Source organism: Vicinamibacteria bacterium, assembly GCA_035570235.1.
GTDB lineage: Bacteria > Acidobacteriota > Vicinamibacteria > Fen-336 > Fen-336 > DATMML01.
The window spans coordinates 1-56,927 of sequence record DATMML010000091.1 but is presented as its reverse complement, the minus strand read 5'-3'; the positions used below and the strand labels follow the sequence as shown (position 1 = coordinate 56,927).

The window sequence follows — 56,927 nt, the reverse complement described above, 5'->3', positions numbered from 1 at the left end:
CGCGGAAAAACTCCACCGGGGTCTCGCCCTGCACGAGCTTCTCAGGCATCGCCCTGCTCCTCGCGCCTCACCGGGCGCCTACCCCTCACGATGCACGAACCGTGCGAGCACTCGGGTACCCCCAGTGCCAGGCAATAAGTGACTGTAGAACAATCACTTAGGGCCAAGCGGCGGGATCATCCCGGCTTCCGGACTCGCTCCCCCGCGTCACCTCCCGTGACAATCTCCGCCCCTGGGCGAGTCCAGTCCCGTCCCAGCAGGCGAGCGTGATCCACCATGAGGCAACGGTCCATGACCACGGTGACCCCGGCTTCGGCGGCCCGCCGGGCTCCCTCGTAGTCGATGCAATCGAGCTGCAGCCAGAGCGCGGGAGAGCCGGCGGCGAGGACCTCGTCCACAACCTGAGGCAGGGTCTCGCTTCGCCGGAACACGTCCACGAGGTCCACGCCTCGCGGGATCTCTTGCACGCTCCGGTACACGGCCTGGCCCAGGATCCGCTCCTCGCGCGGGTAGACGGGGACGACTTCGTATCCCCGCTCCATCAGGTAGCGCGCGACCCGGTTCGAGTCGCGATGGGGTTTGGGGGAGAGGCCCACGATGGCGATCCGCCGGAGGCTTTGCAACAGCCGGCGAAGGACGTCGTCATCCGGGTTCCGGAAAGGTTCCGCCATCTAGGCCTTGGATTCCTGGACCGGATGCTAGCATGACCTACGGACGCGACGGGTCCGTTCGCTTGTCCGCTCTCGAGGGTCCGTCCCTAGCGGGGGCTGCCGGCGGGAGGCGCGGGTGGGGACGGGGAGGAGGGGCGCGCGTCCGGGCCCGCGATGTAGCCGATGGCGCCGAGGTCCTGCAGCACGTCCTTGTCCACCTCCGGGCGGCCGGGGTCGGCGGCCACCCTTCGGGCTTCCGTCTCGTAGCTGGGGATGGTCTTCACGGGAAAACGCCTGAGAAACCCGTCCTCGAAGGCCTGGCGCAGCACGGTGCCGTCCATGTCTGCCGCCACCGGCTGCCCCATGGCATAAAGAATGGTGGGGGCGATGTCGAAGATCACCGCTCCCGACAGGCCCTGACTCCGCTTCACCCCTGGTCCGGCCAGGAAGAGGACCCCGTCCGGCGGCGCCTGGGCCGGGTTGGCGTGGCTGTAGGCTCCCTGGAAGAAGCGAAAGCCGTGGTCGGAGCAGACGACGAGCAGCGTCCGCCCATCCAGCCGCCCCAGATACTTCGCGATCGTGCGGTCCATCGCCTCGTAGATGGGCGCCATGACCCGGGCGAACTCCCGGTCGACACGCGCCTCCGCCTCGGCGTCAAACGTCCCCGCCTCCTCGCGCCGCACGGCCTCCTCGTAGAGCCGGGGGTCCAGATAGTGGTCGGCGAGGTGGCTGGTGACATCCACCAGGCGGAAGTAGGTCGAGAAGACCTGCACCGGCTGATGCTCCCAAAGGTAGTCGCTCACGCGGTCGATCGTCATGTCGTGGGCCACGTAGAAGCCGTAGGCCTGGAGGATGCTGCGGGTCGTGGTGATGGGGACGGTGGCGTCCTCCTCCCGCCACTGGGGGATGCCGAGCCGGGTCATCTCCGGGACCACGTCGTCGGGGTAGTAGAGTCTCAGGGCGTTCAGGCCCGCGAACAGCGCCTGCGGGTGCACGGTGCTCGGATCCGAGCGGGCCTTGAAGGCGTTGCTCACGATGTAGCCGTTCGCGATGGGGGAGGGTGGGTAGGAGACCCACCAGTTCAGGGTCCCCGTCCGGACGCCGCGCTCGGAGAGGATTTCCCAGTACGTCTTCACCCGCCGCTTGCGGTCCGAGTAGGGCACGGTCAGGCCGGCCTGGTTCACATAAGTCCAGTCGATGATTCCGTGCTTGAGCATGGTCTTGCCGGTCGAGATCGAGGTCCAGAGGATGGCGCTCTTGGTGGGATGGGCCGACCGCAGGGGGCCGTAGGCCCCGAGCTCGATCAGCCGCTTCATGGCGGGCAGCCGACCCGCCTCCAGAAGGGGCCCGATCAGGTTGGGAGCGGCGCCGTCGAAGCCAAGCAGGATGACCCGCTCCACGCGGGGGGAATGGACGGAGGACCAGAGCGCCCAGGCGGCGGCGGAGACGGCCAGGAAGGCCGTCGCCGCCCACAACGCTGATCGCGGCCCACGGGTCATGGGATCCTCGTTTGACTCAAGGGGCAGGACTGCCCGACCAGCGGGATGGCGGGGGGGCGGCGCCCGAACTCCCGGCGACCAAACCGAGCCTAGCACGAGCGCTCGCGCAGCCGCAACGCAGGGGGTGTTGTTGACGCGGGAAGGCTTGGGCGCTTAGCCTTCGGAGGGCCGGCTTAGGAAAGGAGCTGATGAACCCGAAGTGGATCTGGCCGTTCGCGGCCGCGCTGGTGACCGTCGGCTCCTTCCCCGGCTGCGCGGCCCGCCCCCTTCCCGAGACCCGGCTGCGGAAGCCCAACGTCCTGCTCGTGGCCCTCGACGACATCGCGCTGCGGCTCGGAAGCTACGAGCCGGGCGTGAAAACGCCCCACCTCGACCGCCTGGCCGGACGGGGACGCCGGTTCGACCACGCCTACCGTCAGTACCCGCTGCGCGTGCCGGCCCGGGTCTCTCTGCTTCTCGGCCGGCGCCCGGAGACGACCCGCATCTGGGGCGACCTCGAACCCGGGGACCCGTGGCCGGGATCGGCACCCCTCCCCGACCAGTTCCGGAGCCAGGGCTACTTCACGGCCCGGGTGGGCCGCTTTCTCGGCCCTCCCGGAGACGAGGCCCTCCACTTTGACCTGGCGGAGGAGGCCTCCCCGGACGAGGCCGCGGCGCGGACCGTGCGGATCATGGAGGAAAAAAAGGACGGCCCCTTCTTGCTGATCGTGGGGTTCAACCGGCCCCGCCCCGGCTGGGTCCCTCCCCCGAAGTACTTCGAGCTCTACAATGCCCAGCAACTCCCCCTCCCCCCCGAGCCGACCATCGACTGGGACGGGATCCCGCCCCTGGCCCTGGCTGACGCGGGCGTCGCCCCGCCCTCCCGGTCGGCGCCGCCCCCGCTCCCGGAGGACCAGCGGCGCCGTGCCCTGGCCGCCGAGCTCGCGTACCTGTCCTACCTCGACGCGCAGGCGGGCGCGCTCTTGGAGGCGCTCGAACGGCTGAAGCTCAAGGAGAGCACGGTGGTGGCGGTGGTGGGCGACGATCCCCCCTGGCCGGGCCCGCCCCTGCCGCGCCCGGACCTGCTCCTCGAGGATGCCCTCAAGGTCTCGCTCATCGTGGCCGCCCCCGGCCTTCGTCAGCCGGGCGCGGCCAGCGGGCAGGTGGTGGAGCTCATCGACCTCTACCCGACCTTCCTGGATCTCGCTGGCCTCCCTGCCCCCCCCGGGATCGAGGGCGCGAGCCTCCTGCCCGCGCTCCGCGACCCTGGGCGGGCCGTGAAGTCATCCGCGCGGTCCAGCGTCCGGCGGGAAGCGGGGCCCCTCGGGCGCAGCGTGCGCACGGACCGCTACCGCTACACCGAGTGGCCGGACGGCAGCCGGGAGCTGTACGACCACAGAGCCGATCCCCACGAGTACACCAACCTCGCCCGGTCCCCCGCGCACGCGGCGGCCCTGCGCGACGCGAAGGCCCTGCTCGACGCCGGCCCGCGGGCGGCCGCCCTCCCCGCGCCTCCCGGCCCCGCCCCCGCCCTGTCCGCCCCCTTGAACGTTCTCCTCATCATCGTGGACGACTTGAACGTCCGCCTCGGCTGCTATGGCTACGACGTGAAGTCGCCCAACATCGACCGTCTCGCCCACGTGGGGCGCGCCTTCCATCATGCCTACTGCCAAGTGCCGTCCTGCAGCCCGTCGCGGACTTCCCTCATGACTGGCTGGCGTCCGGAGCGGACGGGAGTCTGGGACAACCTGCAGATACCGCGCGACAAGCTCCCGGGGGCGGTCCCCCTCCAAGAGCACTTCCAGGCCCAAGGTTACTTCACGGCCCGCGTCGGCAAGATCTACCACGGCCCCTTCGAGGATGAGTTCCGCTGGGCGCTGGCCGAGCACACGCCCTACCTGCCCGGGGACGAGGCCAACGAGCCCCCGCCCAGGAAGGAGCGTCTGCTGGCGGGGGGGAGCTCCCTGGCCTGGACCGCCACCGACAACAAGGATGAGGACGAGCCGGACGGACGCACCGCCCGCCGGGTGGCGGGCCTCATCGAGGCCCACCGTGGGAAGCCGTTCTTCATCGCCGCCGGCTTCAACAAGCCCCACATCCACTGGGTGGCTCCCCGCCGCTACTTCGACCTCTACCCGCCCGGGCGCATCCTCCTCCCCCCCGAGCCGTCGGACGATTGGAAGGACATCCCCGAGATCGCCATTGCGCGCCATCCCCCCCGCTGGCCGGGGGCGTTCCTGACCGGCCCCGTGGAGGCCCCCGACGACGACCTCCGCCGCCGGGCCACCGCCGCCTACTATGCCTGCGTCTCTTTCGCGGATGCCCAGGTCGGCGTCCTCCTGGAGGCGCTGGACCGGCTCAAGCTCTGGGAGCAAACGGTGGTCGTGCTGCTGAGCGACCACGGCTTCCATCTCGGCGAGCACACCGGCCTCTGGCGGAAGAACACCCTCTTCGAGGAGTCGCTCCGCGTCCCCCTCATCATCGCCGCGCCCTCCGTCCGGGAGCCCGGCTCGCCCAGCGAACAGCTGGTGGAGTCGGTCGATCTCTACCCGACCCTGGTCGAGCTGGCCGGCCTGCCGCGGGTCGAGGGCCTGGAGGGGGTGAGCCTGCTCCCTCTCCTCCAGGACCCGCGGCCGCCGGTGAAGCGGGCGGCCTTCTCGCTCGTTCCCCGCCAGCCCCCGGAACTGGGGCGGAGCCTGCGCACCCGGCGCTGGCGCTACACCCAGTGGCCCGACGGCAGCGAGGAGCTCTACGACCTTTGGGGCCAGGGGGGCGCTTGGCGATCTTTCCTGGCGCGGCTGCTCGGCCGCAACCCGCTCCGCAACCTGGCCGGCGACCCCGACCACGCGGCCACCCTGGAGAAGCTCCGCAAGCGGCTGGAGGGGGGCCCCTAGTTACTGCACGAAGGTGACTTTGTTGATCTCGCGCAGGGTGGTGACGCCGGCAAAGACCTTCTCCAGCGCGGAATCGCGGAGGAAGGTCATCCCCTCCTCCCGCGCCGCTTGCTTGATCTCCGCGGCCGGGCGTCGCTCCAGGATCATCTGCCGGATGCGGTCCGACATGTCGAGGAGTTCGGCCACCGCCGTCCGGCCCCGGAAGCCCGTCCCTCCGCACTCCTCGCACCCGATCGACTCGTGGAAGGCCTGGTCGTGGTAGATGTCGGGGTCGAGGCCCGACTCCCGAAGCTGGGGCTCCGCGATCTCCGCCTCCCGCCGGCAGCGCATGCACAGCACTCGCACCAGGCGCTGGGCCATGACGCAGTTGAGGGCGGAAACGAAGTTATAGGGCTCCACCCCCATGTGGAGGAAGCGGCCGATCACGTCGAATACGTTGTTGGCGTGCACGGTGGTGAAGACCAGATGGCCGGTGAGGGCGGACTGCACCGCGATCTGCGCGGTCTCGGGGTCGCGGACCTCCCCCACCATGATCTTGTCGGGGTCATGGCGGAGGATGGAACGCAGCCCCCGGGCGAAGGTGAGCCCCTTCTTCTCGTTCACCGGCACCTGGGTGATCCCCGGGATCTGGTACTCCACCGGGTCCTCGATGGTGATGATCTTGTCCTCGGGGGTGGCGATCTCGGAGAGGGCGGCGTAGAGGGTGGTGGTCTTGCCGCTGCCGGTGGGGCCGGTGACCACTACCATCCCGTAGGGCTCGGTCACGTACTTGCGCAACTTCCTCAGATCGGCCTCGGAGAAGCCCAGCACGTCGAGGCGCAGGCGCCGGAAGGCCGCGTTCAGCGACTCCTTGTCCAGGATCCGGATGACCGCGTCCTCCCCGTAGATGGAGGGCATCACGGACACGCGGAAGTCGATGGTGCGCCCCTTCACGCGCAGCCGGAAGCGTCCGTCCTGGGGAACGCGTTTTTCCGCTATGTCCAGCTCGGACATCACCTTGATCCGGCTCAGGATCGTCTCGTGGTGCCGCTTGTCCAGGGGCTCCAGGGCCGGGTAGAGCACGCCGTCGATGCGGTACTTGGCCAGCACCTCGCGGTCCTTGGTCTCGAGGTGGATGTCCGATGCCCGTCGGTCGATGGCCCCCAGAATGAGGGAGTCCACCAGGCGCACGATCGGGCTCTCCGTGGGCCGGCCGCGGTCGTCCACCGCGTCCGTCTCGTCGTCGGCCACGAACTGCAGGCGCAGGCCCTCGCTGGCCTGCTCGAGCAGGATCTCGCCCCCTCGGTGGCGGCGGAGGAGCGCGGCCACCCGCTCCGCGGGCGCGACCACCGCCTCGAGCGGCCGCTCGAGCAGGAACTCGAGCTCGTCGACCCTTGAGAGGTCCTCGAGGTCGCCGAAAGCCAGGATGAGGCGCGCCCCCTCCCTGCCCACGGGGGCGCAGCCGAAGCGCACCAGCAGCTCCAGGGGCGCCTCTGACCAGAGGGCGGGATCATCCGGGACCCCCTCCAGAGGCTCGAAGGGAAGGCCCAGGGCCCGGGCCTGGGCGCGGGCCCTTCCCCAGTCCCCGGACGTCAGCCCCGGCTCGGCGTCGGCACGCAGGGGCACCGCGAGCTCGGCCATCGATCGGATGGTAGCATGAGCGACCCGGCCCGAGACCGCCGCCTTCTGCCGGGAGCCCGGCCTCAGCGCATCATTTCCGTGAGGGCGCGCGTGGCGTCGAGCTTGGGGTAGTCGAGCCACAGGAGCCGAGCGAGGGTGAAGGCGATGTCCTCCGGGCCGCAGGGCTCGGGGTAGGAACCGGGCTTGATCGCCGCCCCCAGGAAGACGAGGGGGACGTGGCGGTCGTAATCGTAAGCGGTTCCGTGGCCCGTCCCTCCCGTCCTGTCCCCGACATAGACGTGCTCTTTCACCCGCGACACGATGTGGGGGCTGCGCGGCTCGAAGAAGGCGTTCTGGAAGAGGGGGAAGAAGGGATCGTCGGGGGGCGCCTCCCCGAGCAGACGGGCATGGGTGTAGACGGCGGCGATGGCCCCCGTTCCCAGAAGGGCCTTCTCGATCGTGGCCTCCACCTCCTCCCGCCGCAAGCCCTGGCGGCGAAGGGCGGCAAGATCGAGGTAGAAGTCGGGGCCATCCGCGCTCGCGACGAGGCCTTTGGCTCTCGGGAAGCGGGCGGCCAGAGCCTCGCTCACCGCCTTCTCGAAGACCCCGGGGGGGACGCGGCGGGCGTCCACCCCCCGCGCCTGGAGCACCTCCACCAGGGGCAGGACGCCGTGGTCGGCGGTCAGGACGAGAAGCGTGCGGTCGGGGCCGACCCGGGCCTCGACCGCGTCCAGCAGCCTTTGCAGGGTGAGGTCCAGCCTCAGCATCTGGTCCATGAGCTCCTGGCTGTCGGGCCCGTAGGTGTGGCCGATGATGTCGGTGGCGGAGAAGCTGATGGCGAGCACGTCGGTCGCCTCGCGGACGCCGAGCTCATGGCCGGCCATGGCGGCCAGGCTCAGGTCAAGGGTGACCTCGTCCGCGAAGGGCGTGCGCCGAAAATCCTCGTAGAACTCCCGCGACGGGGGCATTCCCCGGATCCGGTGGGGGAACACCGTGTCCTTGCCGTCCCACTCGCCCTTGACGTCGTCCTCGCCCGCGAACTGCCGGTAGACGCTTTCGTCGCTGAGCAGGCGGTTCCAGGTTCCACCCCCGTGGGCGTCCACCGGGTGCCTCTGGTTCCACGCCTCGAGCCAGGCGGGAGGGGTGGACCGATAGTAGGTGCTGGTGACGAAGCGTCCGCCCTCCGTCTCGTACCAATAGGCGCCGTCCGCGCGCGGGCCGGCGGGGAGGATGGCCCCCCGGTCCTTGAGCGACACCCCCACCACCCGCGAGGCCGGGGAGCGAAGCTTGAGGAAGTCACCGAAGGTGAAGCCGATGAAGTTCGCGGGTGAGGCCCCCCGCCCCGAGCCCCCCACCGTGGACACCACGGGATCGTCCACCACGTTGATTCGTTGACCGAGCAGGGCGTCGAACCAGGCATTGGCGATCACGCCGGAGTGGCTGGGGTGCCGACCGGAGAGGATGGTAGCGTGGCCGGGGCCGGTCTCGGTGCAGGCGTGGGCGTAGCGCGCATTCGTGAAGACCGCCCCGCGGTCGAGCAGCCTCCGGAAGCCGCCCTTGAAGAGGGGCCCGAAGCGCGTCAAATAGTCGAAGCGCATCTGGTCGATGGTCAGCACGAGGACCAGCCGGGGCCGGATGGGTGGCGGCTCCGCGGGCAGCCGACCACCGGGGGCGAGGAAGAGGAGGGCGGCGAAGACGAGCAGGCGGCGGGGATGGTGATTCACGCCCGGGAGTCTAGCCCAAGAGCCCCTCCCCGGGCCCCTGCCCCGGCCGGGCTCCGTCACGCCGCCGTCATCGGTCCCGCCGCGCTCAGCGAAGCCGTCGCGACCCGGCGGGGGGCTCCTCCGCGTCGGCGGAAGAGAGCGGGGTGGGGCCGAGGCCCGCCCCCGCGCTCAAGGCGTCGAGAAGCCTGGCGGCGCGCCGCCGGCCCGAGATGGAGGCCTCGAGCTGCTCCTGTAAGAAGCCCCGCGTGATCGTGGCCTGGCGGGCGGTGACGGTGTTGTGGGGAGCGTCCCAATCGAGAACGGTGACCTCCACGCCCTCCGCGGGGGGGCCCGAGGCCAGGGCCTGGAGGCGGGGCCTCTGGTCGCTCCACCAGACGGTCAGCGGGCAGCAGTAGACGCTAGGCGATTCGAGGAGCGTGGTGGACGTCAGGGGATCGCTCGGGCTGAAGGGGGGTTGGAGGGCGAAGGGAAGGGCGAACTCCCACATGCGGATGGACCCGAAGCCCCCGGGCGCCCGCGGGGGCACCCCCCGGAGGATGGCCAGACCGCCGCGGGGCCGCGTGTCCAGGAGTCGCTGCATCGCGGCCCGGGCCGCCCGCGAGGCGCGACCCGCAGCGACCCATTCCGCGTCGCACTCGACGAAAGCCACCGCGTACAAGCCGAGGAGGAGGGTGGCCGCAGCCCACCGCCCGGGCGAGGGGCCCGCCCCGCGGGAGGGCAGGACGAGAAAGGCGAGAGCGATCGCCACCCCGGCCGAGGGGAGATAGAGGTGCCGCGGCGTCCGATAGGTCACCACCAGGGGCAATATGGAGATCGCGTACCAGACCACGCCGAAGAAGAGGACGGGGGCCAGGCTCCGGAAATCGCGGGGCCGCCGCAGGAAGGGCAGGGCGCCGCAGGCGAGGAGCGTCCCCGCCACCAGCCCGGCCAGCAGGAGATCGTGCCCCGCGGCCCGCCCGTCGCGGATCAGGGTGCCGAAGGGCGTCAGAAGGTGGACGGCATAGATCGGCTGGTCATGGAGGAACTCGCGCACCGCCTGCCCGGTGAGCAGGTGCTCGCGTCCCAGACTCCCCACCGCCAGCCGCCGGAGGAGTGCGTAGAGGGCCGCGAAGGCGAAGAAGGGGACCACGGCCAGGAGGGCTCGGGCCCGGCCGGCCCCCGCCGACGGCTCCCGCCGGCTCCGCAGGATCTCGTAGGCGCACAGCATCACGGGCAGGGTGAACAGGATCTCCTTGACCAGAAGACCCAACGCCATCGCGAGCAGAGCCAGGACGTAGGCGAGCCGGGAGCCCGAGGCCCGGAAGCGCAGATAGGAGAGGACCGCGGCCAGGTAGAACACCACGGGCAGGGAGTCGGTGCGGCCGGTGACCCAGCAGATCGCCTCCGCATGGACGGGGGCCACCGCAAAAAGGAGCCCGGCCAGAAAGGCCGTCCCCCCCGCGCTCCCCGCCGCCTCGGCCGCGATCAGGAAGACGAGACAGGTGGCCAGGCCGTGCACGATGACGTTCGTCAGGTGGTAACCGACGTCGTTCACGCCCCAGAGGGCCCCGTCGACCCTCCAGAGGAGCCCGAAGAGCGGTCGCCACTCGTCGAGTTGAAAGCCCCAGATCCCCTCCGAGGTGTCGCCCAGGCGGAGAAAGTCCAGGAGCGGCTTGTCGTGGAAGAGCTTCAGGTAGCCGAAGTCGTCGGCCGCCAAGTAGGCTTTGAGAGTGGGGAAGCAGACGAGCAGGCAGATGAGAAAGAGCAGGGAACAGCCGACGAGGCGGCGGCTCAAGGGCGGCTCAGGAACGAGCGCCGGCAGACAGAGCCGCCCGGCGCTCTCCCCGCAGGCGGGCCCATATGCGGGCGAGGGCGAGGACCGTGGCGGTGGCCGCCGCCGTCCGGAACGCCCGCTCGATGTTGCCCTCCTCGTTGTAGGCGGGAAGGACGATGGATAGCGCCGGTCGCATCAACCCGGAAATGGTCTTACAGGGGCCCGGGGCCGTCAAGCCGGGCCCCCGCGGGCGCAGGGGGCAGCCGCTTGTCGACCAAGGGCCGGATGGCCCGCCAGATGGCCTCTGCGGCCACACGGTTGCCGGCCGCGCTCCAGTGAGGATCGTTGTCCAGGTACAGGGGAAACTCCTTCGCGGCCTGGAAGTCGGGGAGCAGGGAAACGACCGGGTAGGGCACGTGGCCGCGCAGCTCGTCGAAATAGCGGAAGGGCTCGAGGGCGTAGGGTCCGAGCCGGGTGTACTCGTGACTCTCCCAGTTGTGGGGTGCCTCCCGCGCGCTGTATTGGTGCGAGCGGGGGAGGAGCACGAAGACGAAGTCGGCGCCCCGCCGCCGGCACCAGGCGTTGATCCTGTCCAGGTTGAATACGAGGGGTGCGAAGAAGGGCCGGGTCTCGGAGAGAGGAGCCTCCGTCACGAAGTAGCGCTTCACGGGAATCCCCCCCACCGTCCAGGACAGGAACCGTTGGTAGGTCTCGGGGGCCAGCCGCTCGAAGGTCGCGAGGGCGATCGGGATCCGGTCGTAGAGGGCGTACAGGCCCCGGCGGTCGAGCATGAGCTGATAGCGGATGTCCTCCGAGAAGTCGGTCATGTCCACGCAGAGGACGACGATCTTGGGCTTGTACTGGTCGCCGATCTTCTCCAGGCGGCGGTAGCTGAGGAGAGGGGAGGAGCTTATCCAGCCGAAGTTGGCCACCTCCACGTCGCGCCCCGGATAAGCGTCGCGGAGGAGCCGCCGCAGGCAGCTGGGAAAGGACTCCGTGGCCTTCACCCCGTAGCCGTAGGTGAAGGAGTCGCCGAGGATGATCAGGTTCAGGCCCTCCGCATGGAAGGCCTCGCTGTCGGGGGTATCACGCAGGGCGTCCGCGTTGAACTGGCGGCTGCCGGTGTCCCGGGGCCAGTGGTCCACGTCCCGGATGATCTCGTACTGCTCGGGCAGAAACGGGTAGGAGAGGAACGGGGGCACCGCGCACTCGACGCCCAGCCACCAGGCCACCGCCGCGAAAGGCAGGAAGCGGCGCCGCTTGGGTACCCCCAGGGTCCACACGACCACGAAGAGGGCGTAGAGGGCGAGCGCGCCCGCGAGGGCGGCGACCAAGACGCTGCGCAGGGGGGTGTGCCCGTACTTGATGGCGCCCACCAGAACGCGGGCCAAGGCGAGGCCGAGCACGATCAGGGCCGTGGTCAGGCTGACGGTGAGGAAGGCCAGGGAGCGCGGCTTCATGCGGGGAGCGGCGCCCCCGGGGCGGGGGCGTTGTTTTCGTGAGCCCGGGGGCCTGATTCCGTCCCGCCCTCCCGGGCCCGGGGGAGCCCCGCCACGAGGGCGGGGAGGCGCGGAGCCCAGAGCACTAGCCGAACTTGACGCTCACGAGCTTGGAGACGCCGGGCTCCTCCATGGTCACCCCGTAGAGCTGGTCGGCGATCTCCATGGTCTTGCGGCTGTGGGTGATCAGTACGAACTGGGTCTGGTCCTTCATGCCTTCCAGCATCTTGGCGAAGCGGCCGATGTTGGCGTCGTCGAGGGGAGCGTCCACCTCGTCCAGGATGCAGAAGGGCGAGGGCTTGTGCTGGAAGATCGCGAAGAGGAGCGCGATAGCAGTGAGGGCTTTCTCCCCTCCCGACAGCAGCATGACGTTCTGGAGCCGCTTGCCCGGGGGCTGGGCCATCACGTCGATGCCGCTCTCCAAGAGGTCCTCCTCGTCGATGAGGGAGAGCCCGGCGGTGCCGCCCCCGAAGAGCCGGCGGAAGATCTCGCCGAAGTGCTGGTTGATGACCTGGAAAGCTTCCGCGAAGCGCTCGCGGGACGTGCGGTCGATCTTCTTGATGGCCTGGTCGAGCTCGGCGATGGACTCCAGCAGATCCTGGCGCTGGGCCACGAGGAAGGTATGGCGCTCCTCCAACTCCTGAGCCTGCTCCACGGCCAGGATGTTGACCGCTCCCATCCGGTCCAGCTTCTCGCGCAGCTCCTGGACCCGCGCCTCCAGGGCAGGGAGGTCCTCCGCCCGGTCCTCCTCGCGGAGGCCGGCGGCCGCCTCCGCCGCGGTCTGGCCAACGGCCTGGTGGCACTCGCGGGCCAGGTGGTCCAGATCGGAGGAGGTTCGGGCGGCCCCGACCTCCAGCTCGGAGAGCGCGTCGCGCAGCAGCTCCCGCTCGCGGCGGCGTTCCTTGAGGCCGAGCTCGCGCCCCTCCAGCTCGTTGCGCACATCGCGCACCCGATCCTCCGCCCCCGCCACCTCGCCCGTCACGCGGTCGCGTTCGACCAGGGCCTCCGCCAGTTGCCGCTCGCCCTCCCGAAGCTCGGCCGCGAGCTGCTCCCCCCGGGCCTCCATCTCCCGGACCCGGTCCCGGGCGGCCGCGATCCGCTCCCCGAGCTCGGTGTGGTCCTGTTCCAGACGCCGGCCCTCGGCCTCCGCCGCGGCCAGGCGCTCGCGAAGGGCGGCCAGAGTGCTCCGCGCCTCCGACCAGCGGGCCTGGGTGGCCTCCGCCGCGGCCCGTGCTTCCACCACCAGCGTAGCCAGGCCTGCCAGGCGCGAACTGCCCTCTTCCCGCTCCGCCTCTGCGGCCTGGAGCGCATGCTCGATCTCGGCCATTCGGACGGCGGCCGCGCTCTGCTCCTCCTCGGCCTGGCTCCGCTCCGTCTCCAGCACGGCCGCCTTGCGGTCGAGCCGCACTCCCTCCTCCTCCGCCGCGGCCGCGTCGCGGCGGACCACCACCAGCTCCTTCTCCGCCGCGTGGATGCGCTCGTCCAACCGGCGCGCCTCCTCGGCTGCGGCCTCCGCGCCCCCGGCCTCCCTCGCCTCTTCGCTGCGGGTAGCCGCGAGTAGCGCCTCCAGCTCCCCTTGCCGGGCCGTGATCTCGCGGATCTCCCGGCGCGGGGCGAGCAGCCCCCGGACGTCGCGGCCGCCCTGGACCAAGGACCCCCGAAGCGTCTCCCCGACCAGGGTTGCGCAGGCCACCCCCCCGTGACGGGCCGCGATCTCTAAGGCGTCCTCCAGGCTCTCGACCACGAGGGCGTCGGGCAGGGCGGCGTGAATGGCGGCGGCGTGAGGGCCGGTCACGCGGTAGTGGTCGCTCAAGAGACCGCGCACCCGCGGCTCCTTTTCCGCGATCTCGCGGAGGGGGCCGCCCGGCCGGGCCGCCCCCGCCGTGGCCAGGGGCAGGAAGGTGCCGCGGCCGGCGCCCGCCTCCTCTAGGTAGCGGATGCCGCGGAGGGCATGGGAGGCGTCGGGGGTGAGCACGGCCTGCAAGCTGTCGCCCTGGAAGGCCTCCACCGCGCGCTCATGGGCGGAGTCGGTCTCGAGGGCATCGGCCACCACCCCCAGCACCTCGATCCCGGCCGGTCCCGCGAGCAGTGCCCGCGTGCCCTCGTCGAAGGCGGAGTGCGTGGCCACGATCTCTTCGAGCGAGGCCCGCCGGCCGGCCAGGCTGTCCCGGTCGCTCTGCTGGAGGTCGGCCTCGTGGGCCCGGGCCTCGGCCCGCGCTCGGGCCTCGCCCGCGCGCCGGGCCGCGTCGTCCCTCTCCCGAAGGAACCCGGCCCGGAGGGACTCCGCCTCCTCGCCCAGGATGCGGGCGCCCTCCCGCAGCTCGACGACCCGCGCCTGCTCGCGCTCCAGCTCCTGCCGCTCCGCCGCCAGTTTGAGAAGATCGGTCCCCGCCCGCTCCGCCCGCGCGGAGACCGACGCGCGCGCATTCTGGAGGGCGGCGGTGCGGCCCATGATCCCCACCTGGCCGTCGCGGGCTTGCTCCTGCTTGGCCTCGAGGGCGGCTTGGTGGGCGGCCGCCTCCTGAACCGCCGCCTCCGCCGTCTGTGTATCCTGCTCCGCCGCTTGCCGCTCGGCCCGCAGCCGGCTCTCTTCCCCCCGCCGTACGAGCAGCGCCTCCGCGAGCGGGCCCACGCGGGCCTCCAGCTCGGCCGCTTCCACCGCCGCCTCCGCGGCCCGGGTGCGCGTCTCGGTAATCTGCTGCTGGCAGTAGCCACTCCGGCTCTGGTGGCGGTCTACGGACAGGGTCAGCTCGTGGAGGCGGTGGCGGACCGCCTCCAAGCGGGCCTCTTCCTCGTAGAGGGCATGGCGGCGGGCTTCGGTGTGGGCCTCCTCGGCCTCGAGGGCGATGGTAACCGCCTGCTCGCGCTCGGCCTCCACCCGCCGGCGCTCTTCGAGGCTCTTGGCCCGCTCCTGCAGGTCGAGGAAGCGGCGGCCGAAGAGCACCCGCTCCACTCCCTGCATCTCCTCGCGCACGACCCGGTAGCGCCGGGCTTTGCTCGCCTGCCGCTTCAGGCTCTCTAGCTGCTTCTCCACCTCGTGGACGATGTCGTTGACGCGGAGGAGGTTCTGCTGGGCGGCCTCCAGCTTGAGCGAGGTCTGGCGCCGGCGCGCCTTGTACTTCGTGATCCCGGCCGCCTCCTCGATGAGGGCCCGCCGGTCCGCGGGCTTGCTGGAAAGGATGAGCCCGATCTTGCCCTGCTCGATGATGGAGTAGGCCTTGGAGCCGAGGCCGGTGTCCATGAACAGCTCGTGGATGTCCCGCAAACGGCAGACGTGCCCGTTCATCAGGTATTCGCTCTCGCCGTTGCGGTAAAGGCGCCGGGTCACGACGCATTCGGGGTTGCCGTCGGGGCTGGTGCCGTTCAGGCCCGAGACCTTGAGGTTGACCTCGGCCATGCCCAGGGGCTGGCGCGACTGGCTGCCCGCGAAGATGACGTCCTCCATGGCGGCGCCGCGCAGGCTTTTGACGCTCTGCTCACCCAGGACCCAGGAGATCGCGTCGGAGATGTTGCTCTTGCCGCAGCCGTTGGGGCCGACGATGCCGGTCACACCGGCCTTGAAGGACAGCTCCTGCCGGTCGCAGAAGCTCTTGAAGCCGATGATCTCGACCGTCTCCACGCGCATCGAAGCCAATTCAGACCCCTAGATATTGTGAACTACTGGCACTGTAGCACAACCGGCAGGGGTGAGTGCAAATCATTCAGCCGAAAGCCGCTACCTGGACCGGCACTCCGCTGAAACCCGCATTCCCGCAGAGGGCGTCGACGAGGCGCTCGTCGGTCAGGTCGTTGAGGCTCACCCCGGGGGTGGCCCTGGCCACGGTCAGGCGGGTTCCCTCCCGGTCATGGCCCCACCCGTGGGGCAGGCTCACCACCCCCGGCATCATGGCCTCCGTGACCTCGAGCGGAGCCACCACCGAACCCGCCCGGGAGGTGACGCGCACGCGCCGGCCGTTCTCCAGACCGCGGTCGCGGGCGTCCGCGGGGTGCATGTAGAGGGTGCAGCGATCGCGGCCTTTCGTAAGGCGCGGGCTGTTGTGCATCCAGGAGTTGTTGCTGCGCAGGTCGCGGCGGCCGATGAGACGCAGTCCCGTCGGCCTCGGGGCGGCCAGGGCAGTGCGGGCGCGCGCCACGTCTTCGACCAGCCGGGAGGGCGCTAGGTCAATCCGCTTCCCGCGCGTGTAGAGGCGGTCGGGCAGGCAGGGCTCGAGGGCCCCCAGGTCGATCCCGTGGGGAGCCCCTCTCACCGCGCTCAGGGTCAGGCCCCGGCGAAACGGCAGCCAGCCCGCGCCGTAGGGTCCGTCGCGGAGGAGGAAGGCCACGACACCGTCGGGCCCGATGGCCTTGAGAAGCGCGCGCTTCAGGGCCGGGCGGAGCCGCCGCCCGTCGCGGGCCACCTCCAGGGCGGTGGCAAGATCGAGCAGGATCTTCCAGTCCTCCCGCGCTCCGGTCGCGGCCGGGAAAAGGGCGGGGGAATACTTGGCGGTGTTGCGCACCGCGAGGGCGTGGAACACGAGGTCGTAGTTCGCGTGCTCAAGGGCGAACGTGGGGGGCAGGATGAGGTGCGCATGGCGCGTGGTCTCGTTCAGGTACACATCGATCGAGACCATGAAGTCCAGCCCTTTGAGGGCGCGGTCGAGCCGGGCTCCGTTGGGGGCGGAAAGGACGGGGTTGCCCGCGCTCGTCACGAGGGCGCGTATCTGGCCCGGGCCCGTGGTCTCGATCTCCTCCGCGAGCACGGCCAGCGGCCACTCGCCGCCGAACTCCGGGAGGCCGCGAACGCGGCTGCGCCCCTTATCGAAATGCCCGCGCTGGCCGATCCGGTCGGCGAAGGCCACAATGTCGGCGGCGGGGCGCGCGAACATGGCGCCCCCCGCGCGGTCGAGGTTGCCCGTCACGATATTGAGCACGTTGATAAGCCAGCAGCAGAGGCCGCCGAACTCCTGGGTGGAGACACCGACCCGGCCATAGGCCACGGCGGCGGGGGCGGCCGCGAAGTCCCGGGCCAGCACGCGGATGGCCCGGGCTTCGATTCCCGTGTGCTCGGCCACCGCCTCGGGGGAGAACGGCCCCACCGCTTCCGCCACCGCCCGGAGCCCGTCCGTGAGGGGGAGGAGCCTCCCCTCCCGGATCCGTTCCTCCTGGAAAATCACTTGGAGCAGCGCGAGGAGCAGGAAGGCATCGGCGCCGGGCCGGATGGGGAAGTGGCGGTCGGCGAGGGCGGCGGTTTCCGATCGACGCGGGTCGACGACCACGATGTGTCCGCCGCGGGCCCGGAGGGCGCGGAGCCGCTTCTCCACGCCGGGAGCGGTGAGGAGGCTGCCGTTGGAGGCAACCGGGTTGGCGCCCAGGATGAGCAGGAAGTCCGTGCGGTCGAGGTCGGGGACGGGCAAAAGGAGTTGGTGTCCGAACATCAAGTAGGAGGCCAGCATGTGGGGGAGCTGATCCACGGAGGTGGCGGAGAAGCGGCTGCGCGTGCCCAGGCTCTTGAGGAGGAGCTGGCCAAAGAGCAGGGAGCCGTAGTTGTGGACGACCGGGTTGCCCTGGTACACGGCCACTGCGTTCCGCCCGTGGACCCGTTGCACCGCGGCCAGCCCCTCCGCGGCCAAGGACAGGGCCTCCTCCCAGCCCACCTCCTCCCAGGTCGCCCCCGTCCGGCGCAGCGGCCGACGCAAGCGGTCGGGGTCTTCGTGAACGTCCTTCAGGGCCACGGCCTTGGGGCATATGTGGCCTTGGCTGAAGGGATCCTCCTTGTCCCCCCGGATGGCGAGGATCCGGGGGCCCTCCACATCAATGGCGATGCCGCACATGGCCTCACAGAGGTTGCAGGTGCGGAAGTGGGTCCGCGTGTTGGCCATGGGTGCCTGCGGCTATGGTGTCACACCGGGCGCCGTCCTGTCAGCGCTCTTCCGCGCGGGATAGGGATAGAATCGTGGCCAGGAGGAGGACTCAGGAATGCCCGTCGGCCTCAAGTATCCGATCAAGGTGAGTCTGGACCGGTTGTTCCTCGATCCCAACAACCCGCGCCTGGCCAACGAGCACCGGCCGGGTTACACAAACCCGGGCACCTTCTTCGAAGACGGGGTGCAGGCGGAGCTGGAGCAGCAAATTCGCAAGAAGTACAGGGTGGGGGCCCTCATCAACTCCATCCTGGGCATGGGCTGGACGCCCGTGGACGCCATGCTCGTTTGGGAGCCGCCCCCGACCCCCGGTCGCTACTTGGTGGTGGAGGGCAACACGCGGACGGTGGCCCTCCGCACGATCCGCCGCAACTACGAAAGGGAGAGGGCGCGGCTGGCCCGGGCCCGCGACCACCGGAGCCTGGACCCCGGCCGGGCGCTGGACCAGGAAGCGGTGGTCGCTCGTTACGACCGCGTGATCGCGGCGACCGACGAGCTGGAGGTCCATCCCCTGGCGGCCCGGGACGAAGGCGAGCTCGGGGAGTTGCTGCCCCGCTTGCTGGGGGTCCGCCACATCACCCACGCCCAGCAGTGGAAGCCCTACGCCACCAACCTCTATATCTACTCGCTCTACCTGGACCACTTCCACGCCGCCTGCGGTGACGTGCCCCTGCGGCTCGACGATGCGATCCTCGAGCAGGTCGCCGGCCTCGTCAGCATCTCCCTCTGGAAGGCTCGACGGTCCATCCAGACCGCGGTCGCCTTCAGCCACTTCCGGGATGGCTTCGAGGGCCGTCTGCCCGAAGGGGAGGGCTTCGGGGACCAGGACCAGGGCTATTTCCAGCGCGTCCTGGAGCCCGGCTACGCGCGTCAGCGCTTCGGCTTGCGGGAAGAGGACCTCTGGCTTCGTCCGGAAATGGAGGAGGTGCTCTTTCGATGGGCCTTTGCCAAACCCCGGAGCGGCGCCTACGGGGCGGAGAACCGCAACGTGCTCCGCTCCGGGGACGACATCAGCCTCTGGACCCGCATGGCCCGCTACGACGATCAACACAAGACCGGCTTCGCCCAGCAGCTCGACCCCGAGCGGCCGGAGGAGGCACGGCCCATGGCCGAGCTGGAGCTCGATTACCTGGCCCACCGCAATCAGCAGTCGCCCCTGGAGGCGATCCAGGGTCTCCTCCGCACTCTCAAGCGGGTGGAGGTGCAGACCCTGCGCGCGCAGCGTTCGGAGATTCGTCCTGCCATCGAGGAGTTGCTGCGCCTGGGCCAGGACTTCCAGGCCATCCTGAACGCCATCGATTGACCTTGACGCTGGCGCCGGCGGGGGCCTACGATCCCCGGGCGAAGCGGTCCCCGGCAACGAACCAGGAGGATGCCATGAAGCGATGGGTGTGGCTCCTGGCCTTTCTCGTGGCCCTGCCCGCGGGTGGGGACGATAAAGGCAAGAAGGACGAGAAGAAACCCGCCCCCGCCAAGGCGGGCGCCACCGTCGACGACCTCCTTAAGCAGGCGGACGAAAAGGCTGCGGCGGGGGAGGTCGACGCCGGCCTCGACCTGCTGCGGCGCGCCGCGGCCCTGCCCGGGGCCACGGGCGAGCCGTCCCTTCGTCTGGGACGCCTGCTGGAGGCGAGGTACGACCTCGATCTGGCCATCGACGCCTACAAGGCCGCAGCCGAGAAGCTGAGCGGGGGCGCCAAGGGCGAGGCCCTGGGCCGCCTCTCCGTCGTGGAGGGCGTGCGCGGGATGGCCGAGGCCGCCGCGAGCGCTCAGGCGGCCGTGGCCGCGGACCCCGAAGGCGTGTGGCCCACGCTGGCCCTCTCGCGCGCGCGGGCCCGCGAGGGTAAGGGCGAGGAGGCGGTGGCTCTGGCCCGGAAGGCCGGGGCAGGGGGCGGGGTAGCGGCCACGGAGGCCCTCGGCTACGCCCAGGAGGCCCAGGGCGACCTCGCCGCGGCGGAGGCGTCTTACCGGTCCGCCCTCGCCGCCCAGCCGAGCGGGGTCGGGCCCAGCCTGGGCCTGGCCCGCGTGCTGCGGAAGACCAACCGGGCCGCGGAGGCCGAGCCGCTCCTGAAGAAGGTCCTCGAAGCCGCCCCCGGCGCGATCGAAGCCTACAAGGAATCGGCCCGGGTGAAGATGGCCTTGAACCGCGCCGCGGAAGCGGAGGGAGACGCGGCCACGGCGGCGGCCATGGCGGAGAACGACCCTGAGGCTCAGCGGCTGGTTCGGCAGGTGAAGGTGGCCAAGGCTCTCGACTACCTGCCCAAGAACCAGGTGGAGCTGGCGGTCCAGGACTTGACCGCCCTGCGCGACGAGAACCCGAACGCGGCGGAGGTGCGGGTTGGCCTGGCCCGCGTCTTCATCGCCAAACGTCAGGCCGCTCCGGCGGTGGCGGAGCTCAAGAAGGCCATCGAGCTCGAGCCCGCCAACGCGGAGGCCCATTTCCGCCTGGGGTTTGTGCTCCACGCTCTGCAAGGGGACCCGACCTCGGCCCTCGGCGCCTACGAAAAGGCGGTAGCCGCGGATCCCGCGAACACCGAGTACCGCACCAACCTAGGGGCGGTGCTCTCCGACCTCAAGCAATACGACCGGGCAGTCGCCGAGCTGACCAAGATCACAATGGATCCGGGGTACAGCCGGCCCGAGGCCTGGATCTATCTCGGGGAGGCGCAGCTCGGAGCCAAGCGCTACAAGGAGGCGATTGGCGCCCTCCAAAAGGCCGCGAGCGCCGCCCCGGAGAACGCCCGGGTCCAGGCCTCGCTCGCCTGGGCCTACTTCGGCCTCAAGGACGCGGAGAATTTCAAGAAGGCGGCAGGGAAGGCGCGCGCGCTGGGACACAAGGAGCCCACGCTTCTTCAGTACTTGACCCGAGTTGAAGGGGGAGAGCCGATCAAATGAAGGTGCCCAAGACCGCCCTCCTAGCCGGCGTGCTCCCGCTGCTCCTCGGTGCCTGTCAGAAGAAGCCGGAGGGTGCCGCGCCCGCGGCCAAGGATTTCGGGGCCCAGGCGGCGGACGTGGTCTCGGACACGGGCGCTCTGAGCGAGGCCAACGGCGCGGCCAACCCCGTCGTCCGGGCCGCGGGCGACTGCGACGCGGTCAAAGCGGCGCTGCCCGAGGCCAACCGGCGCTTGGACGCGGTGGCGGGCAGCGTTCGGACGGTCGCCGGCCGCACCAGCCTGGAGGCCATCCGGAAACGCGTCAATACTATCGCCGAGACCTGCCCCTGATCCCTGTCGCGCCTCGCTGGGCGGATTGACTAGTGCTATCCTTGTGATATCATAACGAAATCACAAGGAGGCCTCACCATGATCCGGGAGAGAAAGCACTCCGCAGTCTCGGGGTTGGTCGCACTCGTGGTCCTGTTCGTGCTCCTGCCCGTTCTGGGCCGGGGCCTCATAGGGGCGGCGCGGGAGGCGTCCATGGGGGGGGTTCTGGCCTGCGTGGCGGGGCTGTTCCTGGTCGTCATCTCCTTCGCAGGCCTCTTCGTCGTCAATCCCAACGAGGGCCTGGTCCTGCAGCTCTTCGGCGACTACCGGGGGACGGTCACCGCCGCGGGGCTTCGCTGGGCCAACCCCTTTTACTCCAAGCGGCGGGTCTCCCAGCGCGTGCGCAACTTCGAGAGCTCTCTCCTGAAGGTCAACGACACCGACGGGAATCCCGTCGAGATCGCGGCGGTCGTGGTCTGGCGCGTGGTGGACACCGCGGAGGCCTGCTTCGAAGTGGACGACTTCGAGAACTACGTCAAGGTGCAGAGCGAGGCCGCGGTCCGCAACCTGGCCACCCGCTACCCCTACGACACCCACGAGGAGCACAAGGTCTCGCTGCGCGGCGCCACGGCGGAGGTGGCCAAGGATCTGAGACACGAGATCCAAGAGCGTCTGGCCAAGGCGGGGGTCGAGGTCATAGAGGCCCGCCTCAGCCACTTGGCCTACGCCCCGGAGATCGCGGCCGCCATGCTCCGGCGGCAGCAGGCGGGGGCCATCATCGCCGCGCGCCAGAAGATCGTGGAAGGAGCGGTGGGGATGGTGGATTTGGCCTTGGAGCGTCTTTCCGCGAGCAAGCTCGTCCAGCTCGACGAGGAGCGCAAGGCGGCCATGGTCAGCAACCTGCTGGTCGTGCTCTGCGGAGACCGGGAGGTCCAGCCCGTGGTGAACACGGGCTCCATCTATCAATAAGGTGGCCGAGCGAAAGACGTTCCTGCTGCGCATTGACCCCGAGGTCCTGCTCGCCGTCCAGCGCTGGGCCAACGACGATCTGCGCAGCCTGAACGCGCAGATCGAGTTCCTCCTGCGGCGCGCTCTGCGCGCGGCCGACCGCCTTCCGGAGGGCAAACGGCAGGACTGAAGGGGCTCAGGGGGGGAACTGGATCTTGACCACGCGCTGGTCGGCCTCGCTCGAGCATTGCACGAAGGCCGAGTAGGAGAGCAGGCAGAGGTCGCGCTTGGTGCCGGTCAGGGTCTCGCCCCGAAGGTCCAGACTGCGCGCCTGCACCAAGGTGCTCTCCGGGCCCGGGGCCATGAGGTCGCGGTGGGGAGGATCCGGTTTGAGGACGGTCCGCTTCCCGTCCGCGGCCACCATGGTGAGGCTCTTGGCCACCGCGACCACCACCGGCCGGATCTCCCCCTCCACTTCCTGGCCGCGTTCCAGTTGGCTGTACTGAATCTCCAGGATGAGGCCGGCAACGGGAAGGGCGCGCTTCCCGGCCCAGAGCTCCTTCGCCTCCTTGCGGGCGGTTGTGGCGAGGGCCGGAGACTCCCCCCGCTGCCAGGCGGAGTATTCGTAGGAGAGCGACCAGGACCGCAGGGGAAGGCTGCTCCCGTCCGCGAAGTGGACGAGGATAGTCTCTCCTCCTTCGCCCGCCACCTCGGAAGCCAGGGCGAGCACGACCACCGCCAGACAGAGCCTCCTCACGGGCGTTCCCCCTCCGCGACCCTAAGACGCGGGCCATTATGCCACCCCCCTCCCCACGGCGCGCGCACCCTCTCGCTTATGATGAGCGGCATCGATGCCGCCCCCCGTTGCTCCCCGCCCGACTCTCGTCCGCGCCATAGGGCGCTGGGATCTGACCGCGGCCGTCGTCAACGCCGTCATCGGCAGCTCGATCTTTGGCATGCCGGCGGCCCTCGCCGCCGCGGCCGGGGCTCTCAGCCCCCTGCTCATCGTGCTCGTCGGGCTGGGTGTGCTCGCGGTCGTGCTGTGCTTCGCGGAGGTGGCGAGCCGCTTCCCCGACCCGGGTGGGCCCTACCTGTACGCGCGCGAGGCCTTCGGTCCCTTCGTGGGGTTCGAGGCGGGCTGGCTCACGTTCTGGATCCGCGTCACCGCCCTCGCCGCCAGCCTCAACGTGTTCGTGGAGTACCTGGCCACCCTGCTCGCCCCCGCCAGCTCACCCCTCGGCCGCGCCCTCGTCATGGCCGCGGTGGTCAGCATGATCACCGCGATCAACGTGATCGGAGTGCGCCAAGCGGCCTGGACCGTGGATGTCTTCACCGTGGCCAAACTGGCTCCCTTAGCCCTGCTCGTAGCAATCGGGCTCCCCCACATCCGCCCCGAGGTACTCGCCACCCAGACCGTGCCCGAGCCCGATTGGACTCGGGCCATCCTCCTCTTGGTCTTCGCCTACGGCGGCTTCGAGGCCCCCCTCATCCCCGCCGCGGAGGCCCGCGACCCCCGCCGCGATAGCGCCTTCGCACTCCTGGTGGCGCTGGCCATCATCGCCTCCGTCTACCTGCTCGTACAACTGGTGATCCTCGGCGTGCTGCCCCGAGTCGCCCTGGCTCGGGCGCCCCTGGCCGCCACCTACGCGGTTCTCCTGGGGCCCCTGGGGGTGACGCTTGCCGCGTCGGCAGCCATGGTCTCGATCTCCGGCTATGCCACAGGGACCACCCTCCAGTCTCCCCGGGTGCTTTTCTCCATGGCGGAGCGCGGGGAGCTGCCGGGGATCCTGGCCCGTGTCCACGCCCGCTTCCACACGCCTCATGTCGCGATCTTGGTCTACAGCGCGCTCGTTCTGGGCCTGGCCCTCTCCGGGACCTTCGAGACCATCGCCACCGCGTCCGCGTTCGTCCGCCTCGTGACCTACGGTCTCACCTGTGCGGCTCTGCCCGTGCTGCGCCGACGGCGGCCGGAGGAGGAGCCGGGGTTCCGCCTGGCGGGGGCAGTCCCCATCGCGGTCCTGGGCTCTCTCTCCTGCGCCTGGCTCTTGACCCGCTCCGTCACCCAGGCCCGCACGCTCCTCGTCCTCCTCGTGTTGGGGGCGGCGCTCTGGGTCGTGGCCGGACGCGGGCGGAGGCCGTCGGGGGAGGCGCCGCCCCTGGTTTGAAATCGCGGGGGGCGGGCGCACAATTGGGGGGCGATGAGGATCCCGACCTTCCGGGACGTACAAGATCAGGTGAGCGAGATCCTGCGCCAGCACGGCTGCCTGGGGGCGGTGCTGGTGGACCTCGGACCCCTGGCTCACATCGAGCGCAGCTTCGGCGGCCAGACCTTCCAGAGCCTCTATGCCCAGATCGATCCCATTCTGGAGGAGATGAGGGAGCGCTTCCGCCAGGGGGATCTCATCACCCGAGACGAGCGGGAGGGGGACCGCTTCCTGCTCTTCCTCGGGGGGCGTCGCCTCGGAGAGACCATCTTCGCGGCCTCTGACCTGCGCAAGCTGGCGGACCGGGTGGAGGAATTCCTGACCCCCCGCATCGGCCGCCTCACCACCCCCTACCTTCGCGAGCGGCCCGCCGTCGACGTGGGCTACGGGGTGGTGCTCTGGAGCCCGCTGGAAAGCGAGGAGCGTTTGGTGTTGCGGGTCATCGAGGACGCTGTCACCTCCGCCGATCTCAGGCGGCGCCTCCGCGATCGCGACCAGCGGGAGCGGCTGCTGGAAATCATCTACAACCGCAACATCTGGACAGCCTTCCAGACCATCGTGGACATGGAGAGCCGGCAGGCGATGGGCTGGGAGGGACTGTCCCGCGGACCCCGGGGGACCGATCTCGAGCTCCCCCTGGCGCTCTTTGGCCGGGCCGCTCGCCACGGTCTCACCGAGGAGCTGGAGCGCTCCTGTCGGCGCCAGGCCTTCGTGGACTGGGAGATCTTCGGGGCCCCCGGGCGCTTGTTCGTGAACACCGTCCCCGCCACCATCCGCGACAGCAGCTTCCTGGGGCGGGGCGTGCTCGACTATCTGGGCCCCCGCCTCTCCCCCCGCTTCGTGACCCTAGAGATCACCGAGCGCCAGGTCATCGAGAACCTGAACCTGTATCGAGAGGCGATGCATTCGTTCATGGACCTGGGCTTCTCCTTCGCCATCGACGATTTGGGGGCGGGATACTCGGGGCTGGAGACGGTCGTCACCCTGAAGCCCAGCTACCTGAAGATCGATATGGGGCTCGTGCGGGACGTGCACCAGAAGCGGGTCAGCCAGCAGGTGGTGAAGGCCATCCTGGAGATGGGGGTGGGAGTGGGGGCCACCGTCATCGCGGAGGGAATCCAGACCCAGGACGAGGCGGACGCCCTCCGCCAAATCGGCGTCCGCTTCGGCCAGGGCTACCTCTACAGTCGGCCCGTCGATCCCTACGCCCAGAAGCCGAAGGCCGCGACCGTCCCCTAGGCGCCGGGCACGATCCCGTGCTCTTTCTTCAGTCGCTCCAGGGCGGCGATGCGCACGGGGCGGCGGACGTCGTGCTGGTCGGGGCGGTACCCGGGGCCGAACTCGACCAACTTGCCGCGCTCCATCAGCCGGTCGCGGTCGATGATCAGCTCCTCCCGGCTCGTCCCCACGAGGTCGTTCTCGCGGCTCATGAAGATGGCCTCCTCCGGGCAGGCGTCCACGCAGAAGCCGCAGTAGACGCAGCGCAGGAGATCGATCTCGAACCGGGTGGGGTACTTCTCGATCGTCTGCTCCGGCCGCTCCCCGGCCTCGATGTAGATGCATTCGGCGGGGCAGGCGGTGGCGCACATGTAGCAAGCCACGCACTTGGGGGTCCCGTCCTCGCGCACGGTCAGAAGGTGCACCCCCCGGTAACGGCCGGACGTGGGCCGCTTCTCCTCCGGGAACTGGATGGTGGAAGCGTGGCCCAAGAAGAGGGTGCGCACCAGGTTCTTGAAGACCAGGGCCATGCCCAAGAGGACGGGGTAAACACCGGGCCGGGTGTTGCGATCGACGGTCACGATTCGGGCGCTCATAGCTCTATGGGACCCGGGCTTCTGGTGGCGTCCCCTCCGCCAGGGGCAGGACGCGGCCGCCCGCGCCCAGAGACGCGTAGTCGAGGGCGGCGTAGCCGGGGACCGTTCGCGCCAGGAGGGCAAACACCTCGCGGGCGGAGTTGGCTTGGAGGGGCCGGCCCAGGCGGGAGAGGAGGCCAGCCGCCAACTCCCAGCCCGGGGCCGCCTCCCCGGGGGGAGGAACGGCCCGCCGGATCCGCTGCACGCGCCGCTGGTAGTTCGTGAACGTGCCGTCCACCTCCGCCCACACCGCCGCGGGCAGCACGGCATGGGCCCGGTCCAGCTCCGGCCCCTCGTGGGTGGCCAGAACGGCGATGAAGGAAACCCGGGCCAGGGCCTCTCCCGCCTCGGGAAGCCGCAGCAGCTCCGGCCCCTGCAGAAGCAAGGCGCGGATGGAGCCCGTCCGGCAGCCGGTCAGGATGGCGTCCACCCCCGTTCGACCCAGGCCCTGATCCAGGCAGCCCTGGGTGTTGGGGTTCCGGTCCGCCCGCAGCAGCACGCCGTCCGAGCGCACGCGCACCTTGAGCTGGGGGTCGCCCACCCGGAAATCGAGCGGACCCCCCACCGCCTCCGCCAGGGCGCGGAAGGCGAAGAGGTCCTCGTTGGTGGCGCGGGGTGAGGCCACGAAGGCCACGGCGGGACCGCCTTCCCGCAGACGGTCCGCGACCGCGTCGAGGGCGCCGGGAAGGGAGGGGCCGGTACCGGGGAGGACGCCCCTGACCCGCGCCATTGCGACCCGGCTGGTGAGGGCGATCTCTTTGTAGGAAGCGCGCCCGGGGTCGCAGATCCAGGACTTGTTCACCTCCACGTTGCGGCGCGGCCGCAGGCGCTGCACCTCGCCGTCCCGATGGTCGACGTAGATGTTGCAGCCGGTGGAGCAGCCCGCGCAGACGGAGTCGGTGGAGGTGAGGAACCAGACCCGCTGCTTGAAGCGGAAGTCGTGGGAGAGCAGCGCTCCCACCGGACACACATCGGCCAGGTTCCCCGCGTAGTCGTGGGTGAGGGGCCGGTTCTCGAAGGTGGCAATCTGGGTGTGATCCCCCCGCTCCACGAACTCGAAGCTGTTGGTGCCGGTGACCTCGCGCTCGAAGCGGAGGCAGCGCGAGCAGAGCACGCAGCGCTCGGCGTCGAGCATGATGGGCCCCAAGTCCACCACCTTGCGCTTGCGGACCTTGTCCTCCAGACGCACCTCGGAGTCGTACAGGCCGTGGGCCATGTAGTTGTCCTGGAGGTAGCACTCCCCGGCCTGGTCGCAGACCGGGCAGTCGATGGGGTGGTTGATGAGGAGGAACTCGAGGGCCGACCGCTGGGCCTGCTTGGCCTTCTCGCTCGTGGTGTGCACGACCATGCCTTCGGTGATCATCGTGTTGCAGGCGATCTGCAGCTTGGGGAGCTTCTCGATCTCGACCATGCAGGTCCGACAGTTGCCATCGACGGGAAGGTCGGGGTGCCAGCAGAAGTACTGGAGGGGAATCCCGTGCTCGAGGGCGGCCTGGAGGACGGTGACCCCCGCCGCGACCTCGATTTCCTTCCCGTCGATCGTGCACTTTGGCATGGGTTACCGATCCAGCTCGCCCGCTACGACGTTGAGGCCCCCGATGATCGCGACGGCATCGGCCAGCATCCTCCCTTTGATCATCTCCGGGAAGGCTTGGTAGATGTTGAAGCAGGGGGGCCGGACCTTGACCCGCCACGGATGCTTCTGCCCGTCGCTCACGATGTAATAGCCGAGCTCGCCGTTTGCGGCCTCCGTGTATCCGTAGACCTCCCCCCGCGGGGGCAGGATGCCCTCGTAGACCAGCTTGAAGTGGTTCATGAGGGCTTCGATGTTGCTGTAGACCTCGGATTTCGGGGGGAGGGCCACTTTCTTGTCGTCCACGATCACCGGTCCCGGGGGGAGCTTGCCCAGGGCCTGCTCGATGATACGCAGGCTCTGGCGGATCTCCTCCATGCGCACGAGATAGCGGTCGTAGCAGTCACCCACCGCGCCCACCGGCACATCGAAGTCATACTCCTCATAGCCCGAATAGGGGTGATCCTTGCGGATGTCGTAGGCGACCCCCGAGCCGCGGAGACAGGGCCCCACCCACCCCCAGGAGAGCGCGTCCACGGCCGGCATCACCCCTACGTCCCGGAAGCGCCGGGCGAAGATCACGTTGCGGGTGAGCAGGCGGTGGCCCTGGTCCGTAACCTCCTGCACGCTCTTCATGGCCTGACGGCAGCGCGCCTCGAAGTCCTCGGGTACGTCCTCGGCCAGACCCCCGATCCGCACGTAGGAGACGGTGAGGCGGGCGCCACAGCAGGCCTCCAGGAGGTCGTAGATGATCTCCCGCGCGCGAAACAACACGAAGATAGGGGTGATGGCTCCCAGGTCCACGACGTTCGCCCCGATGCACACGAAGTGGTCCATGATTCGGGAGAACTCGGAGAGGATCACCCGCACGGCCTCCGCCCGCGGGGGGGCCTTAATCCCCAGTAGCTTCTCCACGGCCAGGGCCCAACCATGGCCGTTCATGAAGGCCGAGCAGTAGTTGAGGCGGTCGGTGTAGGGGATAACCTGCCAGTAGGTCCGCTCCTCCGCCATCTTCTCGAAGTTGCGGTGCATGTAGCCGATCTCGGCCTCCGACTCCACGATGGTCTCGCCGTCCAGCCGGGCTTGGACCCGAAAAGCGCCGTGCATCGCGGGGTGGGAGGGACCGATGTTGATGATCATGCCCGGGCCGGCCTGAGCCACGTCGAGCAGGTGGGTTTTGGGGGTCTTGAGCACGTGGCGCTTGGCGGTGGGGTAGTCCTTGCGCATGGGATGGCCCACGAACGCCTCGTGGGTCAGGAGACGGGTCAGGTTCGGGTGGCCCCGGAACACGATGCCGTAGAGATCCCATGCCTCCCGCTCGAACCAGTTGGCCCCCTTGTAGACGCCGACGAGGGTGTCCAGGGTGGGGTCGCTCTCCGCCAGGCCCGTCTTGAGCCGCAGATGGTGCCTCTGGGACACGGAGTAGGCATGTAGGACCACCTCAAAACGGTCCCGGTGGTCTTCCTTATCGAGGTAGTCCACTCCACAAAGGTCCAGAAAGAGCTTGAAGTCGAGCTCCGGATGATCGCGGACCAGGGTGGCGGCCCTGACCCAGGCGCGGGGGGAGACCTTGACGGCGAGATCCCCCCGGAACTCCTCCACTGCCTGCACGTCCTCGCCCAGTGCCTCGCGAAGCACACGCGTCGAGAGGCTACTCGAGCCCGCGGCGCCGGCGGCGTTCTCGACGGTGCTAGCCACGGTTTGTCTCGGGGGGCGCAGGCGGGATGACCCGGAGCGGGATCACGCCCCGCGGGGGGAGGCCCTGCTTCAGCCGTTCCGCGTCATCTTTGGCCCAAGCCTGCCGCCGGGCCCGCCGGTCGATGGCCCCCTCTCCCGAGGCTCCCAGCCGGTGCGCTCCCTGCGGCGCTTTGGCCTGCTCTCCCCTCTTGATCCTTTCCTGGATCTTCATGATCGCCGCGAGCAGGGCCTCGGGGGCGGGCGGGCAACCCGGCACATACACGTCCACGGGGATGATCTCGTCGATTCCCTGCATGGTGTGGTAGGAGCGGTAGAAGCCCCCGGAGGAAGCGCAGACACCCATGGAAATGACCCACTTGGGCTCCGGCATCTGGTCGTAGATGGTCTTCAGGATCGGGCCCTGCTTGTCCACGATTGTCCCCGCTACGAACATGAGGTCGGCCTGGCGCGGCGAGAAACGCAGCACCTCCGCCCCGAAGCGCGCGATGTCGTAGTGCGAGAAGGAGACCGCCATGAACTCGATGGCGCAGCAGGCCGTGCCGAAGGGCATCGGCCAAAGCGAGGACTTACGGCCCCACTTCACGACCGCGTCCAGGGTGGTGGTGATGATGTCCCCCCCTGCGTGGACCCCAGGGTAGGTAGGATCCACGAACTTTCCCTTGAAGAGGTCCAAGAGTCCCATGCTGGAACCTTCTCTCCCCGGTCTCTTGTGGAAACCACGGGCGATCCGCCCTGCCGCCGCCGGCAGGATGCGAAGCGGCCCCGGACCCTGAACGGACGCCCCGCCGCTTGCACGAGGGGGTGACGTCGATGGGTCGCAGCGTATGATATCGCATCCCCCCCCGGACCGTCACGGATGCTGCCGGCAACGACCCGTTTAGGGATGTAGAATCAGGCCCTCGAGGAGGTCTCATGTCCGATCGACCGAAAGCTGACGGGACCAAGGCCTCCCCGGAGGGGGGTTCGCCGATATCGACGGGGAAGAACGGCTCCTCCCAGCAGCAGAGCCAGCAGCTCAACAATCTTCTGATGGCGATCGTGGACAGGGAGATCGGACGGGGCGAAGCCCGCGATCCTGCGGACTGGACCCGGCTGCACGCCCTGGCCCTGAGCCACCCGGGTGCCTCTGACCTGGTGACCGCGCTCGAAGGAGTCATCCAGCAGTGCAATCAGGAGGTGGCCGGCCGCTTCGGGAGCACGGGCCTGGACGCCAGCAAGATCCGGCACAGCGTGGCGCAGCTGATTCGAGTGTCCTTGCTCAAGAAGTTGGGCCTCACCGACCAGCCCAGAGTCGACCCGAGCCCCCGCCCGGAGGGGGACGCCCAGGCCCCGGCGGGAGAGAGCGGGCCCTCCAACCAGCAGCTGAGCGATATGCTTCTCGCGATTGCGGAGCGGGAGATCGGACGGGGCGAGCCGCGCCGCCCAGAGGATTGGGCCCGCTTGCAGGCCCTAGCGGTGGGCCACCCCGGTGCCTCCGATCTGGTGACCACCCTGGAAGGTGCCATCCGCCAGTGCAATGAAGAGATGACCAGCCGCTTCGGCACCGCGGGCGGCGATCTCTCGAAGATCCGGCACAGCGTTTTGGCGCTCATCCGGATCTCGCTGCTCAAGAAACTCGGCCTCCCCGACGGGGGCAAGGCCAAGGAGAGTTGAGGGGGTCGTAGGCGACGGGCGCAGGAACGAGGAGGGGTATTTGAAGAAGAAGGCAGAAACGAAGGGTGGAGCCACGAAAGCGAAGAAGGCCGCGCCCGCGGGGTCGGCGGTGGCCGCGAAGAGGGCCGGGCCATTGCCCCCTTCGTCCCCCCGGGTGGCCGGGGGCGGGGTGGGGGCAGACGCACACGCCTTCCTGGCCGATCAAGTGGAGAAGCGGCTCGTCCAGAACGCCCGGCAGTTCGAGGAGGCGAAGAAGCGCTTCGAGAAGGCGGCGCGCGCGCGCGTAGCCAGCCACCCCGCGAGCCAGGACCACCACCTTCAGAAGGAGCTTACCGACTTCGGGTTCGAGATGCGCCTGCTGACGGCCCGGCGCACCGAGCTGCTCTGGGTCCAGCAGCAGCTCGGCCAGGGCTAGAAGGAGAGTCGTCCGACGGGGTCAGCGCCCCGCGAGCTCGCTCTGGAGGCGAATTCTCCACTCCCGGGCCGGTCCGTATCCCTCCTGGATGCTGAGGGCCCGTTCCATCAGGGTGAGGGCCTCCTGGGGCCGTTGCAGGCGGTACAGGCAGAGCCCGGCATTGAAGAGGGTGGCGGGGTGCTCCTTGTACAGCCTCAGGGACTCCAGGTAGCAGCGGAGGGCGTCCAAGGGTCGCTCCAGGGCGCTGTAGATCCTTCCCAGCTCGAAGGGCAGATCGTGGTCCATGGGATAGAAGTGGTCCCAGGCCTGCTCGAGGGCTCGGACCAACTCCCGCCGCGCGGGATCTGGCGCCTTCTTGGCGTGATCGGCCAAGGGCAGCGCGAACAGGCTGACCAGGTGGGGGTCCCCCTCTCCGACCCGGAGGAGGCCCAGAATCACGTCCAGGGATGGCGCGGGCAGCTCCTTGCGGATGCCGGTGACGAGGGCGTAGTACTCACAGGGGCCGAAGCCGTCGATGGCCTGGTGGAATGCCGAGCGCGTCTCCGCGAGCATGGCCTCGGGGGCTCCGCTCAGGAAGGCGGACACCTTGAGGCTCTTGTTCCGGGATGAGGAATGGAGAGCCAGGCCCCCGTGCTCGCGGAAATAGAGCCCGATGGCGTGGTAGTTCACCATCATGGAGAAGCCGCCGTGCAACGCCATCTGGGGATCGCCTCGCACGGTCAGCTCGTCCTCGTGGGTGTAGCCCTTGTCGCCGGAGAGCAGGAGCATCCGCCCGCTGGCCATGGCCCTTAGGGTTCGGATGCCCTTCAGGGCCCCGATAGGGAAGAGGAATGATGTGTCGCCCAGCCGCGTCCGATAGGCGGCCAGGATCCGGTTCATGGCCTCGTCCTCGTAATAGTCGTCCTCCACCGGCCGCTGCTCGTAGCGGGTGGAGACTCGCTTCAACGTCTCCGGATCCGGGAGACCCTCTTTTTCCTTTCGGGTGGAGGCGGTGGTGACCAGGCTCTCCTGCAGCGCTCCTCCCTTGATCCAGAACGCATCCTGGGCGGTGGTATCGAAAGCGTAGTTGGCGATCACGGCCAGGGGGTTCTTCAGGCTCTCCGCGGAGAGGGTCTGCCCGGAATGGGCGAGGGTGATTTTCTCGTCCCGCTCCAGATCGAAAGTCGCAAAATCGAGGACCCCCGCTTCCACGAAGGGGCGAAAACGGTCGCGCGCCTGCCAAGCCTTCAGGTTGGCGGGCACGAGGTCGGTCATCACATAGCGCAACGTGAGGCCGGCCAAGAGGGGGATCCTTTGCTTGAGGGCGAGCAGCTTCTTCAGGAAGAGGAAGCCGAACTTCCCGGATCCGGCCGCGACCTCCAGGATGTAGACGGGCTCCCTGGGGTCGAGGGGGCCGAGGGAGGAGCTGGCCCGGGCGCAGTCCCGAAGGAAGCCCGCGACCACCCTTGCGTAGGCGTTGGCGATGAAGGCGTTGCTGGTGACGTAATACGGGGTGCGGCCCGTCAGCCAGGCCTCCTCGCCCTTTTGGCCGTAGAAATCCCGTTGTAGGCGCCAGATCAAGGAGTCGGACAGGCGCTTTTTCTCTTCGAGGACGAAGGTAGCGCTCTCCGGTGCCGGCGGTCCCGCTCCGACTTGCTCCATTTGTGCTCGCTTCTAATGCCAGGAAACAACAAGCCGGGGGGCGCCCGCCCCCCGGCTCTGCTCGTCCCCCGCTTAGAGCCCGAGGAACGAGAAGTGTTTGAACATGTCCGAAATTTCCTTGAAGATGTCGATGCACAGCTTGAGCCCGATACCCAGGCTGTCGCAGGTCGCACCGATGACCTCGCTACCCTCGTGGACGGCGGTGCCCCCCGCGTCGACGGCCTTGCTGAGCGCATCCATGATGTGCTGGGCCTGCTCGCCGATCTGCGTGAAGTCCTGGAAGACCTGGCTGTGCTTCTCGTGGCAGTCGTTCATGGACTGGGTGGTGTGCTCTTCCTGCTGCTGGTGCAGCTGGCTGAGCTTCTCCTCGAGCTGGCTATGGTGCTCATCCATGTGGTGGTGGCAGTCCTCGTGCTTGCTCTGGATCTCGGGCATCACGTTGCTCTGAACGTGATCGTGGTATTCGTGGGTGTGATCCCCGACGTGGCTCTCCGAATCCTTAAAGCCGCTGACCGCGTCGTTGTGCATGTAGTGGCTTACGTCCTGCACCTTGTGGTGGAACTCGTCGTGGAGGTGATTCGCCCCGTCCCGGAGTGAGTGTCCGGTGTCCTCGGCATGGCTCAAGACCTGGGCCACGTCGGGCTCTAAGCCGTGGACGTGTTGCTCGAGCTCCTGGACTCCCTGGTGGGTCTGTTGCAACGCCTCCTGGGCATCATGGTGGGCGGCGTCCAGCTTGTGCTGCACGTCCTTCAGGATCTGGTCGGCGTGATGCGCCTCTTCGTCCAGATCGTGCTGCTGGCGCTTGATGTCATCCAGCAGGTGCTTCGCCTTCTCCAGGGCCTGGGGCCAGTCCGCGTGGATCTCCTGAGAAACCTTCTTGATAGACTCCTCGAGGGCATCGAAAGCCTTGAACCCTTCCCCGAAATCGTTGATCAGGTTCTTGACGTCGCTGAGCGCCTTGCTTGCCGCAGCTTCTAGATTCACGGAAATCCTCCTCTACCTACGCAGTTTTCTCTAAGCGACGCCAAACCTAGCCGAAGTTGATACCGACGGTCTCGCAGGCACCCTTCACCGCATCGATGGCGGCTTTGAAGGGCTCCGAGAACTCGTTGACAGCGTCGACGTGGCCCTTGGTGGCGGTCTTGTGCTCCTCCGAGCTGGCCTTGGCCCCGGTGACCTTCTCCACCATTCCCTCGATGGCATGGCAGATCTCGTCCGTGGCCTTGTCCATGAGCGACTTGAGCTCCTCCTCGATCTTGTTCTTGGCCTCGTCCATGATCTCGTGCGACTTGGCCTTGACCACATTGTTCAGGAGGTCGGTCGCCTGGTGCTCGAACTGATCCCCGAGGCTGTGGGCCGCGGAGAGGAACTCGGTCACCTTGGACTCGGTCTCTTGCAGGTGCTGGTCCATGGCGTTGTGGAACACATTCTGGATGAGGTCGCTGAGGCTGTTCTTGCTCTCCTCGACCTTGTGCTGCAGGGCCTCGCCTGCGGAGTGGACCTCGTTCTGGGCCTGCTCCAGCTGGCTGTGGCCCTCCTCCACGCCCTCTTTCACCTTGTTGAGCGAGCTCTTGAACTCCTCGTGGGCATGGTTGAGGTCCTCGGCGCCTTCCTGCATCTTGCTCTGGAAGCTGGTCATGGCGTGGCCCGCGGCCTCGACGCCACTCTTCAGCTCGTCGCGGGTGTGCTCGAGCGTCTTCACTTCCTCCAGGCCCTTCTCGACGCCCGCCAGATCCTGGTTCAATTCCTGGAGGTGATGGGTGGCATCCTGCTTGAGGGCGGCCAAGGCCTGCTCGATCTCATGGAAGATCGATTGGGCCTCCTGCTCGACCTGCTCGAACGTCTTCAGGAGATCGTCTGCGTTCTTCTCCGCCTCCGCCCCCCTGTGGACGAGCTGGTCCATCTCTTGCGTGATCTTGGGGAGATCGTCCCCCAGCTGCTTCAACGTTTCTTGGAGATCAGACATGATCAAAAACTCCCTTCCAGCTCATTGCCCGGTCCGGTTAGCCGAGACCGAGGGTCATGGCCTTGATCAGCTCGTCGATGATGGGCAGGATGGCCTTGCAAATGGCCAGGAGAGGCACGAACTCCCCGATGGCGGCGGTGACGGCAGCCCCCGCCGTCCCCTCCACGATGTGCTCCACCAGCTCCTGGACCAGCTCCTCGATGACCTCTTCGATGGCGTGCTCCACGGTCTGCGCGATCTTCTGGGTGACCTCTTGCTCGGCGTGCTCGACCATGTCCTTGAAGATGTCCTCGCCGGTCTTGATGAGTTCCGAGCCGACCTCTTCCGCGGTCTGCCCGAACTGGCTGAAGAGGTTCGTGAAGTTCCCTCCCAGCTCACCCAGCTGACTCGTGAAGTTGCTGGTGATGGTCTGGGCAAAACCTTGGGTGGCGTGTTCGAAGGTGTCTTTGAGGGCGCTGGCGATGGGCCCCCCGAGATGCTCGATGATGTCGTGGAAGTGATCCTCGGTCTTGCCCTTGAGCTCGCTCAGGTTGCTCTCCAGCGAGTGCACGCCCTCGCCGAAGGTCTTGAAGGTGTCCTGGGTCATGTGATCAAGGTCGCCCACGGAGTGATCGACCTCCTGGTGGGTGTGTTCCACGGTCTGGAAGCCATGCTGATCCAGGTTCTGGTACTGCTCGTGGAGGTGCTGCTCGGACTGCGACAGCACCTGAGAGTGCTCCTCCTCCGCGTGCTCCAGGTACTCGAGGGTCCCGCCCAGGTGGTGGTTGGTTCCCTCCGTCACGGCGGTGTGGAGCTGCTCGAACTCTTCGTTCAGCTCCGCGTGCTCGTGGGTGAGGGTCTCGGTGAACTGCTGCACGAGCTTCACGAAGTCCTCGGCGTGGCTCGCGAAGCCCTCCTCGATGTGGTCGACCTGGTCGCCCTGTTGGCCAACGCTGTCGGTGCCGTGCTGGACCACGTCTGAGGCGGCGGTCAGGTGCTGGGTGAAGTCGTGTACGTGTTCAAGTGGGTCGGCCATTGCTATTCCTCCGCTCCTTGCCTTAAGTGCTCACGCCGCCCTAGGTCAGAGCCTTGATCGCGTCGATCACGGGCTCGATGGGCTTCAGGACGTCGGTGATGTTCTCCACTTGCGAGGCGATGCCCTGGAACTTGCCCATGAAGCTCTCGTGGCTGTTTCCGATATTCCCGGTCAGGGTCTCGAAGGCGCTGTGCAGAGGGCCGGAGCTGCCGGTGAGGGCGTTGATGGCCTGCTCCATGAACTGCGTCCCGACCTGGCCGATTGCCCCTTCCGTCATGTGCTCCAGGTTGCCGTGCATCTCGCTCATGGTGCTCCCGGCGTGGCTCACGAACTGGGAGATGGTGTCGAAGAGGCTGTGGGTCTCCTCGTCGTGGGTGCTCTTCACCTGGTTGAGCTCGTTGGTGAAGTGGTCGGTGTTGTCCTTCACGGAGTGCACGGCGTGGTCCACATTCTCCTTGAAGGCGTTGACCAGGGTCTCGGCCTCGTGGGCCTCCTCCTCGACGCCCTTGTGCAGCTGCTCGATCTTCTGCGTGAGGTCGGTTATCTTGTGCTTCTTGTCGTCCGCCTCATGGTTGATGTTGTTCTCAACCTCGTGATGGGCCGCTTGGACCTCCTGCGTTCCCGCATGGATCTTCTGCACGAGCTCTTCCGTCTGGTGCTCGACCTCGCCCGCCTTCTTGACCATCTCGGCGTAGTTCTGCTTGAGCGTCGCGCCGTGGCTGTCGTAGTCGTGCTGGGCCTTCTCGAGCTCCTCCATGAGGTGCTGGAGGCGGGTCTTGGACTCGTCTCCCACCAGTTCGATGCGCTCGTCGAGCATGTTGACTCGCTTGTTCAACCCTTCGATGGCCTGCTGAGCCTGCTCCGCCTCCGAAGCCAGCTTCTCCGCTGCGGCCTCAGCTGCGGCTAGGGCCTCTTGCATCTCTGACTTTGCCATGACTTATCGAACCTCCATTCGGTTTGGCGCAGGGGTCATCACGCTGGCCGGTCCTGAGCCCGCCTCGTCGCCCCGCGTTTCACTCGCTGACCGCATCACCGGATCGAAGCTCCTTGTCCCCTTCATCGTTACTTTCGCTTTCGTGCAAATGTACGAACGACCCCCGTTGTCGACTGTGACTACCGACACAAAGAAGGGATTTTTCCGCCGCGCGGACCAGGGACACCGCGGGGTGAGGCCGCGGACACCTCACCGCCGCTCGGAGACGAACGACCCTTCGGGCTCCACCGCATGAATGTTTTCCGGGAGGGACAAACGAGATAGTAGGACTCTTAGCCCTTGGCGTCAAGGATTTTTTTATAATTTTCTTCTACCGACAAGTAATTCGCGGCTACCCCGTCGGTCAGGCCCCGTCGTCTAGGATTCCGGGCGAGAGAAGCTCTGCCGCGGCCTTCAGATCCTGTAAGTTCTTCTGATACATACGCTTCAGGCTTGGGGTGGGAGCGTTGGTCAGGCGGATCTGGTAGTCGTTGTAGATCTTTTGATACTTTTTTCGGATCTCGTGCTTGGGCGCACCGGCAAGAACTCCGAGCAGTTCGGCCGCTTCCTCCAGCGACGACCCCCCCGCCGCGGGAGGATGTCCGCGCCGGGGGGGAGGAGCGGCGCGGGTCGAGTCGTGCGGGGCTGGGGGAGGTTGGGGCCGACGGGGGGGCGGGGGGGGTTCGGCGGTCTGGCCCGCCCGGCCACGGGAGGCCGGCTTTTCCAGGCTGATGTCGAAGCTGACCGCCCCGAACCGGACCTGCTGGCCAGGCTTGAGGATGGCGCGGATGACCCGCTGGCCGTCGATCCAGGTGCCGTTGGCGCTCTTCTGGTCGGCCACGATCCAAGTGTCCGAGTCCCGCTCGATCACCGCATGCTTGCGGGACACCGAGTTGTCGTTGACGACCACGTCCACGTGGGGATCCCGTCCGACGACACTGCGGTCGCCATCGACCCGGATGGGATCGCCGTCCGGGGGTAAGAGCCAAAGGCTGGTCATCTGTTCCGTTCCTCGGCTGTCCCCCTAGGGCACCGCCCCCCGGGGGAACCCCAAAGTCTGCTTTCTTCCCCGCACCCCTTCGGTTAAGGGCCTACCGAGTCGGCCGCGAGGCGGTGGGTGCGTGCGGCGTCCAGCTGATCACCAGTGTTACCTGCACTGTGTTGTCCACCTTCTTGAAAGGGGTCAGGGTCTGGCCGCTACCCGACGCCCCCGCGGCCTGGGCCAGGGCCTGGCTAGCGAAGAGGGGAATCGTATTCAAGGCCGGAAGGTTGCGGAACGCCAGCTTGTCGCCCACCTGGAGGGACAGCTTCTGCGTCATGTTCACGGTCAGGGTGTTGTCCCAGGTAGTTCGGAAGTCGTTCGTGACCTGAAGGTCCTCGTCCGCGGCGAGCTTGCTGTTGAAGGTGTTTTGCTTGGTCATCCCGAACTTGACGTCGTACTCCGCGGTCACGCGACCACCCACGTAATGGTCCTTGGTGTCCGGGTTCGGGTTAATCTCTTGTTGGTCCGTGTAAGTGGCCTGCACGCCCAGCTTGAAATCGCCGTTGTCCCGGCTGCTCCAGACGTAGCCTACGCCCAGTCGCCCGGCCACCTTGCGCTGCACACCACTGAACAGGTCCCGATCGTAGGCTCCTTCCGCGTCCCAGAAGACGCGCTCAGTGATCCGTCGCTCGAAGCCCATGTCGAATGAGTACTTCTCCGCCTTCGTCGACCGTACCGAGTTTGGGAAAACCACACATGTGCCGGTGCAGACTTTTCCCGGCGCGCCGCCGTTCGGCTGGACAAACGAAGCGTCCCCCACGGCATACGAGGTGTTGTCCGTGGCATCCTGCCTCATGCCCGATCCGTCGATGTAGAAGAGGGTTCGCAGCCAGTTTCGTTCGACTCTGGCCTTCAGGGTGGCGCTTACGGTCTCGGTGTTGCCCTGGGTCAATACGGCTCCCAGGTTGATGTTGGCTGACCACCCCACGGGTTTGGTCTCCGCGCGGCTAGACGCAGGGAGGATCCCAAAGGCGAAGGCCAGAGCCGCCACGGCGGCAGCGCGAAATGGGTGTCTCATATATCGCAACCTCGTTCGAGAGTGCACATCAGTTCTGGGCGACCTCAATTCGTTCGCGGAGGGGAGCAGGAGTATATCCCCCAACCCAAGGCGCGATCAAGATCGGTTTGCGGGGTTGCCGGCACCGGGCAAGCAGGCCTGGAGACGGGCCTGGAGACGGCTTGACGGCGGGTGGGTCGTGGGTTACGGTAGGGCCGCTCTGATATAGGCGGACAGGCGACCTGCGCCCTCGGCCACCCTCCTGGAGTCTGTGCGCTCGTCGAACGCCCCCCATTCCCGCCTCTAGGAGGCTGGCCAATGGCATTGATCAAGGTCACCCTACCCACCGCCCTCCCCACCGTGCGCCAGATGATCGGCGAGCTCGACAAGGCGATCAAGGAGACGGGCGGGCTGCCGGGCCTCGAAGCCGTGGGCCAGGGTCTGGCCAACCTCGAAGACTACTCCTCGCGCAAAGCCCTCGAAGTCGAGGTGGTGGTGGTGGCACCAGTGGCGGGAGACCAGGCGGGTCGCGTGGCGGGCTGGATCGGGGCCGGCTTCCCCGCCGCCCCCCTGCAGGCGCGAACGGTCGAGCCCACGGCCGTGGAGCTGCCGGGGGGAACTGGCCTTGTCCCCCTGCGAGCCCGTATCCGTTCTTTGGCGTCCGGGGGGGCGGTGCCCGCCGGGACCCCTCGACCCGCGGTGCTGATCCTGCTCGTAGGGAGCCCCACTGCGCTGCACCCGGAGAACATGGCCGCCCTGGAAAGCCTCGTGGAAGACCGCCCCAGCGTCGTGGTCATCGGGCCCCCAGACGATCCGGCCGTGAAGCAGCTCGACGAGCGCGCAAAGGCGTCGGCTTGGACGGCTCTGCTCGGAGACGTCCCCGCTACTATTCCCGAGACGTCCTTTCAGGCCCGCCTGTCCGTCGCCCCCTGGGACGCCGCCCACGACCTCTTCCGCGCCCACTCCACGGTAGTGGCCCTGGAGTCGCTCTGCGGCGTCTTCGACATCGTCCTCCAGCAGCAGGCCCGCGACCTCCGGACCAAGAAGGCCGCGACCCAGGCCAAGATCGGCAAGACCGGTCCGGGCGCGGCCAAGACCGGCCCCCAAGTGGGGGCCGATCTCATCCCCGACATCAAGGCCCGGATCCAGCGCCACTCCCAAGAATTTGAACGAGGGGCGGTCGAGAGGCTGCAGGATTTGCTCGGACTGGCCGCGGGCACGCTCGCGCATGAGACCGAGGCCATGATGCTCGCCCTCGACGAGTTGGACGAGAGAGAGGGCACGACCAAGATCGAATGCCGCATCCCCCCGGCCTTTGAGCAGAAGCTCCTGAAGACGATCCGGGACCGCGTTGCCCGCCATTGCGCGGGGGACGTGGTAGCCCTGAACGATCTCTTCCGGCTCCTGTCCCAGGAGATCGAGAGGGAGATCGCCCAGGCCCAGGGACCGCCCTTCGTGCCGCACTTCGCCTATCTCACCGAGGATCGGGTGCGGCGCATGATGGACATGAGCATCGCCTTCCAGGCTCAGTACCGGGGCGAGATGCCGCACCATGGATTCAGCGAGTACTTCGCCTCCGTCCGAAAGTACTCGATGATCCTGGTGATGGCCGCCTCCATGTTTGGGATGTCGTCGCTCATGAGGCAGTACCGGGAGTTCACGGTACCGGCCACCATCCTCCTCGTCCTTATCGGTACCTATAGCGTGATCAGCTCTACCCGCCAGCAGCGCGTGGAGAATCTGGAGAAGGAGCTGGAGGCCGCCCGCACCGCTCTCCGGCCGGACCTCAAGCGGATCTTCACCGATGTTCAGAAGAATTGGTCAAGTATCCTCCTCCAGCACATGAACGAGCAGATTGCGAGCGTGCTCGCGGATGTGGACACGACGGTCAAGGATTACCAGGCGCGCCGGGGTGCCGAGGCTAGCCCTGAGAAGGAGCGGCTGACCCGCCAGCTCACGCAGCTGGAAACGGCCGAGAAGAAGCTGGCCATCCCCCTAAAGTCCAAGGAAGGGATCGTGGCCGCCCTGGCGCAAGTGCGAGGCGACCTCAAGCCCCTCCTCCCCAAGCCGGGGGCGCCGGGTGCCGCCAAGCCCGCCGCAGCGGCGGCGGCACCTGGTGGGGCACCCTCGAGCGCGATCCAAGACGCCAAGGCCAAGATCGAGGCCTTGAAAGCGCAGGCCGCGGCTGGCCGCCCGGCGGCTCCGGCTGCGAAGCCCGCGGCGGCCGCCCCGGCCGCGGGACCCGCCAAGCCCAGTGCTCTCGAAGAGGCCAAGGCGAAATTTGCGGCTCTCCGGGCGGGTGCCGCGAAGCCCGCGGCGGCTGCCGCCACCCCGCCCGCGGGCCCCGCCAAACCGAGTGCCCTCGAGGAAGCCAAGGCGAGGTTCGCGGCCATGAAGGCGGAGGCCGCGGCGCGCACGTCCGCTCCTGCACCCAAGCCCGCGGCGGCCACGCCGCCCGCGAAGCCAGGCGCGGCCGCGACCACGCCGCCGGTCTCATCCGGGGCGCCGAGTCCGGCTACGGCCCGACCCACGGCCTCGGCGGTCAAGCCCGCGGTTCCGACCTTGGCCGCCCCGCCCCCGGCCGCTCCGCCTCGGCCTCTGGCCGCCGTGACCAAGCCGGCCGGAGCGACTCCGGCTCCTGCCGCCGCCCCATCGACGACCCCGCAGCCGGCACCTCCGGCTCCGGTGCCACCCGCCGGCGCCGCGAGCAAGCCGGCGGCCCCGGCTCCTGCCGCCGCTCCTGCTCCTTCGACGACTCCGACGCTAGCGGCTCCGGCTCCGGCTCCACCCGCCGCCGCCGCGAGCAAGCCGGCGACCCCGGCTCCTGCCGCCGCTCCTGCTCCTTCGACGACTCCGACGCCAGCGCCTCCGGCTCCACCCGCCGCCGCCGCGAGCATGCCGGCGGCCGCGGCTCCGGCCGCCGCTCCCGCTCCTTCGACGACGCCGACGTCGGCGCCTCTGGCTCCGTCGCCCGCCGCCGAAGCGAGCAAGCCGGCGCCACCCGCTCCAACGGCCACTCCCGCTTCCTCGACGACTCCGACGCCGGCCCCTCCGGCTCCGCCGCCCCCCGCCCCCGAAGCGAACAAGCTGGCCCCCGCGGTGGCGGCGTCCCTCCCAGGCCCGACGACCCCGGCCACGGCCCCGCCCGCAGCCGAGCCCACGAGTAAATGAAGGTAGGAATCGACCTCGGCACCACGTACTCGCTCGTTGCGGAGATGGATGTCGAGGGGAGGCCCAACCTCATCCCCGACCAGGCGGATCCCGAGGTGTTCCACACCCCTTCCGTGGTCCACGTTGCGCAGAGCAGCGCGTTCGTAGGGAGCCTTGCCGAGGCCCTCCTGGAGAACGACCCCACCATACAGGTGGTTCGCTTCTTCAAGCGGCACCTCGGCATCCCGGAACCCCTCTTCTACGACGAGAAGGGCTCGGGCTGGCTGCCGGAGGCGTTCTCCGCCCTCGTCCTGAAGAAGCTGGTCTTCGATGCCGAGAATGCGTCCTCGGGACGGGTGGAGCGCGCGGTCATCACTGTGCCCGCGCACTTCAACGACCCCCAGCGCAAGGCCCTCCTGAACGCGGCCGCCCTGGCCAAGGTCACGGTGCTGGGCCTTGTCGAGGAGCCGGTGGCGGCGGCGCTGCACTACGGGGTGGAGACCTCCACCCGGGACAAGATCCTCCTCGTCTACGATTTTGGCGGCGGAACCTTCGATGCCACCGCCCTCAGCATGGATGCGAGCGGGGTCTACGTCCTGGCCAAGACTGGCCTCACCGAGCTGGGAGGCAAGGAGATCGATGAGAAGGTTGGGGAGATGGTCCTCAACCAGTTCCAGAAGGCGCTTGGCAAGCCCATCGCAACCGGGGCCCGCACGCTGCTTGACCTGCGACGAGTTTCCGAGGAGATCAAGATCGAGCTCTGCATGCCCGGCAAGAAGGCGGTGCGCAAGCTCGTTCTCCTCGGGGGACAGGCGGTCGAGGTGGAAATCCGCCTGGGCGAGTTTGAGGCCGCCATCAAGGAGATCGTCGACCAGACCGAGGCCGAGACGGTGCGATGCGTTCGGGAGGCAGGGCTTCAGCCGGGGGACGTGAACCACCTGTTGTTGGTGGGTGGCTCCTCGCTCGTGCCCATGGCGGAGGCCCGGCTGCGGCAGATGTTCTCCAAGCCCGGCCAGAATGTGCTCTATCACGAGCCGAGCAAGGCGGTGGCCTACGGAGCCGCCATCCATGCCAGCCAGCTCAGCGGCGAGGCGGAGATGTTCCACATACCCCCCGAGCTGAAGGGGGTGAGCGGGTATCATGTGGGTGTGCGCACCGTGGACCCCGCCAGCGGGCGGGTGGCCGTGGACCCCCTGATCAAGAAGAACATGACCCTGCCCATCAAGGTGCGGAAGACCTACTACACCAGCCGGCCCAAGCAGGAACGCATCGTTCTCGACTTCGTGCAGTACCGCGATGCGGGGGAGAAGCTGGTGAGCCTCGGCCACTTGGTTGTGGGTCCCCTGGGCGCGCCCCGCCAGAACTACCCCGTCGAGCTGACGACCGAGTACCGGGTGGACGGCACCATCGCCGCGGAAGCGTATGATGCGCAGACCGGGATGGAGCTGGCAGCGGTTTTCGGGGGCGACGAGGAAGGGGGGACGGCCAACCTCGCTTTGCAGAAGTCCCTCGTGGATGCCACCGTCATCAACAACATCATCACATGAGCAAAGAGCATAAGCCGCACGAAGCCGAGTCGGACCCCGCCGCCCCCGCCAAGAAACCCTCCTCGTTCCAGTGGTCCACCATCATCGCGGCCGTGATCGCGCTCCCCTTGGCGGTGGTGGCCTTCAACTCCGGACGGGAATGGCGTGCGCTGTCGTCGAAGGCCACCGCGCTGGAAAACGAAATCGCGACCCTGCAAAGCCGCAACGCGGTGCTCGAGAAGGCCTATGACATCCTCCAGAACCACAAGTTCCAGATCTGCAACAAGAGCGCCGATACCTTGACCATTCCCTGGATCACGGCCGTCTTTCACGACGGCAAGCAGCTCGCGATCTTCGACAGCTCGCGCTGCCCGGCTTGGCGCCCCCAGATCCTGAACAAGGGGGAGTCCCACATTTTCACGTTCAGCTCCGAGGAGGAGGGCTGTAACTGGACGGGGGGGGTGATGTTCTACTCCCTCAACTACATCCGGGAGTCCGAGGAAGCCACCAAGATCTACAACATGGTAGGGCCCTGGAAGGGATTCGACCGCGACTGCTTCACGGTGGAGTGACAGCATGGCCAACTTGCGCCTCATTGGGGAGACGGGAACGGAGCTGGAGTTCACCCTCGACCGCACGCTGGTGGGGCGCGAGGCCACCTGCGACGTGGTCGTGGAGGACAAGTCGGTCTCCCGCAAGCACGCCGTGATCGAGCATCGTGGCGAGGGCTGGACGGTCGTGGACCAGGGCAGCGCCAACGGAACCTTCGTGAACGGCCAGAAAGTGGCGGAGGCCGAGCTGCATGACGGTCACGAACTGCGCTTGGGCATGGTCAACTTCCGCGTAGAGATCGAGGCCGGGCTGATGGGCACCGTGCTCATGACCACTCCCGAGACGAGCGGCACCGTGCTCATGACCACGCCCGAGATCAGCCCTCCCCCCCGGGCGCCCGCCCCTGCCCCCGTCCGCGCTGCCGCCCCCCCCCTGCCGGGGCCGGTCCGGTCGGGCCCGGCTTCCTCGGCCGCACCCCCGGCCCCCGCGCGGAATGCGGAGGACGAGGCGGCCGATGTCCTTGGCGTGCACGCGGGGGCCTCACCGTACGAGATCAAGGAGCGGTACGAGGAGCTTTCCCGTGACTTGCAGCTCAAGCTCGCCAACGCCAAGACCCCGGTCCTGAAGAGCACCTACGAGAAGAACCTGGCCTCTCTCAGCAAGGCCTTTCACGTTCTTTCGCCCGAAGCTTCCCCCCTGGACCATTTGGCCGACTTGCCCTCGGCCCAGCCGGTGGTGGATCCGGACCTCCTGGAGTCAGAGGAGAGGCGGGCGGAGGTGGAGGTGCCGCCCCTACCGGAAGCCGCCCACGCCAAGGGTGCCAGCGTGTTGCCCCCCGCAACCAGCGTGTTCGTGTTCGCGGCTACGGGTTTCATCGCCCTCTTCGCGTTTTTCTCCCTGAGCGCGGGCAAGAACCGGACCGCCATCAAGAAGATGGAGGAGGGCTCCGAGCTGCAGAACTTGCGGCAGGCCGCGGCCAAGTACGAGATGGCTGGACTCCTTCAGAAAAACGGCGCCCTCCGGAACGGCAAGCTCAAGCTCTGCAATAAGTCTGGAAGCTCGCTGGCCATCAACTGGCTGGGCGCCATGTATGTGGCCAAGGATGACCTGCCCGGCATCGCCGACCGCAAGCTCGCGGAGGAGGCCAGCGGCTACAAGCTAACCACTTACAACAGCCAGTTCTGTGGCCGCGACTTCAAGCTGGTCCTGGAGCCGGGGGCCGAGCGCGTGGTCGAGCTCAGCTCGCAGGAGCCCCGTTGCGCGTTTGACGGCTCCGCCCTCGTCTATGCCTTTTCCCTGCGGCGGCCGGCGGCAGCCGCGCCCGAGGCCCCCAGTGAGGAGAAGGCACCGCGAAAGGCCAAGAAGGGTGGAGGGGCTTCCGAGCAGGCCGAGAAGAAGCCGGGCGACCCCGGCACCCAGACCTGGCTCTCAGGGCTCACCTACGGCCGTCAGGAGTGCGTCAACATCGGGGTGGGTTGGTAAGGCGCGAAGCACAGGAGGTCTGTACACGATGTCCTCTCCATCTCTCTCATTCATCAGGCGTTGTCCGCAGTGGTTCACCGCTCTCGCGGTGGTTTTCGCCCTTCTCGCGCCCATCTTCCCTGCCGCAGGCCAGGAGCCGCCGCCCCCCGAAGTCAAGATCCCTCCGAAGACCGGCGGTGCCAAGGGTAAAGGCGGCAGCTCGGGTGGCAGAACGGACGCGGGCTCGGGGGGAGGGGCGGGTGGGGTTTCAACGCAAGCGTCCATCTTGCTCCTCGTGACCGACCTCGCCTGCGTGGTCGCGGTGGACAGCGAGAGGGTCGCGACCCTCCGGGCGGGCGAGGACAGGAAAGTCTCCGTGACGCCAGGCCAGCACCTGCTGACCGCGACCAGCGACAACGGCCGGCTGCAATGGAAGAAGGTCGTGGACGCCAAGGCCGGCCAGACGGTCGTAGAGATCAACCTGGCGGGAGGGGCAACCATCTTCTCGACCGAGGATTTCGACCGGAAGATGGCGCAGGTGTGGATCGGCATCGACGATTTGAACGTGGCGGCCGCCTATGCGGAAGTGGCTCTGAACAAGGCCTTTGGCTTCCAGAACCAGTACCTCAGCACCGCCCTCCACACCTCGCACGAGTATCTGAAGCAGCAGATCGAGGATCTCAAGAAGATCGTGCCCAGCGATACCACCCGCAAGCGGATGTCAGAGGACGTGCTGAAGATTTCGGCGTCCGCCGACAAGTACATCGACCTCATGACCAAGGCCATCACCGAGGCCCAGAAGGCCAACTCCTGGATGGGAGCGCCCGCCGACATGTACTCCCAGGCCCGGGCTCTGAAGGCCACGATCGTGTTCCCGCAGGATGCCCTGACCACCCTCAAGACCTCGAAGGCTTTCGCCGAGCCCGTGCCCGCCGACCGGCGGAAGGAGCTGGGTCTGGGCGGCGATCCTCGTGACTTCAACTTCGGGGTCAAGTACTACCACAGCGAGCCGAACATGCTGGCCGTGGTGGTGAAGGGGGGGATGGCCTCCGACATGGGATTCAAGGATGGCGATCGGATCGTCTCCGTGAACGGCCAGAATGTGGCCTCGGTCTGGGACCTGAAGCTGGCCATCCGGGCCAACGCGGGCAAGAGACTCCGCGTCGTCTTCGAGCGTGAGGGCAAGCAGCAGGACCACGAGGTGAAGGCCCCCTCCTCGCTGCCTTAGGCGGACTCCCCGAATACGGGCAGGCGGTCACGGATCTTGTCCAATCGGGGGGCGGCGGCGTCTTTGGCGGACAAGACGGGCTCCCTGATCGGCCAGGCGATGCCGATCTCGGGGTCGTTCCAGGCCAGACCAAACTCATCCTCACGGTCGTAGAAGTCTGTGCACTTGTACTCCACGTGCACGCGTTCGGAGAGAACGCAGAAACCGTGGGCGAAGCCGGGCGGGATGTAGAACTGCCGCAGGTTCTCGCCCGAGAGCGTGACCCCCACCCATCTGGAAAACGTGGGGGAACCGCGACGGATGTCCACCGCCACGTCGAACATCTCCCCCTCCACGGCCCGGACTAACTTGCCCTGCGGGCGCCGCTGCTGAGCGTGCAAGCCGCGCAGCGTCCCCCGGAGCGAGAACGAATGGTTGTCCTGGACGAAGGGCCCCCGGATGCCCCCCTCCGCGTACTTGCGTTCGTGGTATGTCTCCAGGAAATAGCCGCGGGGGTCGCGGTGGACGTCGGGCTCGATGATCACCACCCCCGGAATCTCGGTCGGGATGAACTTCACCGCTAGCCTCGTCCCAGCCGTTCCCGCTGGTACTTCCCCGACTGCACGGACGCGCACCAATCAGCGTGGGCGAGATACCAGCGGACGGTCTGGCCCAGGCCGAGATCGAAGTCGTGCCGCGGCCGCCATCCCAGCTCCTGCCGAATCCGGGTGGCGTCGATGGCGTAGCGGCGGTCGTGGCCGGGCCGGTCGGGCACGAAGGTCTTCAGGGCCGAGTAGCTCCGTATGCCCCGCGCGGAGAGGGCCGGGTTGCCGCCCGCGGGGCGCTGCTCTTCCAGAAGCGCGCAGAGGGTGTCCACCACCGCCAGGTTGCTCTTCTCATTTCCTCCCCCCACGTTGTATTTTCCACCCGGGCGCCCCCGCTGCAGCACGAGCAGCACCGCCTCGCAGTGGTCCTCCACGAAGAGCCAGTCCCGCACATTGCCCCCGTCACCGTAGATAGGAAGGGGCCGACCCTCAACCGCATTCAGGATCATGAGGGGGATCAGCTTTTCGGGGAATTGGTAGGGGCCATAGTTGTTCGAGCAGTTGGTGACGAGGACGGGGAGAGCGTAGGTTTCGTGGTAGGCGCGGACCAAGTGGTCCGCGGCCGCTTTGGAGGCGGCGTAGGGGGAGTTGGGGGCGTAGGGAGTCGTTTCGGAGAAGGCCCCGGTGGGGCCTACGCTGCCGTAGACCTCGTCCGTGGAGATATGGAGGAAGCGGAAGGCCACCCCGCTCGCGCCCCCCTCCGCCACGTAGTGACGGGCCGCCTCCAGCAACTCGAAGGTACCCCCTATGTTGGTGTGGATGAAGGCGGCCGCGTCGTCGATGGATCGGTCCACGTGGGTCTCGGCCGCGAAGTTCACGAGCGCGCGGGGGCGCTCGGCGCGGAAGACGGCCCGCACCGCCGCCCGGTCTGCGATGTCGGCCTGCACGAAGGCGAACCGGGGGTGGCCAGAGACTTCGGCCAGGCTCTCGAGGTTGCCCGCGTAAGTGAGCTTGTCCAGGACCACTACCCGGTCCTCGGTCTGGGCGAGGGCGTGACGCACGAAGTTCACCCCGATGAAGCCCGCGCCCCCGGTGACGATCAGAGTTCCCATTCCGCTTCCGTGGCCCCGGTGTCAGCCCGCGGGGATCCCCCGACCCGGGCCCGCGGCCGTCGCCTCCGCAAAGCCCGGAAACCGGCTGCGGTAGTCCTCGTGGCTGCGACGGATCGCCTCTTGGGCTTCGTCGCGGCCATAGACGTGCGTGATCTCGCAAGCCGGGATCGCGGGGTCGGGGGCCTGCTTGTAGGTCAGGAAGTAGTGGCGCAGCCGGTCGAGGAGGAGAGGGGGGCACTCTTCGACGTCGCCGAAAGCCCCGTAGACCGCATCCCCGGCGAGCACGGCGATGATCTTGTCGTCGGCTTCATTGCCGTCCAGCATGCGCAGGCCCCCGATGGGAGTGGCCCGGACGAGCACGTTTCCGTGGGAAATCGGCTTCTCGGTTAGGACGCAGATGTCCATGGGGTCCTCGTCCCCCACGATCCCCCGGCGGCCGGTGCGCTCCATGCAGAGCGCGGCCACTCGGTCTCCACAGAGGGTCTGGGGGATGAGGCCGTAGAGGCTGGGGCAGACGTTGGAGTACATCTGCGGCCGGTCCACCTTGAGCAGGCCGGTGGCCTTGTCCAGCTCGTACTTGACGGCGTCGGTGGGAACGATCTCCACGTACACGGTCACCGACCGCGGCCAGTCGCTGCCAATCGGCACCCCGTGCCAGGGATGGGACGTGAAGTGGAGCCCCGTCAACGTCCCGCGTAGAGGACCAGCGACGACCTCGCCCAGCCCTCGATCACTCCCCAGAACAAGAGCGGGAGCAGATTAGCCGCGACCAGGGCGCCCACCCAAGCGGTGTCCAGGGGGGCCAAGTGCAGCGCGGGCTTCTCCTCGTTGCCCGGGTCGATGGCCATGGTCTTGAGCACACGAAAGTAGTAGTAGGCGGCGATGGTCGCGTTCACCGCCGCCGCCACCGCGTACCACCAGTAGGCCGGCCCCTTCTCGATGATGGCCGCGAAGACATAGAGCTTGCCCATGAAGCCCACGAAGGGTGGGATGCCCACGAGCGACAACAGGAAGGCCGCCATGGCCAGGGTGAGGAAGGGAGCCCGACGGTACATCCCGGCGTAGTCGCGAAGGTCGAAGGTGCCCTCCTGTCCGTGGATCAGGGTGACCACCAGGAAGGCCCCGAGGTTCATGAAGATATAGGCGAGAAGATAAATCATTAGGCCGCGCGCCCCGTTCTCCGAGAGGGCCACCACCCCCATCATGATGTAGCCGGCGTGGGCGATGGAAGAGTAAGCGAGCAGCCGTTTCATGTTGGTCTGGGTGAGGGCGGCCACGTTGCCCACCGTCATGGTCAGCACAGACACCAGCATGAGGACCTGCGGCCAGTCGATGGTCCCCGTGAGATCCCAGCGGCCCGTCCCCGGCACGGCAAGGCCCCCGAAGAAGAAGCGCGTCATGATGGCGAAGCCCGCCGCCTTGGGGCCGACGGACAGGAGGGCGGTGACGGGGGTGGGAGCGCCCTGGTAGACGTCGGGGCACCAGAAGTGGAAGGGCACCGCCGCCACCTTGAACCCGAAGCCGGTGAGGACAAAGAGGGCGATGAGGTGGACGGCTTTGTGGTTGGCCTGGGTGAGGCCACCGGCCAGGAACTCCTGGATGCGGGGAAGGCTGGTGGCCCCCGTCAACCCGTAGAGGAGGGACAACCCGTAGAGCATCCCCCCTGTGGAGACTGCCCCGAACAGGATGTACTTTAGGGAGGCCTCGTTCGACATGCGGTCTCCCTTCATGTACGCCACCATCACGTAGGAGGTGATGGACACCATCTCCAGGGAGAGGTAGAGCATGACAAGGTCGTTGGCCGCGGCCATGAGCATGTTGGAGAGGGTGACGGCCAGGAGCAAGGAGTAGAACTCGCCCTGGCCGAGGCCGGCTAGCTCGCGGGAGTTGCGGAAGGTGAAGCCGAGCACCACCAGCAGGGAAGCGCCGATCAGGATGATCTTGAAGAAAACAGCCATGGGGTCCACCACCAGCATGCCGCTGAAGATGGGCCCGGAATGGCCCCGCGCGTAGAGCGGAAAGCAGAGGGCCAGGGCCGCAATCAAGGAGGCTACGGTCAGGAGGTGGTTCGCCCGGTTGCGCCCGCGCACCCCGCTCGCGTCCACCAGCACCACCAGGAGGAGAGCGCCGGTGAGGACGGTCTCCGGTCCGAAGCGGGCGAGGCTCCTGAGGACCTCATCCATGCTGGCCTACCCCCCTAGTCTTTGCCGACGAGCCAAGGGAAGGCACCGGAGCCCTCGAGCTCTCAGAGGCGGCAGCCCTCGACCCGACTCGGTGTAGGCCGTGCTCTTGGCGGCTTCGCTTCACTGTGTTAGCCCCGCAGGATATCGGCTTCGTCCAGGTTCGGGCTGTGGCGCAGCCGATAGAGGGTGAGCACGATGGCCAGGGCCACTGCCACCTCTGCCGCCGCGATCACGATCACGAAGACCGCGAAGAGCTGGCCATTGAGGTTGCCGGCCGCGTAGCGGGAGAAAGCCACCAGGTTGACGTTGGCCGAGTTCAGGATCAGCTCCACCCCCATGAGCACGTTCACCGCGTTCCGGCGGGTGAGGACGCCGAGCACGCCCAGGGAGAAAAGAGCGGCGGAAACGACCAGGTAGTGTTGGAGGGTGATCATCGGGTCCTCGGGGACACTCAGGCCTCTCTCTTGCGCCGGACGATCATGGCCGCCCCGATGAGGGCGACCAACAGGAGCACGGAGGCCGCCTCGAAGGGGAGCAGGAAAGAGCCCATAAACATCTCCCCGATAGCCCTGGTGGTGAAGGCGGGGAGGCGGGGGGGCCCGGCCGCCCATTGCGTCCCCACCGCGGTAACGGTCAGGACGATGAAGAGGCCCACGGCCACGATCAACCCCGGCACGAACTGGGTGACCTCGCTCTTGAGGTCGAGGTCGTAGAGCTTGTGGGTGAGCATCACCCCGAAGAGCAGCAGAACCAGGATCCCGCCCACGTAGATCAAAAGCTGGGTGGCGGCCAAGAAGTCCGCTCCCAGCATCACGTAGAGGCCGGCCACCCCGAAGAACGTGAAGAGGAGAGCGAAGGCGCTATAGATGAGGCTGCGGGCTAAGACCACCACCCCCGCCGACCCCACCGTGATCAGCGCAAAAAGCCAGAAGACGGCGGCTTCGGCCGTCATCCCCTCACCCCCTTCGCTCCTTCGGGCCGGCGAGCGCGGCGGTGCTGCTCGCCGGCGAGGAGGTCCCCAAAATGGTCGCCATCTTAGGCTCCGGCCGGGCTCGCCGGCGGAGGGGTGGGCGGCGCCCCCGGGGCGGGCGCGGCGGGGGGGGCGGGCGGCGCCGGCTTGGGGGGCGCGGCGGCGGCCTTGGGGTTCACGGTCAAGAACTTGGCGTCGTTCTTTGCGAAGTGATAAAGGTGATGGGTTAGGTCGGTGGTGGCGAACTCATATTCCGGCGTCATGTAGATGCAATCGGTCGGGCAAGGGTACGTGCACAGGTTGCAGTAGCAGCAAAGGGACATGTCGATGTCGAACACGTGCACGTCGAGCTTGATGGGCTGGCCGTTCGCCGCGAAAATGGCGGGCTCGGTCGTGGGCCGCTTCTCCGCTTTCAGGTAGATGCAGCTCACGGGGCAGGCGCGCACGCATTGCCCGCAGCCGATGCAGTCCTCGTACTTCATGAACAGGCGCATCCGCGTGCGGGGCGGAAGCTGCCATTTCACGTCCGGGTACTGCAGGGTCACGCTCCGCGTGAAGAGGTGACGCCAGGTGACCTTCATGCCGATGAGGACTGTCCAGAAGCCCTCCCAGAGGTCCGTGCACCAACGCTTCATGCCAGCAGCTCCTCCGTACGTCGCCGGCTCCAGCTGATCGCGCGGATCATACCGACGCCCAGGAATCCGATGAGGACTAGCGTGATGGGCCAGCCGAACCAGCGGTCCCAGACGAAGCCGTTGGGAAACCGCAAAACCAGCCCCCCCACCACGACCACCAGCACGAACGAGATGGGGAGCAGTACCTTCCAGGCCACGTGCATGAGCTGATCCACGCGGAGCCGAGGCAGGGTCCATCGCAGCCACATCATCACGAAGATCAGGATCCAAGCCTTGAAAATGAGCCAGAACCAGCCTAGTCCGAGGGGGCCGATGGCCTGAAAGATCGGCAGCGGGGCCTGGAAGCCTCCCAGGAAGAGTACGGAGGCCACCGAAGAGATGACGAACATCTCGGTGTACTCAGCGAGGAAGAACATGGCGAAGAAGAAGCCGCTGTATTCGGTATGGAAGCCGGCCACGAGCTCGCTCTCCGCTTCCGGGATGTCAAATGGCGTCCGGTTGCATTCCGCGAGCCCGGCCGTGAAGAAGGTCAAGAAGGCGATTGGCATCAGGGGGAAGTATCGGAACAAATACCAGTTTTGGAGGCCCCCCGCCTGGCCGCGCACGATGTCCTGGAGAGAGAGACTCCCCGCCATCATCACCACCGTGAGGAGGGCCATGACGGAGGGGATCTCGTAGGAAACGATCTGGGCCGCCGAGCGCATCGCTCCGAAGAGAGCGTACTTATTGTCGGAGGCCCAACCGGCCATGATGAGCCCCACGGTGGCCAGGCTGGAGACCGCGCTCACGTAGAAGACGCCGACGTTCAGGTCCACGGCCTGAAGCCGCGCCCCCCAGGGGATGACCACGAAGGGGAGAAAGGAACCCGCGACCACGATGATGGGGGCGACCAAGAACAAGAGCTTGTCCACCCCGGCCGGGAAGATCGCTTCCTTGAAAAGCAGCTTGATGGCGTCGGCGATGGTCTGGAGCAAGCCATAGGGCCCCACCCGCATGGGCCCCAGGCGGTCCTGCATGAAGGCGGAAAACTTGCGCTCGGCGTAGACGTAGATGATCGGACCCAACCCCACGAAGTTGAAGGTGATGAAGGCGGGGATGAGCCCGCCCAGGGCCACCAAGACCCAGGAAGGGGCCGCCGCCAGTCCCGGGATCAAGCCTGTGAGGAGGCCGTAGGTGAACTCCATCAGCGGTCGATTTCTCCGAGGACGATGTCCAGCGACCCGATGAGAGCGATGATGTCCGCGATCATCATCCCCCGGGCCAGGATGTGGAAGACGCTCATGGCCGTGAAGCAGGGACTCTTCACCTTCACGCGATAGGGGTTCACGCCCGTTCCGTCGGCGACGATGTAGTAGCCGAGCTGTCCGCGGGGAGCCTCCGTCCGGAAGTAGATCTCCCCCGCCGCGGGCTTCACGCGCTTCGGCACCTTCTCGTGGACGTCGGTCTTCTCCGTCTTCTCGAGGGCTTCCACCGCCTGGTGGAGTATCTTGGAGCTCTCGGCCATCTCCCGGGCGCGGACGAGGTTCCGGTCGAAGCAGGAACCGATGGGGCCGTAGTCCCCCTTTCCGACGCAGACCGCGAAGTCATAGTTCTGGTAGCCGCAGTAGGGCGCGTCCTTGCGCAGGTCGCGGGGGACCCCGCTGCCGCGTAGATTGGGACCGGTCAGGTCGAAGGAAACGGCCAGGGGCACCGGGCAGACGCCGATGCTCGCCGTGCGCTTGACAAAGATCTTGTTGCCGATCAGAAGCTCCATCAGTTCCGGGAAGGTGATGGCGTCGAACTCCCGGAGGAAGTCGCGGCACGCGCGCGCGAAGCCCTCCGGTAGGTCGTGGCTCACGCCTCCCACCCAGTTGTAGTTGTAGAGAAGTCGCGCCCCGCAGGTCCACTCGAAGAGGTCCAGGATCTTCTCGCGGTCCCGCAGCAGGTGTAGAAAGGGGGTGAACGCCCCGATGTCCATACCGTAGGTGCCCACGGCCACGCAGTGCGAGGCGATGCGCTGCAGCTCGGCCACGATCACGCGGATGATCTGGACGTAGGGGCTGACCTCGATCCCCATCAGTTTCTCGACGGCCAAGGCATAGCCCAGCGAGTTACCCATGGAAGCCACGTAGTCCATGCGGTCGGTGTAGGGAATGACCCCGGGGTAGTCGACGCTTTCCGCGTGCTTCTCGAAGCAGCGATGCAGATATCCGATGTGGGGGCGTGCCGCCTTGACGACCTCACCGTCGGTGCGGAGCTCGATGCGGAGTACGCCATGGGTAGCCGGGTGCTGGGGCCCCATGTTGAGTACCATCTCGTCGGTGTCGATCTCTCCGACGTCCCAGGCGTAATCGGCGGCTCTGTGTTCGCTGGCCATGCTCACTCTGCGACGTGGGCGTTCGGGGGCGTGAAGTCGAAGGGCCCCACGCCTATCTTCTCCCCTCCCATCGCCCGGTCCGCCATCTGCGGGGTCGGCTTCACGTGCATTCCATTGTAGAAGTCGGGGTCGGTCCAGTCCTTGCGCAGAGGGTGGCCCACCCAGTCGTCCGGCAAGAGGATGCGCCTCAGGTCGCTGTGTCCGGTGAAGACGATCCCCAGAAGGTCGTAAGCCTCGCGCTCGTGCCAGTTCGCCACGCCCCACACGTTCTCCACGGTGGGGAGAGCGGGGCTCTCGCGGGGGACGTGGACCTTGAGCGAGAAGGTATGGCCGTGGGGATAGGAGAGCAGGTGGTAGACGACCTCCATCCGCGCCGGCGTCTCCTTTGGAAAGTCAACCCCGGCCAGGCACATCAGATTGTCGAAGGCCAGGTCGGGATCCGCCTTGCAAAAAGCCGCGACTTCCTCGATGGCTTCCACCGCTACCACGGCGAAAGGACTCGCGACCTCGAGGTTGGCCCCCGTGATCTTCTCGCCGAACTTCTGGGTGAGCCGCTCGTGGACGGCTTTGGTGTCCATCGGGCTACTTGACGGCCTCGGGGGCCAGAGAGGCGCCGGCCAGGCTGCCCAGAGTCTCCCCCTTGCGGCGCAGCACGCGGTCCTCCTGGATCTTCTCTTGAAGCTTCATGATGCCGTACAGCAGGGCCTCGGGCCGGGGCGGGCAGCCGGGCACGTAGACATCCACCGGCACCACCTCGTCCACGCCCTTGAGGACGTGATAACCATGCCGCCAGTAGGGGCCGCCATTGTTGGCGCAGGAGCCCATGGAGATGACATACTTTGGCTCCGCCATCTGCTCGTAGAGCCGTTTCACTCGCGTGGCCATCTTAAGGGTGACGGTGCCGGCCACGATCATGAGGTCGCTTTGCCGTGGCGTTCCGCGGGGGATGAGACCGAAGCGGTCCCAATCGTAGCGCGTCCCCCCCGTGGCCATCATCTCGATCGCGCAGCAGGCAAGACCGAAGGTCATAGGCCAAAGGCTTGACTTACGGGCCCAGTTGATCAGGTTGTCGACCGTGGTCGTGACCACGCTATCGGCGAACCGGTTCTGGATCAGCCCTGTGACCTCGGGCATAGCCGCTTCAGCTCCTGTCTTCCGCCCGCACCCACTCGAGATCGCCTTTGCGCCAGACGTAGGCAAGGGCGACCACCAGGATACCTATGAAAACAAGGCCCTCCACATACGCTAGCAGCCCCAGCTCCCGGAACACAACCGCCCAGGGAAGCAGGAAGACGGCCTCCACGTCGAAGATGATGAAGATCAGGGCGAAGACGTAAAAGCGGATGTTGAACTGGATCCAGGCGGGGCCACTGGGGTTCTCGCCGCACTCGTAGGTCGTCAGCTTCTCTTCGCTGAAACGCGAGGGGCGGATCGCCCACCAGAGGACGAGGGTGAAGGCCAAGAGGCCTACGACCATGAACAGAAAGCTAAGAATGACGGAATGAGCGGCCAGGAAACTGCTGCCGAGGGGGCCGGTGGCCAATAGGGTCTCCCGCTGGGTTCAAGGCGACGACTTCCTCAGGAACCTCCCAGCGGCCGGGACTCTAACAGAAGGCCCTAGTGAAGTAAAGGCCAGGCAAGTCCCCCCGGCTGAGACGTTTAGGCCCTGCGGGGACTATGCACGAAGCGCTGCTGGGCACCCCTCAAAACCATGACGGCCTACACGTCGAAACGTAGGTCCCGTCACCCCGCCGGAGGTAGCCTGCGGAACTGACGACCGCATACTGGTCGTTGAAAGTGTTCGTGTTCTTGACCCCAAGTTCGGCTCCGTCATAGATCGAGCAGAGACCGCGCTGTCCAAGGATCGAGACCATTCCCTGGCCGAAGCGGTCCGCGGAGCGAACGCGGAAACAGTTGTCACACTTCTTATCGTTCAGGTCGAAGATATCTGGCTGCTGCTTGACGAGTTGGTCAATGGCGCTCTGGACATCGCTCATGAACGATGCGCTCGTTTGGACGCAGCTGTTGGTGCCGGGACTGCGGGGGAGCTGGCAGCTCCCGGACACCGGGGCAGGAGTGGGAGCGGGGGCAGGAGTGGGAGCCGGAGCCGGAGCGGGGGCCGGGGCGGCGGTGGGCTTCGGTCCAGGCGTGGGAGCCGGGCTAACGATGACGGGAAGAGGTGCTGGCGGCACGGTAATGGACGCCCGAGTCGGCAGGTCCTCAGTGAAGGTGGTTTGGCAGGCCCCCGCCAGTAGGCCCGCGGCTAGGGCCCCTGTCACAGACAACACCAGGGTTCGTGTCACGACTCCCCCTTTCGAAGAAACTTTAACATTATTACAGTAACTATCATTGGAAACAAGCTTTTTCGTCAGTTGTCGATGCCGGCCTGCTGGGGTCAGACCTGCCCCCCGGGCTGTCGTTCGCACTGGCCTTCTGCTAGGATTCCTTGCTCAGGGCCTCTAGAGATTCGGCCCCACCCTGCCGGCGTAGCTCAGCGGTAGAGCAGCTGATTCGTAATCAGCAGGTCCTCGGTTCAATCCCGAGCGCCGGCTCCA

General features: G+C 67.6%; 50 protein-coding genes and 1 tRNA gene (1 of these 51 running past the window's edge). 16 read left to right on the top strand and 35 right to left on the bottom strand.

Translation table 11 applies throughout. From position 1 onward, the window contains the following. The 3 genes from VN461_16645 to VN461_16635 all read right to left on the bottom strand — a co-directional run. Positions 1-49: the 5' end (the start) of a hypothetical protein gene (locus VN461_16645; protein ID HXB56405.1), read on the bottom strand. 554 nt of this gene lie to the left of the window's left edge; 49 of the gene's 603 nt are visible here — the first part of the coding sequence; it begins with the start codon at positions 47-49; the stop codon falls past the left edge of the window. Positions 50-176: 127 nt separating this feature from the next. Beyond that, positions 177-671 (bottom strand): CoA-binding protein, encoded by a 495-nt coding sequence (locus VN461_16640; protein ID HXB56404.1) that lies wholly within the window; start codon positions 669-671, stop codon positions 177-179. An 86-nt stretch (positions 672-757) separates the two neighbouring features. Further along, positions 758-2,149, bottom strand: a complete 1,392-nt coding sequence (locus VN461_16635) for an alkaline phosphatase family protein (protein ID HXB56403.1) — start codon at positions 2,147-2,149, stop codon at positions 758-760. A gap of 188 nt (positions 2,150-2,337) precedes the next feature. Here VN461_16635 and VN461_16630 point away from each other — a divergent pair, with 188 nt between their 5' ends. Continuing rightward, entirely contained in the window at positions 2,338-5,022 is a 2,685-nt protein-coding gene (locus VN461_16630) for a sulfatase-like hydrolase/transferase (protein HXB56402.1), read from the top strand. Here the strand turns inward: VN461_16630 and VN461_16625 are convergent, their stop codons facing one another. The 7 genes from VN461_16625 to VN461_16595 form a co-directional block, all read right to left on the bottom strand. After that, positions 5,023-6,642 carry a GspE/PulE family protein gene (locus tag VN461_16625; protein ID HXB56401.1) on the bottom strand — a complete coding sequence of 540 codons (1,620 nt, stop codon included), beginning with the start codon at positions 6,640-6,642 and terminating at the stop codon, positions 5,023-5,025. A gap of 62 nt (positions 6,643-6,704) precedes the next feature. Continuing rightward, positions 6,705-8,345, bottom strand: coding sequence for an alkaline phosphatase family protein (locus VN461_16620; protein ID HXB56400.1), 1,641 nt, complete (start codon positions 8,343-8,345; stop codon positions 6,705-6,707). A gap of 85 nt (positions 8,346-8,430) precedes the next feature. Further along, the gene (locus VN461_16615; GenBank protein ID HXB56399.1) at positions 8,431-10,119 is read right to left on the bottom strand and encodes a hypothetical protein; all 1,689 of its coding nucleotides are present in this window, start codon (positions 10,117-10,119) and stop codon (positions 8,431-8,433) included. A 7-nt stretch (positions 10,120-10,126) separates the two neighbouring features. Next, positions 10,127-10,294, bottom strand: a complete 168-nt coding sequence (locus tag VN461_16610) for a hypothetical protein (protein HXB56398.1) — start codon at positions 10,292-10,294, stop codon at positions 10,127-10,129. A 16-nt stretch (positions 10,295-10,310) separates the two neighbouring features. After that, positions 10,311-11,558, bottom strand: a complete 1,248-nt coding sequence (locus VN461_16605; protein ID HXB56397.1) for a hypothetical protein — start codon at positions 11,556-11,558, stop codon at positions 10,311-10,313. A 124-nt stretch (positions 11,559-11,682) separates the two neighbouring features. Beyond that, a complete protein-coding gene (gene smc, locus VN461_16600) occupies positions 11,683-15,222 on the bottom strand; it encodes a chromosome segregation protein SMC (GenBank protein HXB56396.1) in 3,540 nt (1,179 codons plus the stop codon). A gap of 76 nt (positions 15,223-15,298) precedes the next feature. Then, positions 15,299-17,455, bottom strand: a complete 2,157-nt coding sequence (locus tag VN461_16595) for a molybdopterin oxidoreductase family protein (GenBank protein HXB56395.1) — start codon at positions 17,453-17,455, stop codon at positions 15,299-15,301. 97 nt (positions 17,456-17,552) lie between these two features. Here VN461_16595 and VN461_16590 point away from each other — a divergent pair, with 97 nt between their 5' ends. The 5 genes from VN461_16590 (at position 17,553) to VN461_16570 (ending at position 21,835) form a co-directional block, all read left to right on the top strand. Then, a complete protein-coding gene (locus VN461_16590; protein HXB56394.1) occupies positions 17,553-18,800 on the top strand; it encodes a hypothetical protein in 1,248 nt (415 codons plus the stop codon). Positions 18,801-18,874: 74 nt separating this feature from the next. Further along, complete coding sequence (locus VN461_16585) at positions 18,875-20,389, top strand: tetratricopeptide repeat protein (GenBank protein HXB56393.1); 1,515 nt, start codon at positions 18,875-18,877, stop codon at positions 20,387-20,389. Then, entirely contained in the window at positions 20,386-20,718 is a 333-nt protein-coding gene (locus tag VN461_16580) for a hypothetical protein (GenBank protein ID HXB56392.1), read from the top strand. The genes VN461_16585 and VN461_16580 overlap by 4 nt, the downstream gene beginning before the upstream one ends. Positions 20,719-20,796: 78 nt before the next feature. Continuing rightward, complete coding sequence (locus VN461_16575; protein ID HXB56391.1) at positions 20,797-21,666, top strand: SPFH domain-containing protein; 870 nt, start codon at positions 20,797-20,799, stop codon at positions 21,664-21,666. A gap of 1 nt (position 21,667) precedes the next feature. Next, positions 21,668-21,835, top strand: coding sequence for a hypothetical protein (locus VN461_16570; GenBank protein HXB56390.1), 168 nt, complete (start codon positions 21,668-21,670; stop codon positions 21,833-21,835). Positions 21,836-21,841: 6 nt separating this feature from the next. Here the strand turns inward: VN461_16570 and VN461_16565 are convergent, their stop codons facing one another. Then, on the bottom strand, positions 21,842-22,402 hold the full coding sequence (locus tag VN461_16565; protein HXB56389.1) for a hypothetical protein: 561 nt from the start codon (positions 22,400-22,402) through the stop codon (positions 21,842-21,844). Between the two features lie 94 nt (positions 22,403-22,496). Between VN461_16565 and VN461_16560 the strand changes: the two genes are divergently transcribed. Next, positions 22,497-23,810: an APC family permease gene (locus VN461_16560; GenBank protein ID HXB56388.1), complete on the top strand. Its 1,314-nt coding sequence runs from the start codon at positions 22,497-22,499 to the stop codon at positions 23,808-23,810. Positions 23,811-23,843: 33 nt separating this feature from the next. Next, positions 23,844-25,088, top strand: a complete 1,245-nt coding sequence (locus VN461_16555) for an EAL domain-containing protein (protein ID HXB56387.1) — start codon at positions 23,844-23,846, stop codon at positions 25,086-25,088. Here VN461_16555 and VN461_16550 read toward each other — a convergent pair. The 4 genes from VN461_16550 to nuoB are packed head-to-tail and all read right to left on the bottom strand — an operon-like array spanning position 25,085 to position 29,622. Beyond that, the gene (locus VN461_16550; GenBank protein HXB56386.1) at positions 25,085-25,663 is read right to left on the bottom strand and encodes an NADH-quinone oxidoreductase subunit I; all 579 of its coding nucleotides are present in this window, start codon (positions 25,661-25,663) and stop codon (positions 25,085-25,087) included. The two genes, VN461_16555 and VN461_16550, sit on opposite strands and share 4 nt — an antisense overlap. Before the next feature lie 4 nt (positions 25,664-25,667). Then, positions 25,668-27,257, bottom strand: a complete 1,590-nt coding sequence (locus VN461_16545; GenBank protein HXB56385.1) for a 2Fe-2S iron-sulfur cluster-binding protein — start codon at positions 27,255-27,257, stop codon at positions 25,668-25,670. A gap of 3 nt (positions 27,258-27,260) precedes the next feature. Further along, positions 27,261-28,973 carry an NADH dehydrogenase (quinone) subunit D gene (gene nuoD / locus VN461_16540; protein ID HXB56384.1) on the bottom strand — a complete coding sequence of 571 codons (1,713 nt, stop codon included), beginning with the start codon at positions 28,971-28,973 and terminating at the stop codon, positions 27,261-27,263. Then, on the bottom strand, positions 28,966-29,622 hold the full coding sequence (nuoB, locus tag VN461_16535) for an NADH-quinone oxidoreductase subunit NuoB (GenBank protein ID HXB56383.1): 657 nt from the start codon (positions 29,620-29,622) through the stop codon (positions 28,966-28,968). The genes nuoD and nuoB overlap by 8 nt, the downstream gene beginning before the upstream one ends. Before the next feature lie 263 nt (positions 29,623-29,885). Between nuoB and VN461_16530 the strand changes: the two genes are divergently transcribed. Both VN461_16530 and VN461_16525 read left to right on the top strand, forming a co-directional pair. Beyond that, a complete protein-coding gene (locus VN461_16530) occupies positions 29,886-30,626 on the top strand; it encodes a hypothetical protein (GenBank protein HXB56382.1) in 741 nt (246 codons plus the stop codon). A gap of 40 nt (positions 30,627-30,666) precedes the next feature. Beyond that, positions 30,667-31,041 carry a hypothetical protein gene (locus VN461_16525; protein ID HXB56381.1) on the top strand — a complete coding sequence of 125 codons (375 nt, stop codon included), beginning with the start codon at positions 30,667-30,669 and terminating at the stop codon, positions 31,039-31,041. A gap of 21 nt (positions 31,042-31,062) precedes the next feature. Here the strand turns inward: VN461_16525 and VN461_16520 are convergent, their stop codons facing one another. The 7 genes from VN461_16520 to VN461_16490 all read right to left on the bottom strand — a co-directional run bounded on the left by VN461_16520 (position 31,063) and on the right by VN461_16490 (position 38,696). Beyond that, positions 31,063-32,682: a tetratricopeptide repeat protein gene (locus VN461_16520; GenBank protein ID HXB56380.1), complete on the bottom strand. Its 1,620-nt coding sequence runs from the start codon at positions 32,680-32,682 to the stop codon at positions 31,063-31,065. Positions 32,683-32,754: 72 nt separating this feature from the next. Continuing rightward, complete coding sequence (locus VN461_16515; protein ID HXB56379.1) at positions 32,755-33,666, bottom strand: hypothetical protein; 912 nt, start codon at positions 33,664-33,666, stop codon at positions 32,755-32,757. A gap of 46 nt (positions 33,667-33,712) precedes the next feature. Next, positions 33,713-34,648 (bottom strand): hypothetical protein, encoded by a 936-nt coding sequence (locus VN461_16510; protein ID HXB56378.1) that lies wholly within the window; start codon positions 34,646-34,648, stop codon positions 33,713-33,715. A 37-nt stretch (positions 34,649-34,685) separates the two neighbouring features. Then, positions 34,686-35,663, bottom strand: a complete 978-nt coding sequence (locus tag VN461_16505) for a hypothetical protein (protein ID HXB56377.1) — start codon at positions 35,661-35,663, stop codon at positions 34,686-34,688. Positions 35,664-35,703: 40 nt separating this feature from the next. Further along, complete coding sequence (locus tag VN461_16500) at positions 35,704-36,597, bottom strand: hypothetical protein (protein HXB56376.1); 894 nt, start codon at positions 36,595-36,597, stop codon at positions 35,704-35,706. A gap of 403 nt (positions 36,598-37,000) precedes the next feature. After that, the gene (locus VN461_16495) at positions 37,001-37,636 is read right to left on the bottom strand and encodes an FHA domain-containing protein (protein ID HXB56375.1); all 636 of its coding nucleotides are present in this window, start codon (positions 37,634-37,636) and stop codon (positions 37,001-37,003) included. Between the two features lie 91 nt (positions 37,637-37,727). Then, positions 37,728-38,696 (bottom strand): DUF481 domain-containing protein, encoded by a 969-nt coding sequence (locus VN461_16490; GenBank protein HXB56374.1) that lies wholly within the window; start codon positions 38,694-38,696, stop codon positions 37,728-37,730. 297 nt (positions 38,697-38,993) lie between these two features. On the opposite strand from VN461_16490, the gene VN461_16485 reads away from it, so the two are divergent. The 5 genes from VN461_16485 to VN461_16465 are packed head-to-tail and all read left to right on the top strand — an operon-like array spanning position 38,994 to position 46,592. Further along, a complete protein-coding gene (locus VN461_16485) occupies positions 38,994-41,846 on the top strand; it encodes a hypothetical protein (GenBank protein HXB56373.1) in 2,853 nt (950 codons plus the stop codon). Further along, on the top strand, positions 41,843-43,372 hold the full coding sequence (locus VN461_16480; protein HXB56372.1) for an Hsp70 family protein: 1,530 nt from the start codon (positions 41,843-41,845) through the stop codon (positions 43,370-43,372). Before VN461_16485 ends, VN461_16480 begins: the two co-directional genes overlap by 4 nt. Then, positions 43,369-43,923: a hypothetical protein gene (locus VN461_16475; GenBank protein ID HXB56371.1), complete on the top strand. Its 555-nt coding sequence runs from the start codon at positions 43,369-43,371 to the stop codon at positions 43,921-43,923. The genes VN461_16480 and VN461_16475 overlap by 4 nt, the downstream gene beginning before the upstream one ends. A gap of 4 nt (positions 43,924-43,927) precedes the next feature. Next, entirely contained in the window at positions 43,928-45,385 is a 1,458-nt protein-coding gene (locus VN461_16470) for an FHA domain-containing protein (GenBank protein HXB56370.1), read from the top strand. A gap of 28 nt (positions 45,386-45,413) precedes the next feature. Further along, positions 45,414-46,592, top strand: a complete 1,179-nt coding sequence (locus VN461_16465; GenBank protein HXB56369.1) for a PDZ domain-containing protein — start codon at positions 45,414-45,416, stop codon at positions 46,590-46,592. Here the strand turns inward: VN461_16465 and rfbC are convergent. From rfbC to VN461_16400, 13 genes are all read right to left on the bottom strand, one after another. Next, a complete protein-coding gene (rfbC, locus tag VN461_16460) occupies positions 46,589-47,149 on the bottom strand; it encodes a dTDP-4-dehydrorhamnose 3,5-epimerase (protein HXB56368.1) in 561 nt (186 codons plus the stop codon). The two genes, VN461_16465 and rfbC, sit on opposite strands and share 4 nt — an antisense overlap. Positions 47,150-47,151: 2 nt before the next feature. Next, entirely contained in the window at positions 47,152-48,228 is a 1,077-nt protein-coding gene (gene rfbB / locus VN461_16455; protein ID HXB56367.1) for a dTDP-glucose 4,6-dehydratase, read from the bottom strand. Positions 48,229-48,249: 21 nt separating this feature from the next. Continuing rightward, positions 48,250-48,915 (bottom strand): inorganic pyrophosphatase, encoded by a 666-nt coding sequence (locus tag VN461_16450; protein HXB56366.1) that lies wholly within the window; start codon positions 48,913-48,915, stop codon positions 48,250-48,252. After that, complete coding sequence (locus VN461_16445) at positions 48,912-50,411, bottom strand: NADH-quinone oxidoreductase subunit N (GenBank protein ID HXB56365.1); 1,500 nt, start codon at positions 50,409-50,411, stop codon at positions 48,912-48,914. The genes VN461_16450 and VN461_16445 overlap by 4 nt, the downstream gene beginning before the upstream one ends. 128 nt (positions 50,412-50,539) lie before the next feature. Next, positions 50,540-50,845, bottom strand: coding sequence for an NADH-quinone oxidoreductase subunit NuoK (gene nuoK, locus VN461_16440; GenBank protein HXB56364.1), 306 nt, complete (start codon positions 50,843-50,845; stop codon positions 50,540-50,542). Positions 50,846-50,862: 17 nt separating this feature from the next. Beyond that, complete coding sequence (locus VN461_16435) at positions 50,863-51,363, bottom strand: NADH-quinone oxidoreductase subunit J (protein ID HXB56363.1); 501 nt, start codon at positions 51,361-51,363, stop codon at positions 50,863-50,865. Between the two features lie 83 nt (positions 51,364-51,446). Continuing rightward, positions 51,447-52,016 carry an NADH-quinone oxidoreductase subunit I gene (locus VN461_16430; protein ID HXB56362.1) on the bottom strand — a complete coding sequence of 190 codons (570 nt, stop codon included), beginning with the start codon at positions 52,014-52,016 and terminating at the stop codon, positions 51,447-51,449. Beyond that, positions 52,013-53,200, bottom strand: a complete 1,188-nt coding sequence (gene nuoH / locus VN461_16425) for an NADH-quinone oxidoreductase subunit NuoH (GenBank protein ID HXB56361.1) — start codon at positions 53,198-53,200, stop codon at positions 52,013-52,015. The genes VN461_16430 and nuoH overlap by 4 nt, the downstream gene beginning before the upstream one ends. Next, positions 53,200-54,372, bottom strand: coding sequence for an NADH-quinone oxidoreductase subunit D (locus VN461_16420; protein HXB56360.1), 1,173 nt, complete (start codon positions 54,370-54,372; stop codon positions 53,200-53,202). The genes nuoH and VN461_16420 overlap by 1 nt, the downstream gene beginning before the upstream one ends. A gap of 2 nt (positions 54,373-54,374) precedes the next feature. Next, a complete protein-coding gene (locus VN461_16415) occupies positions 54,375-54,950 on the bottom strand; it encodes an NADH-quinone oxidoreductase subunit C (protein HXB56359.1) in 576 nt (191 codons plus the stop codon). A gap of 4 nt (positions 54,951-54,954) precedes the next feature. Further along, a complete protein-coding gene (locus VN461_16410; GenBank protein HXB56358.1) occupies positions 54,955-55,506 on the bottom strand; it encodes an NADH-quinone oxidoreductase subunit B family protein in 552 nt (183 codons plus the stop codon). 7 nt (positions 55,507-55,513) lie between these two features. Further along, positions 55,514-55,849, bottom strand: a complete 336-nt coding sequence (locus VN461_16405) for an NADH-quinone oxidoreductase subunit A (protein HXB56357.1) — start codon at positions 55,847-55,849, stop codon at positions 55,514-55,516. A gap of 226 nt (positions 55,850-56,075) precedes the next feature. Then, positions 56,076-56,369 carry a hypothetical protein gene (locus VN461_16400; protein ID HXB56356.1) on the bottom strand — a complete coding sequence of 98 codons (294 nt, stop codon included), beginning with the start codon at positions 56,367-56,369 and terminating at the stop codon, positions 56,076-56,078. A gap of 483 nt (positions 56,370-56,852) precedes the next feature. Here VN461_16400 and VN461_16395 point away from each other — a divergent pair. Continuing rightward, a tRNA-Thr gene (locus tag VN461_16395) sits at positions 56,853-56,927 on the top strand.

Excerpts from the sequence above, each read along its gene's own strand:
- VN461_16580 (HXB56392.1), top strand. The coding sequence starts at position 20,386 with ATGAAGGTGCCCAAGACCGCCCTCCTAGCCGGCGTGCTCCCGCTGCTC.
- nuoK (HXB56364.1), bottom strand. The coding sequence starts at position 50,845 with ATGATCACCCTCCAACACTACCTGGTCGTTTCCGCCGCTCTTTTCTCC.
- VN461_16510 (HXB56378.1), bottom strand. The coding sequence starts at position 34,648 with ATGTCTGATCTCCAAGAAACGTTGAAGCAGCTGGGGGACGATCTCCCC.
- VN461_16595 (HXB56395.1), bottom strand. The coding sequence starts at position 17,455 with ATGGCCAACACGCGGACCCACTTCCGCACCTGCAACCTCTGTGAGGCC.
- VN461_16465 (HXB56369.1), top strand. The coding sequence starts at position 45,414 with ATGTCCTCTCCATCTCTCTCATTCATCAGGCGTTGTCCGCAGTGGTTC.
- VN461_16420 (HXB56360.1), bottom strand. The coding sequence starts at position 54,372 with ATGGCCAGCGAACACAGAGCCGCCGATTACGCCTGGGACGTCGGAGAG.
- VN461_16490 (HXB56374.1), bottom strand. The coding sequence starts at position 38,696 with ATGAGACACCCATTTCGCGCTGCCGCCGTGGCGGCTCTGGCCTTCGCC.
- VN461_16545 (HXB56385.1), bottom strand. The coding sequence starts at position 27,257 with ATGCCAAAGTGCACGATCGACGGGAAGGAAATCGAGGTCGCGGCGGGG.
- VN461_16435 (HXB56363.1), bottom strand. The coding sequence starts at position 51,363 with ATGACGGCCGAAGCCGCCGTCTTCTGGCTTTTTGCGCTGATCACGGTG.
- VN461_16475 (HXB56371.1), top strand. The coding sequence starts at position 43,369 with ATGAGCAAAGAGCATAAGCCGCACGAAGCCGAGTCGGACCCCGCCGCC.
- VN461_16500 (HXB56376.1), bottom strand. The coding sequence starts at position 36,597 with ATGGCAAAGTCAGAGATGCAAGAGGCCCTAGCCGCAGCTGAGGCCGCA.
- VN461_16470 (HXB56370.1), top strand. The coding sequence starts at position 43,928 with ATGGCCAACTTGCGCCTCATTGGGGAGACGGGAACGGAGCTGGAGTTC.
- VN461_16405 (HXB56357.1), bottom strand. The coding sequence starts at position 55,849 with ATGGTCGTAGGCCTCTTGGCCTTCACCCTCGTCCTCTGGTGGGCGATC.
- VN461_16585 (HXB56393.1), top strand. The coding sequence starts at position 18,875 with ATGAAGCGATGGGTGTGGCTCCTGGCCTTTCTCGTGGCCCTGCCCGCG.
- VN461_16430 (HXB56362.1), bottom strand. The coding sequence starts at position 52,016 with ATGAAGCGTTGGTGCACGGACCTCTGGGAGGGCTTCTGGACAGTCCTC.
- VN461_16415 (HXB56359.1), bottom strand. The coding sequence starts at position 54,950 with ATGGACACCAAAGCCGTCCACGAGCGGCTCACCCAGAAGTTCGGCGAG.
- VN461_16560 (HXB56388.1), top strand. The coding sequence starts at position 22,497 with ATGCCGCCCCCCGTTGCTCCCCGCCCGACTCTCGTCCGCGCCATAGGG.
- VN461_16410 (HXB56358.1), bottom strand. The coding sequence starts at position 55,506 with ATGCCCGAGGTCACAGGGCTGATCCAGAACCGGTTCGCCGATAGCGTG.
- VN461_16590 (HXB56394.1), top strand. The coding sequence starts at position 17,553 with ATGCCCGTCGGCCTCAAGTATCCGATCAAGGTGAGTCTGGACCGGTTG.
- VN461_16610 (HXB56398.1), bottom strand. The coding sequence starts at position 10,294 with ATGCGACCGGCGCTATCCATCGTCCTTCCCGCCTACAACGAGGAGGGC.
- VN461_16400 (HXB56356.1), bottom strand. The coding sequence starts at position 56,369 with ATGAGCGATGTCCAGAGCGCCATTGACCAACTCGTCAAGCAGCAGCCA.
- rfbB (HXB56367.1), bottom strand. The coding sequence starts at position 48,228 with ATGGGAACTCTGATCGTCACCGGGGGCGCGGGCTTCATCGGGGTGAAC.
- VN461_16605 (HXB56397.1), bottom strand. The coding sequence starts at position 11,558 with ATGAAGCCGCGCTCCCTGGCCTTCCTCACCGTCAGCCTGACCACGGCC.
- VN461_16550 (HXB56386.1), bottom strand. The coding sequence starts at position 25,663 with ATGAGCGCCCGAATCGTGACCGTCGATCGCAACACCCGGCCCGGTGTT.
- VN461_16530 (HXB56382.1), top strand. The coding sequence starts at position 29,886 with ATGTCCGATCGACCGAAAGCTGACGGGACCAAGGCCTCCCCGGAGGGG.
- smc (HXB56396.1), bottom strand. The coding sequence starts at position 15,222 with ATGCGCGTGGAGACGGTCGAGATCATCGGCTTCAAGAGCTTCTGCGAC.
- VN461_16485 (HXB56373.1), top strand. The coding sequence starts at position 38,994 with ATGGCATTGATCAAGGTCACCCTACCCACCGCCCTCCCCACCGTGCGC.
- VN461_16635 (HXB56403.1), bottom strand. The coding sequence starts at position 2,149 with ATGACCCGTGGGCCGCGATCAGCGTTGTGGGCGGCGACGGCCTTCCTG.
- VN461_16445 (HXB56365.1), bottom strand. The coding sequence starts at position 50,411 with ATGGATGAGGTCCTCAGGAGCCTCGCCCGCTTCGGACCGGAGACCGTC.
- VN461_16520 (HXB56380.1), bottom strand. The coding sequence starts at position 32,682 with ATGGAGCAAGTCGGAGCGGGACCGCCGGCACCGGAGAGCGCTACCTTC.
- VN461_16555 (HXB56387.1), top strand. The coding sequence starts at position 23,844 with ATGAGGATCCCGACCTTCCGGGACGTACAAGATCAGGTGAGCGAGATC.
- nuoH (HXB56361.1), bottom strand. The coding sequence starts at position 53,200 with ATGGAGTTCACCTACGGCCTCCTCACAGGCTTGATCCCGGGACTGGCG.
- VN461_16505 (HXB56377.1), bottom strand. The coding sequence starts at position 35,663 with ATGGCCGACCCACTTGAACACGTACACGACTTCACCCAGCACCTGACC.
- VN461_16630 (HXB56402.1), top strand. The coding sequence starts at position 2,338 with ATGAACCCGAAGTGGATCTGGCCGTTCGCGGCCGCGCTGGTGACCGTC.
- VN461_16495 (HXB56375.1), bottom strand. The coding sequence starts at position 37,636 with ATGACCAGCCTTTGGCTCTTACCCCCGGACGGCGATCCCATCCGGGTC.
- VN461_16625 (HXB56401.1), bottom strand. The coding sequence starts at position 6,642 with ATGGCCGAGCTCGCGGTGCCCCTGCGTGCCGACGCCGAGCCGGGGCTG.
- VN461_16480 (HXB56372.1), top strand. The coding sequence starts at position 41,843 with ATGAAGGTAGGAATCGACCTCGGCACCACGTACTCGCTCGTTGCGGAG.
- VN461_16640 (HXB56404.1), bottom strand. The coding sequence starts at position 671 with ATGGCGGAACCTTTCCGGAACCCGGATGACGACGTCCTTCGCCGGCTG.
- VN461_16575 (HXB56391.1), top strand. The coding sequence starts at position 20,797 with ATGATCCGGGAGAGAAAGCACTCCGCAGTCTCGGGGTTGGTCGCACTC.